We start from the raw sequence: 53,188 nt of genomic DNA on the forward strand, positions 1-53,188 counted from the left end.
GCCGTCGGCGATATCGAAACTGGCGCCCGCCACGCCGACGTGGCCGTTGGGGTAGACCTTGCGCAACTGATCCAGGCGTACGGTGGCCATCGGCATCTCCGCGGGGGGTGGCCACGATGGCCGCATCGTCATCGGTGTGAATCTTCATCGGTTCGGCCACGGCATGCCCAGGCGTGCACAGCGGCGAAACATTCGGCTATTCTGCCCATGTAATCGTTTACATCAAGCACTTTGATTGCAGGAATCCCGATGACACGCCCCAGTTTCCGCTTTCCCGACGGCTTCCACTGGGGTGCCGCCACATCGGCCTACCAGATCGAGGGTTCGCCGCTGGCCGATGGCGCCGGCCCCAGCATCTGGCAGCGCTTCGCCCACACGCCGGGGATGATGGTGAACGGCGACACCGGCGACGTCGCCTGCGACCACTACCGCCGCTACAAGGGCGACGTGCAGTTGATGAAGGCGCTGGGCCTGCAGGGCTACCGCTTCAGCATCAACTGGGCGCGGGTGCTGCCCGAGGGGATCGGCCGGGTCAATCCGCAGGGGCTGGATTTCTACTCGCGGCTGGTCGACGAATTGCTGGAAAACGGCATCGTGCCGAACGCCACGCTGTTCCATTGGGACCTGCCGGCGGCGCTGGACGATCGCGGCGGCTGGCTCAACCGCGACATCGCGCACTGGTTCGCCGAGTACGCCGAGGTGATGTTCAAGGCGCTGGACGACCGCGTGCCGCGCTGGGCCACGCTCAACGAACCCTGGGTGGTCACCGACGGCGGCTACCTGCACGGCGCGCTGGCGCCGGGCCATCGCAGCAAGTACGAGGCGCCGATCGCCGCGCACAACCTGATGCGTGCCAGCGGCGCCGGCATCCAGGCCTATCGCGCCCATGGCAGGCACGAGATCGGCGTGGTGTTCAACATCGAGCCGAAATACCCGCACAGCGACAGCGCCGAGGATCTGGCCGCCACCCGCCGCGCGCATGCCTACATGAACGAGCAATTCGCCGACCCCGCCCTGCTGGGCAGCTACCCGCCCGAGTTGAAGGAGATCTTCGGCGAGGCCTGGCCGGACTTTCCCGAAGACGATTTCAAGCTGACGAACCAGAAGGTCGACTTCGTCGGCATCAACTACTACACCCGCGCCGTGGTGAAACACGATGCGAACGCCTATCCGCTGAAGGCGGTGCCGGTGCGCCAGCCGAACAAGACCTATACCGAGACCGGCTGGGAGGTGTTCGAGCAGGGCCTGACCGACACGCTGACCTGGTTCAAGGATCGCTACGGCGACATCCCGCTGTACATCACCGAGAACGGTTCGGCGTTCTACGACCCGCCGGTGGCCGAGAACGGCGAGCTGGACGACCCGCTGCGCACGAACTACCTGCGCAAGCACCTCAAGGCGCTGCACAAGGCGATCGGGGCCGGAGTGAACCTCAAGGGCTATTACGCGTGGTCGCTGCTGGACAACCTGGAGTGGTCGCTGGGCTTCTCCAAGCGTTTCGGGCTGTACCACGTCGACTTCGCCACCCAGCAGCGCACACCCAAGGCCACCGCGAAACTGTATGCCCGGGTGATCGAGAGCAACGGCGCCGTGCTGGACGACTGACCCATCGGAAGCTTTCGCTTCCCCTGCCCCGCAGGGGAAGGAACATCGCTCACCCCGTGCGGCCGAGCACCAGCAGGTGGCGTTCGGCCGGCAGGCCCGGCACCGTCAACTCGTGCGTGCTGCGCAGCGCGAAGCCCGGCGGAATGCCCGGCAGCTCGTCATCCGGCCGCTTGCCTTTCATCGCCAGCCAGATTCCGTCCGGGGCCAGCAGATGACCACCCCAGCCCAGCATGTCGGCGAGGCTGGCAAACGCCCGGGCGGTGACGCAGTCGAACTGGCCTTCGACGTCTTCCACCCGCGACTGTTCGGCACGGACCCCTTCCAGTTTCAGCGAGCGGATCGCCTCGCGCAGGAAGCGCACCTTCTTGCCGTTGGAATCCACCAGCAGGATCTGCCGACCGGGCGCGGCAATCGCCAGCACGATGCCGGGCAGGCCCGGACCGGTGCCGAGATCGGCCAGGGTCCGGCCCTGCACGTACGGCAGGATCGCCAGCGAATCGAGCAGGTGGCGAGTGATCATCTCGTCCGCATCGCGCACCGCGGTGAGGTTGTAGGCCGCGTTCCAGCGCTGCAGCAGGGCCTGGTAGTCGAGCAGGCGCGGCACCGCCTCGGGCGGCAACGACAGGCCAAGCACGGCGATGCCTTGTTCGAGTCGTGCCTGCAGGGCGTCGCGGCTGGTCATCGGTTCACTCGTCACATGGGGCCGCAAAGTATCGACGGCCGCTGCCGCGCTTGCCAGCCCCGCCAAAAGAAAAACCCGCCGTAGCGGGTTCAATACCTGCAAATCCCCTGCGGCGCGAGCGTTCTGGGACGCCCTGGCGCGATCTCCCCGTTCCGGATGACGTGGTTCAGGCGGCGTCCAACTCGACCCGCGTCACCATCATGCCGCGCTCGCGCAGCGCGCTGTTCAAGGACTGCTTCATGCGGGCGCCAAGGTCGCGCCGATCGGTGTCGGCGGCGGCAGGCTCGTTGCGCAGCGCTTCGCGGGCGCCGCGGCGGATCAGCTGGTCGACCTGCTCGAACACCGCGTCCGCCCGCTCCGGCTCCAGCACCTGCCAGTACACGGTACCGCGCACCTCGCCGGCATCCTCCTGCGACGCGTCCAGCCGCAGCGTCTGCCCGGCCAGGTTGATCTTGTGGGCGACCCGATCGAACAACGGCAACACCAGATGCGTCCCCTGCTGCAGCACCCGCACCAGCTTGCCGCGGCGATACAGGCTGTGAACCTGGCCGGCCGGCACATGGCGCACGGCGCTGGCGACCAGCACGGTGGAGACAAGCAGCAGGGTGAGGGCAGCAGTCATCATGGTCTGGAAAAACAGCAAGTTGCCTATCGTTTGTTGAGTAACCGCGATAACTTGAGGATACAGTTGACTGAGTCCACAAAGATTAACCTGCATTTAACGGCGAAACTGAAAATTTAACAAGCGGTCAGGCGGGGGCCGATAACGACGCCGGTCACAGAACCGTCAAGCCGCCGAATACCATGCCTCAATCGTGCCAATCGACGGGCGGCGACGGCATCCGGGCGCAAATCGGTGGGCCGGGCAGGCACCACGGGATCTGCCCGGAGGCACGCTTCGCTGCGCGGCAGACCTGCCGCGGCGCAGCAGAGGTTTCGTTTTACAAGCGCTTTACAATCGGCCATGAAAACGTTTACGTTGGCGCCGCAGTGCGGTTCCCTGTTCGCGGATCGGGTCGACAATGCCAGCAGCAACCATCAAAGACGTAGCGCGCGAGGCCGGTGTATCGGTGGCCTCGGTGTCGCGCGCGCTGAATGGCGGCCGTGGCGTCACCGCCGAGACCGGCCAGCGCATTCTCGAGGCGGCCCAGCGCCTGCGCTACGTGCCGCATGCCGCCGCCCGCATGCTGATTACCCGGCGCACCAACACGGTGGGCGCCCTGCTGCCGGATCTGTACGGCGAATTCTTTTCCGAACTGATTCGCGGCATCGACCTGGCGGCGCGATCGCGCGGCCTGCACCTGCTGGTCTCCAGCTCGCACGATGACGCGGAAGCGGCCGCCGCCGCCCTGCGCGCGATGCAGGGGCGGGTCGACGGCCTGCTGCTGATGTCGCCCCACGCCGATGCTGACTTCCTGCGGCAGAACCTGCCGCAGAATCTTCCCACCGTGCTGATCAACACCCGGCTGTCCGGCGCCGACTACTGCGCCCTGTCGGTCGACAACGACGGCGGCGCGCGGCTGATGGTCGAACACCTGCTGTCGCTGGGTCGCCGGCGCATCGTGTTCATCCAGGGGCCTCCGGGCAACCGCGACGCCACCCAGCGCGAACTCGGCTATCGCGAATCGCTGGCCGGCCATGCACCGGACAGCCCGGTGATGATGCTGCGCGGGGACTTCAGCGAAGAATCCGGGTATCGCGCCGGCCAGCAGGTACTGGCGATGCGGCCGCGGCCGGATGCGGTGTTTGCCGCCAACGACATGATGGCGATCGGCTGCCTGGCGGCCCTGCGCGAGGCCGGCCTGCGCATTCCGCAGGACATCGCCGTGGGCGGCTTCGACGACGTGCCGATGGCGCGCTACGTGACACCGCCGCTGACCACGATCCAGGTGCACATCGCGGAACTGGGCGGGCAGGCGATGGCCCTGCTGGGCGAACAGCTCGACCACCCGGACGACGTGCGCGCGGGCAGCCGGCGACGGGTCGGCGCCGAGCTGGTGGTGCGGGCGTCCAGCGCCGCGCCCTCGGGCTGACACACACCGACATACCGGCGCCGGATCGCGCCGGAAGAAACCGCACCGGGCAGGGGTCGGTGCAATCCAGGCGGGCCGCGGTAACGGTCCGCAGACAACGGCACGGCAACGACGGAAGAGCGTTCCACCACCTTGCAACGATTACGGGAGAGGGTCAGTCATGGTCAATCAACGTACGTTATCCAGGCACATCTCGCTGGCGCTCGCCGGCCTGCTGGTCACCGCATTCGCGCTGCCGGGCGCGCACGCCCAGACCAGCACGGCGATCCTGCGCGGGCACGTCAGCGCACCGCAGGACGCGATGCCCACGGAGGTGGTGGCCACCAATACCGCCAACGGTTTCGTCAGCAAGGCGAGGGTCGGTGCGGACGGCAACTACACCCTGGCCGGACTGAGCCCGGGCAGCTACACCATCGTGGCCAGCGGCAACGGCAGCAGCGCCAGCCGCACCGTCACGGTGCAGGTCGGCCAGGCGCTGAACCTCAACCTGGACGCCGGCGCCGCCGCAGCCGGACCCAGCACCAGCAATGCCACCGAGCTGCAGGGCGTTTCGGTGAACGCCACCACCCTGGTCGAGACGCGCACTTCGGAAGTGGCCACCAACATCAGCCAGAAGCAGATCCAGCAACTGCCGCAGAACGAGCGCAACTTCCTGGATTTCGCCAAGCTGGTGCCGGGCGTGACCACCTCGCGCGACCCCAACTCGAAAAGCTTTTCGTCGGGCGGTCAATCGGCCGAGAATGTAAACGTTTTCATCGACGGCGCCAGCCTGAAGAACAACGTGCTCAAGGGCGGCATCGCCGGCCAGGATTCCACCCGCGGCAACCCGTTCTCGCAGGAGGCGGTGCAGGAATTCCGGGTACTCACCAACAACTACAAGGCCGAGTACGAACAGGCCGGCACCGCGATCATCACCGCGGTGACCAAGTCGGGTACCAACGAATTCCACGGTTCGCTCTACGACTACTTCCAGAACACGTCGATGATCGCGCAGAACTCGTTCGACAAGAAAAACCACGTCAAGAAACCCGAGTACAAGCGCGAACAGCGCGGTTTCACCCTGGGCGGACCGATCATCAAGGACGTGGCGCAGTTCTTCATCAACTACGAGGAGCGCAAGGACACCGCCAACAACACGGTGCAGATCAACGACCCGCGCTTCGCCCAGTACAACGGCACGTTCTCGGCGCCGTTCAACGAGAAGACCTTCTTCGGCAAGTTGAGCTGGCAGCCGAACCACGACAACAACGTCGACCTCAGCCTGACCACGCGCCGCGACAGCGAACAGCTCGGCTTCGGCGGCACCACCGCCTACAGCGCGCGCAGCAACCGCAAGAACAACGTCGACGACCTGCTGCTGAAATGGCAGAAGCGCGGCGACAGCTACACCAATGACCTGCTGCTGGATGCGGGCACGGCGAAATGGCACCCCACCTCGGCCGAATCCGGCACGGTGCGGGCCATCTACGATCCCGGCATCGCGGTGATCGGCGCCGGCGGCGACCTGCAGGACAAGGGCCAGAACCAGCGTACCTTCCGCGACGACTTCACCTGGTTCGGCCTGCCCGACCACACGATCAAGGCGGGCATCAAGTACGCCGCCTACGGCATCACGCTGGAACAGAACAGCGCCACCGTGCCAACCTACTATTTCAGCGAGGACGCGGCCTATCCCGGCGGTTTCAACTCGCCGTACAAGGCGGTGTACGCGCCCAACGGGGCCAGCGCCAACCTGCACACCAACCAGCTCGGCCTGTACGTGCAGGATGACTGGGACATCACCGAACGCCTGCAGTTGAACCTGGGCATCCGCTGGGATTACGAGACCAATGCCCTCAACAAGGACTACGTGACGCCGGCCGAGCAGATTCCCACGCTGGAATACCTGGGCCTGCAGAACTACATCAGCAACGGCCACAACCGCGACGGCTACAAGGGCGCGATCCAGCCCCGCCTGGGCTTCTCGCTGGACGTCAGCAAGGACGGCGACCAGAGCACCACGATCTTCGGCGGTGCCGGCCGTTACTACGACCGCACGCCGTTCGACTGGATCAGCCAGGAGGAGCTGCACTCGCTGGTGCCGAACTACACCTTCCTGTTCAGCCCCGGCGGCGTCACTCCCGGCACCATCGCATGGGACCCGAGCTACCTGACACCGGAAGGCTTGAACGGCCTGCTGGCATCCGGCTCGGCCGGTTTCAGTTCCGAAATCGACGTGATCAACAACAACACCAAGCCGCCGCACACCGACCAGTTCAGTCTGGGCGTGCGCCAGGTGATGGGTGACTGGACCGCCTCGCTGACACTGGCCCGCGTGCTGGGCTACGACCAGTTCACCTGGATCTGGAACCGCCTGCCGGAGCCGGGTTTCGTGCTCGACCAGATGCCCGGCAGCCCGTACGGCGTGGTGCTGCACAACACCGACAAGAAGACCCAGTCCAGCAGCGTGCTGGTCAGCATCGACAAGCCGTACACCGAGGCGTCCGGCTGGGGCGTGGGCCTGGCCTACACCTACCAGCGCGCGCGCCAGCAGGGTGGCGACAACTACTCGCTGGACTACGTCGATCCGGCGGGCTACTTCGCCGACAACGTGGGCGAGAAGCAGCACCTGGTGCTCAACGGCATCGTGCGCGGCCCGTGGGACACCCGCCTGACCGGCATCTTCACCTATGGCTCGGGCCTGCCCTGGGACTACTTCGCCAACGTGCCGGGCTGCGACTACAACTGCATCTTCTACAAGAACGGCAAGTACGGCCAGAAGTACCTCAACCTCGACCTGTCGATCGCCAAGGAATTCCGCTGGGGCGAAAGCCAGGCGCTGGAGCTGCGCTTCGACGTGATGAACGTGTTCAACCGCGACGTCGACAACGGCTACATCAACAACCAGTACAACTGGGGCACGCTGAACCCGAACCCGGACTTCGGCCGCGCCACCAGTGCCGACCCGAACCAGACCCGCCGCTTCCAGATCGGCGCCCGCTACACGTTCTGATCCGCTCGCGGCAAGGCACTACCGATTCAACCGTCCGCCTCGTGAGAACGGACGTCTGGACGCCCACCTGAACCCGCGCCCCCCGCGGGTCCAGGTGGCGTCGCTCACAAGTACGGCAGACCGATCATGACGTTTCCCCACCGGCCCGCATGGCTTGCCTCCCTCCTGCTCGGCCTGGCCCTGGTGCTGGCAGCTCCCGCCAGCCCGGCCTGGCAGGCCCGACCGGACCCCACTCCCGCCACCACCAGCCCGCCCGAAGTGCCGGCGCTGGTCAACGACCTCGAACAGCGCACCTTCCAGTTCTTCTGGGACAGCGCGGACCCGGCCAATGGCCTGGTGCCCGACCACTATCCGGGCGAATCCTTCTCCAGCATCGCCGCGGTCGGCTTCGGCCTGACCGCCTACGGCGTGGGCGTGGAGCGCGGCTACATCACCCGTGAACAGGCGGTGGAGCGCACGTTGGCCACGCTGCGCTTCTTCGACACTGCGCCGCAGGGCGACAGCGAGGACGACGACAGCGGCTACCACGGTTTCTTCTACCACTTCCTCGACATGAAGAGCGGCCGGCGCTTCGCCCGCTGGACCGAGGTGTCCACGGTCGACACCTCGCTGTTGCTGGGCGGCGTGCTGTTCGCGCAGTCGTACTACGACCGCGGCACGCCGGCCGAGCAGGAAATCCGCACGCTGGCCGACCGCATCTACCGGCGGGTCGACTGGCCCTGGGCACAGGTGCGCGCACCGCTGATCAGCATGGGCTGGACGCCGGGCGGCAAGTTCATCCCGCACGACTGGGAAGGCTACAACGAGGCGATGCTGGTCTACGTGCTGGCGCTGGGCTCGCCCACGCATCCGGTGGACGCCGACGCCTGGACGGCATGGACCCGCACCTACGACCGCAGCTGGGGCAGCTTCCACGGCGAGCAACTGCTGAACTTCGGCCCGTTGTTCGGCCATCAGTACAGCCATGTGTGGATCGACTTCCGCGGCATCCGCGATGCCTGGAACCGCCAGCATGACCTCGACTATTTCGAGAACAGCCGCCGCGCGGTGATCGCCCAGAGGAACTACGCGATCGCCAACCCGGGCGGCTGGACCGGCTACGGCCCGAACATGTGGGGGCTCACCGCCAGCAACGGTCCCGGCGGCATCGTCATGGACGGCAAGAGCAAGCGCCAGTTCTACGGCTACACGGCGCGGGGCGCCGGACTGGGCTACCTGGTCGACGATGGCACCCTCGTGCCCACCGCGGTCGCCGGCTCGATCGCGTTCGCGCCCGAGCTGGTGATTCCCGCGCTGGAGGAGATGAAGCACCGCTACGGCAGCGCGATCTACAACCGGCACGGCTTCGTCGACGCCTTCAATCCCAGCTTCCACGTGCAAACGGAGTTGCGCACGGGCAAAGTGCTGCCGATGGGCTGGGTCGACAGCGAGCAGCTGGGCATCGACCAGGGGCCGATCGTGCTGATGATCGAGAACTGGCGCAGCGACTTCGTCTGGAACGTGATGAAGAAGAACCCATACATCCGCAAGGGACTCCAGCGCGCCGGCTTCCAAGGCGGCTGGCTGGCCGCGGAGGCGTCGAAAAAATGAGCTGCCGTGCGCGCCCGTGGCGGCACGCATGGCTGGTGGCGATCGCCTGCTGCAGCGCCCTGCTGGGCAGTTGCACGCAAGCGCCGGACAACCACGAACTGACGTTCTGGACGATCGGCCGCGAAGGCGAAGCCATCGTCAAGTTGCTGCCCGCGTTCGAACGCGCCCACCCGGACGTCCACGTCAGGGTTCAGCAGCTGCCGCTGACCGCCGCGCACCAGAAGCTGCTTACCGCCTTCGCCGGCGATTCCACCCCGGACCTCAGCCAGCTCGGCAACACCTGGTTGCCCGAGCTGGCCGCATTGCACGCGCTGGAGTCCTTGCAGGCGCGGGTCGACCGCTCGCGGGTGATCCAGCCGCGCGACTACTTCGCCAGCATCTGGGCCACCAACGTGATCGACGGCACGCTGTACGGCGTGCCGTGGTACGTCGACACGCGGCTGCTGTTCTATCGCCGCGACCTGTTGCAGGCCGCCGGTTTCGCCGCACCGCCACGCAACTGGGCCGAGTGGCGGCAACAGCTTGCTGCGTTGAGCGATCCCGCCCGTCACCGCTACGGCATCCTGCTGCCGACCAACGAGTACGAGCAGCTGATGTCGCTGGCGCTGCAGCAGGACTACGGCCCGCATCCCGGCGACGGGCTGCTGCGCGACGGCGGCCGCTACGGCAACTTCGAAAGCGCGGGCTTCAGGCGAGCGCTGGCGTTCTACGTCGACACCTTCCGGCTGCGCCAGGCGCCGGCGATCACCAATGTCGAAGCGGGCAACCCGTGGACCGAGTTCGGCCGCGGGGTGTATGCGTTCTACCTGTCCGGCCCGTGGAACATCGGCGAATTCCGCGCGCGCCTGCCGGCAGCGCAGCAGGACGACTGGGCCACCGCGCCCCTGCCCGGCCCGACCGGTTCCGGCATCGGCGTGGCCGGCGGTTCCAGCCTGGTGATCTTCCGTCGCTCCCGGCACAAGGACGCGGCGTGGCAGCTGATCGAGTACCTGTCGCAGCCCGCGGTGCAACGTCAGTTCTACGACCTGCTCGGCGACATGCCGCCCCGGCGCAGTTCGTGGGAGGGCGGCGCCCTGCATGACGACCCCATGGCGCGCGCGTTCCGCCAGCAGCTGGAGCAGGTGCGGCCGGCGCCGGCCGTGCCGGAGTGGGAGCGCATCGCCAACGAGATGCAGCTGGTCGCCGCCGAGGCGATCGCCGGCCGGCTGACGATTGACCAGGCCGCCGCCGAGATGGATCGCCGCGCCGACGCGATCCTGACCAAACGGCGCTGGGTGCTCGACCACGCCCATCCTGACCAGCTCCGTGGGCACACGCCATGAATCCGCAACGCACGGCCTGGCTGTTCCTCGCCCCGGCGCTGCTGGTGCTGGGCGTGTTCTTCCTGCTGCCGGTGCTGGCCGCGCTGCTGCTCAGCCTCACCGACTACGACCTCTACGCGCTGGCCGACATCCGCAACCTGCGCTTCGTGGCGCTGGGCAATTACTGGGCACTGCTGCAGCGGCCGCTGTTCTGGTCGGCGCTGGGACACACGGTGTACTTCGTGGCGGTGGGCGTGCCGTTGTCGCTGGGCGCCTCGCTGGGCGCCGCGATGCTGCTGAACTCGCCGCTGGCACGCTGCAAGCCGTTCTTCCGCACCGCGCTGTTCGCGCCGGTGGTGACCACGGTGGTGGCCACCGCGGTGATCTGGCGCTACCTGTTCAACACCAAATACGGCATGGCGAATCATGTGCTGGGGCTGGTCGGCATCCATCCGGTGGACTGGCTGGGCGATCCGCACTGGGCGATGCCCACGATCATCGCGTTCGCGGTGTGGAAGAACTTCGGCTACAACATGATCATCTTCCTGGCCGGCCTGCAGGCGATCCCGCCGGACCTGTACGAAGCCGCCCGCATCGACGGCGCCTCGCCCTGGCGGCAGTTCCGCCACATCACCCTGCCGATGCTCAAACCCACCATGCTGATGGTGGGCATCCTCACCGTGTCGGGCTACTTCCAGCTGTTCGCCGAACCCTACGTGATGACCGAGGGTGGCCCGCTGCAAAGCACGGTCAGCGTGCTGTACCTGATGTACGACGAAGGCTTCAAGTGGTGGAACCTCGGCTCCGCCTCGGCGGTGGCGTTCCTGCTGTTCCTGATCATGTTCGCGGTGACCGTGCTGATGCTGAAGCTGTCCCGACGCGGAGAACATCCCGATGGAGGGCCGGCATGAATCCGCGGCTGGCCAGGGCGCTGGTCAACGGCCTGCTGATCGGCGTGGCGGCGGTGGCGCTGTTCCCGCTGCTGTGGATGCTGTCGGTGTCGTTCATGGCGCCGGGCGCGGCCAGCGCGCTGCCGCCGCCGCTGCTGCCGCGCCATGCCAGCTGGGACAACTACCGCGAATTGTTCGTGCACGCCGGCATGGGCCGCTACCTGCTCAACAGCCTGCTGGTGGCCGGCACCATCACCGTGCTGTCGCTGGCCTGCAACCTGCTGGCCGGCTACGCCTTCGCCAAGCTGCGCTTCGCCGGGCGCGAGCGGCTGTTCCAGGCCTTGCTGGGTGCGCTGGTGATCCCCGCCCAGGTGGCCATGCTGCCGCTGTTCCTGCTGCTGAAATACATCGGGCTGGTGAACAGCTACGCCGGCGTGGTGGTGCCCGCGCTGGCCACCGTGTTCGGCATCTTTCTGGTGCGCCAGTACGCCCGCGGCATTCCCGACGAACTGCTGGAAGCGGCGCGGATCGACGGCGCCGGCGAGTGGCGGATCTTCGCGCAGATCGTGCTGCCGCTGCTGAAGCCGATCATCGTTACGCTGGCCATCTTCACCTTCCTTGCCGCGTGGAACGACTTCATGTGGCCGCTGATCGTGCTGACCGGGCAGGACCATTACACCTTGCCGATCGGCCTGGCCTCGTTGGCGCGCGAACACTCGCAGGACAGCGAGCTGATGATGGCCGGCTCGGTGGTCACCGTGCTGCCGGTGCTGCTGCTGTTCCTGACGCTGCAGCGCTACTACCTCGAAGGCCTGCTGCTGGGCAGCGTGAAAGGCTGACGATGCGCCGCTGCCTTCCCGCCCTGCTTGCCCTGGTCGCGATCAACCACTTTGCACATGCCGAAGGGGCGTCACGAACCCTCGACGACTTCACCCAGCCGAACGCCTGGCAAGCCATCGCCACCGACGACATCAGCGCATCCCTGCGCCCCACCAGCGGTCCTCACGGCAAGGCGATCTGCCTGGACTTCGACTTCAACGGCGTGTCCGGCGGGCCGAGCCTGCGTCGCACGCTGCCGATCACTTTTCCCGACAACTACGCGCTGTCGTTCGACGTGCGGGGCAACATGCCGCCGAACGACCTGCAACTGAAACTGATCGACGCCAGCGGCGACAACGTGTGGTGGTATCGACAAGAGAACTTCCGGCCGACCGATGCGTGGCAGACGATCACCGCCAGCCGGCGCGACATCGTTTCCGCCTGGGGTCCGGCGCCGGACCGCACGCTGCGCCACACGCAGACGCTGGAATTCACCCTGTATGCGGGGCAGGGCGGTCGCGGCGAATTCTGCGTCGGCAATCTCCGCCTGACACCGCTGCCGTCCGCGCCGGTCGACGAGCCCGCGCCGGCCAGCGTCACCCCGAATGTCCGGCTGATGCAGCAGGCACGCAGCGCACCCCGGGGCATCTATCCCCGCGGCTTCACCGGCGAGCAGAGCTACTGGACCCTGGTCGGCGTGGACGGTGGCGCCAAGCAGTCGGCGCTGCTCTCCGAGGACGGCGCGGCGGAGGTGCGCAAGGGCGGCTGGTCGATCGAGCCGATGCTGCTGGACGGCGATACGCTGATCGACTGGGCCACGGTGAAAGCCACGCAAAGCCTGCAGGAGGGCTACTTGCCGATTCCCACCGTGCACTGGCAGGCCAGCGACCTGCGGCTGGACACCACGGCCTTCGCCAACGGCACGCCGGCTCGCTCGAACCTGCTGCTGCAATACCGCCTGCACAACGACGGCGCGCAACCGCGCACGCTGACGCTGGCCTTGCTGTTGCGACCGTTCCAGGTCAATCCGCCCACCCAGTTCCTCAACACGCCCGGCGGCATCAGCCCGATCCACGACCTCGAGCGGGACGGTCGCGGCGTGCAGGTCAATCGGGCGCTGCGCGTCGTGCCGCTGCAGGCGCCCACCGCGTTTGTCGGCAGTCGCCATGGCGAGCTCACCTTGCCGCAACGGCTGGCCCGCGGCGAGCGGCCGCGCATCACCGCGCTGCACGACGACAGCGGTTACGCCCAAGGCGCGCTGCTGTATCGGCTGACCGTGCCGGCTCACTCGGCCGTGACGCTGGGCCTGGTGGTGCCTTCGGACTCGTCTTCGTTCGCCCCTCCCGCCGACGCCACGCGCTGGCTGCAGCAACAGCGCGACGAGGTGGCGGCCGCATGGCGCGCAAGGCTCGATCGCGTGACCCTGCAATTGCCGGCCGCCCAACAGGCGCTGGTCGACACCGCGCGCAGCGCGCAGGCGCAGATGCTGATCTCGCGCGATGGTCCGGCGCTGCAGCCGGGCACGCGTTCGTACGCGCGCACGTGGATTCGCGACGGCGCGATGATGAGCGAGGCGCTGCTGCGCAGTGGTCACGCCGACGTCGCGGGCGCGTTCGTGCAGTGGTACGCGCCGCACCAGTTCACCACCGGCAAGGTGCCGTGCTGCGTCGATGCGCGCGGTGCCGACCCGGTGGTGGAGAACGACAGTCCCGGCGAACTGCTGTTCGCGATCGCCGAATGGTGGCGCTACAGCCATGACCGTGACGGCCTGCAGCGGCTGTGGCCGCACGTGGACCGCACGGTGGCCTACATGGATCGGCTGCGCGCCAGCGAGCGCACCCCGGCGCAGCAGGGCAGCGCGCGGTACGGCCTGATGCCGGCCTCGATCAGCCACGAAGGCTACTCGGCCAAGCCGATGCATTCGTACTGGGACGACTTCTGGGCGCTGCGCGGCTACGACGATGCGGTCGAGCTGGCACGCGCCCTGGGCAGGCACGACGAGGCGATCCGCTACGCCGCCTCGCGCGATGCCTTCCGCGCCGACCTGCAGGCCTCGATCCTGGCGGCGGTGCACGAACACCGCATCGACTTCATTCCCGGCGCGGCCGAGCTGGGCGACTTCGACGCCACCTCCACCACCATCGCGCTGTCGCCCGGCGGCGCGCAGGACTGGCTGCCGCCAGCGCTGCTGCAACAGACTTTCGAACGCTACTGGCACGGCTTCGTCGCGCGGCGCGACGGCGACAAGCCATGGGATGACTACACTCCGTACGAGTGGCGCAACGTGGCGGCCTTCGTCCGGCTGGGCTGGCGCCAGCGGGTGCCGGCGCTGCTCGATTTCTTCGTGGCGGACCGCCGTCCCGCGGGGTGGAACCAGTGGGCCGAGGTGGTGGGTCGCGACGCGCGCGAGCCGCGCTTCGTGGGCGACATGCCGCATGCGTGGATCGCCTCGGACTTCCTGCGCTCGCTGTACGACCTGTTTGCATGGGAGCGCCGCAGCGACCAGGCGCTGGTGCTGGCCGACGGCATGCCGGTGGACTGGCTGCGCGGCGAAGGCATCGGCATCGCGCACTTGCGCACGCCCTACGGCGAGCTGGGCTATCGCCTGCGCCAACACGACGGACGGCTGGAGCTGTCGCTGCCGGCCGGCAACGCGATGCCGCCCGGCGGCCTGGTGCTGCGCTGGCCGTATGCCGGCCAGCCGCGCGGCACGGCGCGGCTGAATGGCGCGCCGGTGGCGTGGCGGCGCGGCGAGATCGTCATCCGCTCGCTGCCTGCCACGGTGCAGATCGACCCCGCCCGCTGATCCCGACGGCGAAAACCGCTTGACCGCGAGGTTGCCACTACTGTACTAATGCACACAGTACACAAGGTACAGCCAAGCGGAGATCCCTGATGGCCCGAACCCAAGCCCTGCTGATCCAGATCGCCACCGGTGATCCAAGGCCGATCAGCAAGCAGATCGTCGACGGCGTGCGCATGAAGATCGCCACCGGCGAGCTCGCCGTCGGCGCGCAGCTGCCCAGCGTGCGCGGACTGGCACAGCAGCTGACGATCAATCCGAACACCGTGGCCAAGGCCTACGCCGAGCTCACCGGCGACGGCTGGCTGGAGTCGCGCCAGGGCCTGGGCCTGTACGTGGCCACGCCGCGCCGGCGGCTGAGCAATGCCGAACGCGACCGCCGCATGGATGACGCCGTGCAGAACTTCGTGCACGAGGTGGCCGCGCTGGACTATCCGCCCGAGCGCGCGCTGGGCCGGCTGGAACGCGCGCTGCGCGTGCTGGCCCCGAAGAAATCCGCCTGATCCGGAGGCGAGAGACGAGCATGACCGAGCCGACACCTTCCGAGTACGTGATCGAAACCGAAGCGCTGTGCAAGCGCTACGGCAACAAGCTGGCGCTGGACCAGCTGGACCTGCGCATCGCCAGCGGCCGCATCCACGCCATCGTCGGCGCGAATGGCGCGGGCAAGTCCACGCTGTTCCGCATTCTGCTCGGCTTCCTGCCGCCGAGTTCGGGCCAGGCCCGCATCCTCGGCCGCGACAGCCAGCGACTGACACCGAGCGATCGCGGCCGGATCGGCTTCGTCAACGAGGAGCACACGCTGCCGAACTGGATGCGCGTATCCGCGGTGACCGCGATGCAGCGCCACCATTACCCGCGCTGGGACGAGCGTGCGTTCGACGAGGTGATCGGGCACTACCACGTGCTGCCGGAGCAGAAGGTCGGCCAGCTGTCGCGCGGCGAGCGCGCCGGGTTCAACCTCGCGCTGACCCTGGCGCAACGGCCGGAGCTGCTGGTGCTGGACGAGCCGACCCTGGGGCTGGACGTGGTGGCCAAGCGCGCCTTCCTCGAATCGCTGCTGTATTCGAACGCGGCCGGCCAGTGCACGGTGATCTACTGCTCGCACCAGATGGAAGAGGTGGAGCGGGTCGCCGACAACCTGATCATCCTCGAACGCGGCCGGCTGATGAACATGTCGGCACCCGACGATTTCTGCGCACGGGTAACCCACTGGGTGGCGGACATCCCGTTCGCCGGCCCACCCCCGGCCAGCGTACCCGGACTGTTGCAGGTACAGCGCATCGACGGCCTGCACCACTACCTGGTGCTGGACCAGGACGAGGACTTCGCCAGCTTCCTGCAGGCCAGCGGTGCGCGTTCGGTGCAGAGCATGCCGGTGAGCCTGGACCGGGCGGTCAACGGCTTCCTGGCCAAGAACCACGCCGTGCCGGCCGCGGCCTGAGCGCTACCTTTCTTCGAGGAAACAACATGCGCGATCTCTTCAGGGCCGAACTGCTGCGCTTCCGCAGCTGGACCATCGCCGGCGCGGTGCTGCATCTGCTGGTGCTGGGTTTCCTGACCCGCGTGGTCGACCTGGCGCAGCAGCCGCTGCTGGTCTACCGCGTGTTCGGCGGCGTCTATGCGCTGGCCGGGCTGTTGCTGGGGCTGTTCCAGATGGGCAGCTACCGGCGCCCCAACACCTGGCTGAACCTGTTGCACCGGCCGTTGCCGAACTGGCGCATCGCCGCGGCGCTGCTGGGTGCGGGCGTCGTGTTGCTGGCGCTGGCCGCGGCCCTGCCGATCCTGCTGATCGTCGCCTACCAGCACGGCATGACCGCGCGCGTGGTCGATCTGCGCCACTGGCTGTTCCCGCTGGCCGCGCTGCTGATCGCCACCTGCGGCTACCTGGCCGGCGCGTACTGCATGCTCGGCGGCCGTCGTCACTCGACTTGCGCGCTGGTGTTCCTGGTGTTGCTGGCGGTAAGCCAGGCCATCGGTCCACGGGTGCTGATCGTGCAGGCGCTGGCCCTGCTGTGGCTGGCGGCGATGGTGCTGGTCGCGTTCAAGCCCGACCTCAGCGCGCCGCCGCGTTCGCTCGCCGCCACCGTGATCACCGCCTTGCCATTGCAGATGGGTGTCTATCTGCTGGCCTTGTTGCTGGGCTTCGGCATGGAGATGCTGTGGATCATGCAGGGCACGCATCCGAACAACATGAGCGTGCCGCCGCCCGGTGGCCACAACGAAACCGAGCGGATGACGGCGCAGCAGCGCATGCTGGCTGGCCTGGCCGTCAGCCGCGCCCCGCAGGCGCCGCTGTGGCGCGAGCAGGTGGCGCTGTCCGAGGTGCAGCCGATCGGCTCGCAGCTGGCAGCGACGCCGGTGCGCAACGAGCTCACCCACGCCGCGGCGGCGCAGATGGAATTCGATGACGACGAGCTGCGCGTGCGCTGGGTGTTCAGCCACGATCGCATGCGCTTCGAAGGCTATCGCCTCACCGACGGTCGGCGTTTCGGCGAGCTTGGCGTGGGCACCGACGATGCCGCGTTCCCGGCACCGGCGCAGGCGGCCGGCAGCCTGCCGGCGCTACCCAGGGGCGATGGCGCCCTGATCGCCGGCAACACGCTTTATCACTACGTCAGCGCCAGCCATCAGGCATTGCCGCGCATCCGCCTGCCCGCCAGTGAAATCCTGGCCGGGGTGACGCCGGTGGGCGAAAGCCTGGTGGTATTGAGCGATCGCGCGCTGTATTTCTTCGACGGCCGCGACGCGGCCGCCGGCGACGCCTTGCTGAGCCCGCGCCAGCGGCTGCCGATTCCCGGCCGCAGCGGCGACCTGCGCGACATCGATCTGATCGAGCTGGTGGACGGCTACCTGGTGTCGTTCTCCTTCACCACCTACGCGCACGAACTCACCGGCGTGGCGCCGTACCAGAGCGTGCTGTGGCTGGACGACTCCGGCCACGTCACCGAGGTCGCCCATCGCGCGATCGGCTACGACTACCCCGCGCTGTACCGCTACAAGGCATGGTGGCCATCGCCGGCACTGTACGCGCTGCGCGTGGCGGCGCTGGAGCTGTTCGCGGTGGTCGACCCGCTGGACGTCACCGCGCCACCGCCGATTCCCCGCCGCGTCCAGCTGTTCGCCGGCGCCCTGATGCTGCTGTCGCTGCTGGCGGCGATCTGGCTGTGCCGTCGACGCGCCCTGTCCACCCCGGCGCGGCTGGCCTGGCTGCTGGCTTGCGCCGTGGTCGGACTGCCGGCGCTGGCCAGTCTGTGGCTGCTGTATCCGGCCGGCGAATACGCGACGTCCCGACGCAGGCTGCGGCCCGCCACCGCCTGACCACGCGCGGCGCAGGCCGCCTCGCCCCTTGATGATGCGGCCCGTCGGCATGACGGGCCTACAGCCGGAGACATCCATGTCCACGTTCCCGAAGTGGTGGGCGGTGCCGTGCGCCCTCGTGTTGGCGCTGGCGAGCGGAGCGCTACGTGCCGATGACGCGGCAGACGCTGCCGCCCTGCATCGCGCGGTCGCCATCGAGCAGGCGCGCCCGCCGGCGCCGCGCTTCCCGCGCAGCGCCTTCCTGGTCGACCGGATGATCGACAGCGTGAGCCTGTCGCCCGACGGGCGATCCGTCGCCTGGCTGCGCGTGCAGGGCAACCAGCGCAGCGTGTGGTTGCAGTCGACCGCGGGGGGCACCGCGCGGCAGCTGCTGTCACGCACCGAGGCGCGCCAGCTTTACTGGTCGCGTGACAGCCGGTGGCTGCTGCTGGAATCGCCGCGCCAGCTGTTTGCGCTGGCGGCAGTCGGCCAGGGCGGCTCCGGCATCGTCACCGCGCTGGGTGGCGGCGAACGGCGCGAGCTGCGTGCCGTCGATCCGCTGCGCGACGCCGCAGTCGTCATCAGCGAGCAGGTGCCCGCCGCGTCGCCGGCATCGGCCAGGGCGTGGCGCCTGTTGCGCGTGGACATCCACGGCAAGCGCAGCCTGCTGCACGAGGACGCCGATGAGCTGGCCGGCTTCGCGTTCGATCCGCGGGGTCGGCTGGCCTTCCTGGAACGGGTCGAGCACGAGGACCTGGTGATCCATCGCGTCGACGCGAACGGCAGTCTGCACGAGGTGCTGCGCTGCCAGCGGTTGCAACGCTGCAACCTGTTGCCGGTGACCGCACCGGACGGCGAGCTGCTGTTGCGCACGGATCACGGCGGCAACCTGCTCGACCTGGCGCGGCTGGATGCGCTAGGCACGCTGCACACGCTGCTCACCGATCCGGCGGGCGAAGCGGACCTCGATGCGCTGCTGCTCGATCCCGTCGACGGCCAGCCGCTGATCGCCAGCTGGCGCAGCAGCACGTCGGCGCAGCGGGGGCTGGATACCCAGACGCAGCAGGCGGTCGAAGCGATCGCCCGCCACTTCCCGCAGCGCGATCTGGACATCCAGGTCGGTCGCGGCGCGCAGGCCGCCTGGCTGGTCGGCGAGCGCGGGCCTACGTTGCAGGCCGGGCGCTGGCATCTCTACGAGCCGTCATCGGGTCGGTTCACGCCGTTTCTCGACGACGCGCTGGTGCAGCAGCGCAGCGGCAAGCCGCTGCAACCGCTGCCCGGGGCGGCGCTGGCGCGCAAGATTCCGCTCAGCTGGACGGCTTCCGACGGCATGCGCCTGCACGGCTTCCTGCTGCTGCCGCCGGGTGCCGACCCGGCCACGTTGCCGCTGGTGGTGACGCCGCATGGCGGTCCGTGGAATCACGACCGTCCGGATTACGGCAGCTTCGGACAGTTCCTGGTCAATCGCGGCTACGCGGTGTTCCAGCCGCAGTTCCGCGGCTCCACCGGCTACGGCCGCGACTACGTGTTCGCCGCGCGGGGCGACTTCGGCGACGGCCGGGTGCAGCAGGACATCGTGGAAGGCACGCGCCATCTGCTGGCGCAGGGCATCGGCGACGCGCAGCGGGTGGGCATCGCCGGCGCTTCGTTCGGCGGCTATTCGACCCTGCTCGGGGTGACCTTCCAGCCGGCGCTGTTCAAGGTGGGCGTGGCGATCGTGCCACCGGCGGATTTCGGCTGGGACCTGCGCTGGGTGTCGCGCAGCAATGAAGCGCTGAACCTTTCCCGCTACATCCCGTTCGAAGCCTGGCTGCGCACGCTGTCGCTGGATCTGGGCGACCCGCTCACGATGGCACGGCTGCATGCGCAGTCGCCGCTGGCCAACGCGGCACGGATGCGGCGTCCGCTGCTGTTGATCGCCGGCGGCGAGGATCACCGGGTGGCGATCCGCGGCGTGCTCGCGTACGCCGCGCAACTGAAGCTGCTGGAGCGGGACGTCAGCCTGCTGGTGGATGACGAGGCTGGCCACACCAACGAGAACCCGCTGGCCAAGGAGGCGATGTTCTACCTCACCGAACGACTGTTGCACCGTCACCTGGGCGGCGTCGCAGCCGCGCCGCCGGACGCGGCGATGCGCGAGTACCTGAAGAAAAATTTGCGACTCAGTGGAAAGGATCTGCGCGGTGAGTGAATCGCGCCGACGGCCCGGTGCTTCCCTGCACGGAAGCCACGCAGGGCGGACACTGTCCGCCGGTTCTGCTTTTGTTGCGGCTCGGCGGAAAGAGGCGGGCAATGCCCGCCTCTTTCGACAGAAGCGCGCTTCGCCCAGGCAACGCTGGACGCGTGGACCCTCACCCCAACCCCTCTCCCGCAAGGGGACTTCCTGCGGTCGCCGGGGGAGAGGGAGCAACGCGCAAGAAGCGCGTTATCTGATTAAAAGCGGCCGGCGCGGAAGTCGGCGATCGCTTCGTGGATCTGCTCGGGCGTGTTCATCACGAACGGCCCGTAGCGCGCCACGCTCTCCTTGAGCGGCCTGCCGGCGACCACCAGCAGGCGTGAGGGCTGGTCACCGCCGGCCAGCTGCAGTCGTTCGCCTTCGGACAGCACGCCCAGTTCGCTGCGCCGCAGTGATTCGCCGCCGACCAGGGCTGATTCGCCCTCGAACACGTAGGCGAAGCCGTGATGGCCGGCGGGCAGATCCAGCGTGAACTGCGCGCCGGGCTGCAGGCTGATGTCCAGGTACACCGGCGCGGTGACGATGCCTTCGACCGGTCCGCTGGCACCGGCCAGTTCACCGGCGATCACCTTCACCTCGACGCCGGCTGCCGGATGCACCACGGGAATCCGTTCCGGGCCGATGTCCTGATAGCGCGGTGCGGTCATCTTGTCCTTCGCCGGCAGGTTCACCCACAGCTGGAAGCCCCACATCAGGCCGTCTTCCTGCTGCGGCATTTCCGAATGCAGGATGCCGCGGCCGGCGGTCATCCACTGCACGCTGCCCGGGGTGAGGTCGCCCCGGTTGCCGTGGTTGTCGCCGTGCTGCATGTGGCCGGCCAGCATGTAGGTGACGGTCTCGAAGCCGCGATGCGGATGCTCGGGAAAGCCCGCGATGTAGTCGCCGGCCTGGTCGGAACGGAACTCGTCCAGCAGCAGGAACGGATCGAGCATGTCCAGCCCGGGCTGGCCGATCACGCGCTTCAGCTTCACGCCGGCGCCGTCGGAGGTGTCCATGCCGCGGATGCGGCGGGTGATGTGGCGATCGCTCATGGCTTGCTCCGGTGGAGGGAAGGACTGGCCGCCAAGATGGCCCCGTTCGAGCGTCTGTCCAAGCGCCGGCGCGGGAACGGATCGTTCCGGCAGGGGCAACGCCGGGGTCAGTCGAGCCAGCGGAATGCCCGGGCCAGCTCGGCCGGCGCGTCGTCCGGATAACAGCGACCGTGGGCGAGAATCACCCGCTGCGGCTGCCACGCCAGCATGCGCGCCAGGCAAGTGCGCGCCTCGTCCTTGCGCCCGACGTAGGTCAGGCGCAGGTCCAGCGGCGCCTTGCCGTCGGGATCGATCACGCCGCCCAGTCGCGCCATCCAGCGCATCGCTGGCGGGAGTTTTTCTGCTTCGAAGTTCTCGATCAGGTCGGCCAGGATCAGGGTTGCGCTGGCGCGATGCAGGAAGACGATTTCCTGCATCACCCGGCTGCCGCGAAAACGCAGCTGGTCAATCGTGGCGGCCCAGGCCGGAGGCGGCGCATCGTCGAGATCCGCGTCGAACGCGACCTCGATGTGCTGGCTGGCGGCGCGTTCGCGCACGCCCGGCGAGGCCCACGCCGTCGCCTGCGGATAGCGCCGTTTCCAGGCCGCGATGTGCGCGTAGTGCAGCAGGTTCGGCGACACCAGGTGACGCACCGGGCCGAGTGCGTCGATCGCGGCGAACAAGGCTTCGTCGGGCGCGATCGGCGAGTGGCACCACAGGCCGCCGTCGGCCAGCTGCACCAGGCTCATGCGGGTGGGAAACGGTGCCCGCAGCCCCAGTGCGGCCATGTGCACCAGCGGGCCGTCGACGATCCAGAGGCCGCTGGCGACCGGCTTCAGCGTGTTGAGCGGGTGGTACAAACCGACTTCGGACACGGCGACTCCGGGATGAACGGAAACGCGCCTGCAGCCAGGCAAAACCCTGTTCAGTGCACCCAGTGGCCGCTGCGCTGGCGCGGCGGGGTGGCCTCTTCCTGCTTGCCGGGACGTTGCTGCAACACCATCGTCTCCACTTCGGCTTCAGTGGCGGGTTTGGCCTGCCAGTACTGGTTGACCGCACCAAGCACGGTGGGCACCTGGGCCAGGCATTCGTCGTACTCTTCTTCGCTGAGTTTCTCGAATTCGGTGTCGGCACTGAGGATGCCCTCGTCGACGGCCAGAGCCATCACCGGACCCAGCAGTTCCATCAGTTGCGGGTCTTCGGCCAGGCGGTTTTCCCACAGCGCCGCGCGCAAGTCGATGCCGCGGCTGAAGCCCTCGCACCAGCCCGCGGCCGACAGCATCGGGCCGCCTTCCATCTCCACTTCGCCCAGGATCGGCTCATAGGCGTCGACATCGAGCTCGGCGCTGATCGAATCGTTGAGCTTGGCCAGCAAGGCCAGCACGCGATTGCCTTCGTCCTCGTCGGTGAACGGCTCGTGCAGCACTTCATGCAGCCATTCGTCGGGCAGCACCAGCAGCGGGCCCACCGCCAGAGCGCTGAGCAGGCCGTGGACGCCGTCGAGCAGCAGGTCGCCTTCGCTGGTATGCGCGCGCAGGTAGCGATCCAGTTCTTCCAGTTCGCTGTCGTCCAGCGAGCTGGGCCATTCGGCTTTCGTCATGTCGTTCATATATCCAGTTCCAGCGTCACCGGCGTGTGATCGGAAGGGCGTTCCCAGCGTCGCGGTTCGCGGTCGATCGCTGCCGCCGTGGCAGCGGATTTCAACGCCTCGCCGATCAGGATCAGATCGATGCGCAGGCCCATGTTGCGGCGGAATGCCGCCTGCCGATAGTCCCACCAGCTGAAGTGCCCGGCGTCGGGCTGGAACAGGCGGAAACTGTCGTGCAGGCCGAGGTCGGTGATGGCCTTGAGCGCGGCGCGTTCCGGCGGCGAGCAGAGGATGTCCTCGCCCCAGGCCGCCGGATCATAGACGTCGCGGTCGTCCGGGCAGATGTTGAAATCGCCCAGCACCACCAGGTTCGGGTGACGCTCGTGCTCGCGCGCCAGGAACTCGCGCACTTTCGCCATCCAGTCCAGCTTGTAGGCATATTTTTCGTCGCCGACCGCCTTGCCGTTGACCACGTACAGGTCGACCACCCGCAGACCGCCGACAGTCGCCGCCAGGATGCGGCGCTGCGGATCATCGAGGCCGGGGATGTCGGTGATGATGTCGGCCGGCTCCTCGCGGGCCAGGATCGCCACCCCGTTGTAGGTCTTCTGGCCGGAATACACCGCCCGGTAGCCGGCGGCAGCCAGCTCGTCGACCGGGAACTTCGCGTCTTCCAGCTTGGTTTCCTGCAGCGCCACCACGTCCGGCTGCGCGTCAGCCAGCCACTGGGTCAGGTGCGGCAGGCGCACTTTCAGCGAATTGACGTTCCATGAGGCGACTTTCATCGGGTCATTGTACGGGGAAGCGCCGGAACGAGGCAGCGCAGGCGGGCCGTGGCGACGCGACTTTCGGGGGCAAGGCGGCGGTTTCGATGAACGGAAACGCGGGTTCGGGGACGTTTGCCTGAAAAACCCAGCAAACCGCCGAAATACGGTGTATGCTGGTCGAGCAAGAGTACCGCGTAAAGGCGACCGCTTGCTTCTATTGCGGTTCGGCGCACGCCGCCAAGGGCCGCAAATCATCCATGCTTCAAAGGTAATGTTACATGTCGGATCGTCAGAGCGGTACAGTCAAGTGGTTCAACGACGCCAAGGGTTTTGGCTTCATCACCCCGGAAAGCGGTGACGACCTGTTCGTGCATTTCCGCGCGATCCAGGGCACGGGCTTCAAGTCCCTGCAGGAAGGCCAGCGCGTCACGTTCGTCGTCACCAAGGGCCAGAAAGGCCTGCAGGCTGAGGAAGTCCAGGTTGCCTGATTCCCCCGGGAATTGAGCGGTCTTGAAGAAACCCGCTTCGGCGGGTTTTTTCTTGCCCGGCGTCTGGACTTTCCCGGACAACGCCGCGGCGATGGCCGCGGCGTTGCGTCGGTCAGAGCAGCCCGTGGCTGCGCAGCAGCGCCTCGGGTTCCGGCTTGCGGCCACGGAAGGCGATGAAGCTTTCCAGTGCCGGCCGGCTGGCACCCACCGACAGGAACTCGGCGCGGAAGCGCTCGCCGGTGGCGCGATCGATGACGCCATGTTCCTCGAACTCGCCGAACGCATCGGCGCTGAGCAGTTCGGCCCACAGATAGCTGTAGTAACCGGCGGCGTAGCCACCGGCGAAGATGTGGCTGAAGCCGTGCGGAAAGCGCTGCCAGGCCGGCGGATGCAGCACGGCCACCTGCTTGCGAACCTGCTCCAGCACCGCCAGCGTGCGTGCGCCTTGTGTCGGCTCGTACTCCAGGTGCAGCAGGAAATCGAACAGGGCGAATTCCAGCTGGCGCACCAGGAACAGTCCCGCATGGAAGTGGCGCGCGGCCAGCATGCGCTCGAACAACGCATCCGGCAGGCGTTCGCCGGTCTCGTAATGCCGCGCGAACAGGTCCAGCGCCTCGCGGTTCCAGCCGAAGTTTTCCATGAACTGGCTGGGCAGCTCCACCGCGTCCCATTCGACGCCATCGATGCCGCCGATCGAGGGCAGCGCGATCCCGGTCAGCAGGTGGTGCAGGCCGTGGCCGAATTCGTGGAACAGGGTCAGCACGTCGTCATGAGTGAGCAGGGCCGGCTTGCCCTCGGTCGGCGGCGCGAAATTGCAGGTGAGGAAGGCCACCGGCAGCTGCTTCCGGTCGCCGTCGTCGAAACGGGCGCGGCACACATCCATCCACGCGCCGCCGCGCTTGCCATTGCGCGCGTACAGGTCGACATAGGCGCCGGCGAACACCTGGCCATCGGCATCACGCACGTCGTAATAGCGCACGTCCGGATGCCATACGTCGACGCCATCGCGCACGGCGAGGGTGATGCCGTAAAGCTTTTCGGTGAGGCCGAACAGTCCATCGATCACGGCCGGCAAGGGGAAGTACGGCTTCAGCTGCTCCTCGTCCAGCGCGTACTCGCGCTGGCGGAGCTTCTCCGACGCATGGCCGACGTCCCACGGTTCGAGGTTGTCGAGCTGCAATTCCTCGCGGGCAAAGGCGCGCAGGGCGGCCAGTTCCTGTTGCGCCACCGGCTTGGCGCGGGCGGCCAGGTCGTGCAGGAATTCCAGCACCTCGGTCGGCGAGCCGGCCATCTTGGTCGCCAGCGACTCCTCGGCGGCGTTGGCGAAGCCCAGCAGCCCGGCCGCCTCGTGGCGCAGCGCCATGATCTGCTCGATGCGTGCGCTGTTGTCGAACTTGCCCGCGTTCGGGCCCTGGTCCGAAGCGCGCGTCTGGTACGCCCAGTAGACCCGTTCGCGCAGGCCGCGGTTGTCGGCGTAGGTCAGCACCGCCTGCACGCTGGGCTGCTTCAGGGTGACCAGGTAGCCATCCAGCTGCTGGTCTTCGGCGTACTGGCGCAGCACCGCGCGACCGGAATCGGGGATGCCGGCGAGATCGCGCTCGTCGGTGACGTGTTCGTGCCACGCCTCGCTGGCATCGAGCACGGCGTTGGAAAATTCGGTCGAAAGCCTGCTGAGCTCGACGCCGATCTCGCGGAAGCGCGAGCGTGCCGGCTCTTCGAGCGCCACGCCGGACAGGCGGAAATCCCGCAAGGCGTGCTCGACCAGCGCACGCTCCGGCCGTGGCAGCGACGGAAAGTCCGCCGCATCGGCCAGCGCCTGCACCGCGGCGTACAGCTCGCGGTTCTGGCCCAGTTCGATCGCGTGGTCGGTGAGCTTCTCCTCGGCCGGCGCGTAGACCTCGCGCAGCGCCTCGCTGTCGGCGACGGAATGCAGATGTGACACCGGCGCCCATGCGCGCGCCAGCCGCTGCTCCAGCCGCTCCTGGGTCAGCATCACGGTGGCGAAGTCGCGCGGCGAGGCGGGCGCCAGCAAGGCATCGATACCGGCGCGATAGTCGGCCAGGATGGACTCGACGGCCGGCAGCACGTGTCCGGGGCGGATCTGCGAGAACGCCGGCAGCGTATCGTCAGCCAGCAGGGGGTTGTCGTGACTCATGAACGCTCCTTTGCGATGCGCCAGCGTGGCAACCGGACGGGGCGAAATCAAGCGCGGCGACGTGACGACGCGGCCCCGCCGCTAGAATGCCCGGATGAACTCCTTGCGCAGCTTCCAGGGCGTCACGCCCACCCTCGGTCAACGCGTCTACGTCGATCCGGCCGCCAGCGTGATCGGTGACGTGGTGCTCGGCGACGATGTCTCGATCTGGCCCGGCACGGTGCTGCGCGGCGACGTCCACCACATCCGCGTCGGCGCAAGGACCAGCATCCAGGACGGCAGCGTGGTGCACGTGGCCCACGCCGGTCCGTACGGTCCGGGCTTTCCCTGCCTGATCGGCGAGGGCGTCACCATCGGCCACGCCGCCGTGGTGCATGCCTGCACCATTGGCGACTACTGCATGATCGGCATGCATGCCACCGTGATGGACGGCGCGATCGTCCACAAATACGGCTTCGTCGGCGCCGGCAGCCTGGTGGCGCCGGGCAAGGTGATCGGCGAGCGCGAGCTGTGGCTGGGCAACCCGGCGCGGTTCGTGCGCCTGCTCAGCGACCGCCAGATCGAGCAGCTGCATTACTCGGCCGACCATTACGTGCGGCTGAAGGATCGCTACCTGGCCGGGGGCGAATGACCGCACCGCGCGCGCTGTTTCCGCGCAGCTGCAACCGGCTGCGCCGCAAGAAGGTGATCTGCCTCGACCTCACCGGCCACTGCGCGTTCATGCAGCCGGAGCCGGGCGTCCTGCTGTTGCGAAGGGCGGAACCGTCGCTGCGTTGACGGCCATGCCGGCTCAGCTTCCCGCAGCCCTTGCCTGGCGGATGCGCTCCGCCTCCGCCTCGTGCTGCTTCGTCATGAGGTTGCGCGCGGCGGAAAGCTTGCCGCCAAGCAGGGCCAGCGTGAAGTTGTCGCTGTCGAACTCGCGCAGCAGGTCGATCTCGCGCCGCGCCTCTTCGAGGTCTTTCCGGTTGATGGTGCGTTCGATCTCTTCCGAGGCGCGCACGAACGATTCGCGCAGGGCCTCGTGGGCGGTCAGGTTTGCCGGCTCCAGCTGCAGCACGCTGAGGTAGAACTCGAACGCGTTGCTGCCGGCCGGCGCTACCAGTCGACCGTCCCGCATCGCGTCGCGGGCCAGCCCGAGCAGGATGCCGGTGCCGCTCTGCGCATCGTCGGTCGATGCCTCGCTCACCCCGCCAGTCGACAACGCGGCGTCCTCGATCGCGGCATTCGCCGCCGCTTGGCCATGCCGGAAAATCCCGACAGCCGCGACCAGCACCAGCAAGGAGACGAGAGCAAGCGCGTATCGATGCGACACGGCGGAAGGGAAGCGGGACATGACACCTGCTGCACAAGCGATGGCCGCGCACTGGAGCCTCCGTCATCGACGCGCTCCCGGCGGGTGGCGGCATCTTGGCGGCGATTTGTTGCAGTCGTGTGGCGTGGCGCTCACGTCGTCGCCGTGGCCGCTTCCAGTCGCGCCAGCCACGCCAGCGCATGGGCGCGATCCGTACCGCACATCGCCGGCTCGGCGCGCAGGCTGCCGCACACCGCCGGGCGCTCGGGCCGGCCGAAGATCGCGCAGCGGTTGTCGTCGGTGAGTTGCACGCAGCGCACGCCGGCCGGCTTGCCGTTCGGCATGCCGGGAATCGGCGAGGAGATCGACGGCGCGATGCAGCAGGCGCCGCAACCGATCCGGCAAATCGCCGAACTCACGCGGCTTGCTGACGCAGGGACTGATAGACCGGTTCGGTCTCGGGGCGCCGGCCATGCCACAACTCGAACGCGTCGGCCGCGGTTTCCACCAGCATGCCGAGGCCGTCGACGGCATAGCGCGCACTCGCCGCCTTGGCCCAGGCCAGGAAGCTGCCGGCGGCGGGGCCGTAGGACAGGTCGTAGCACAGCGCACGCGCGCCGATCAGCGAAAACGGCAGTTGCAGCGCCACGCCCAGCACGCCGGCCGAGGTCGCGTTGACGATCAGGTCGTAGCTGCCGATATGGGCCAGGTCGTCCCAGTAGCGCGTGTGCGCACGCGCCGGGTCGCCGATCGCGTCGGCCAGCACATCGGCCGCTTCGGGCGAACGGTTGACGATGGTCAGCGTTTCCACGCCGGCGTCCAGCAGGTTCCACGCCACGCCATGCGCGGCGCCGCCCGCGCCCAGCAGCAGCGCGGTATGGCCGCGCAGGTCCAGGTCGTGGCGCTCGGTGATGTCGCGCACCATGCCTGCACCATCGGTGTTGTGTGCCGCCAGCTCGCCGTCAGGCAGCCGGGTCAGCACGTTCGCGCTGCCGGCGCGGGTGGCGGCCGCGCTGCGCTGGTCGGCCAGCGCGAAGGCGGCGGCCTTGTGCGGCAGGGTGACGTTGGCGCCGCGACCGCCGCTGGCAAAGAACCGCCGCACGGCCTCGGCGAAATCGGCCGGGGCCGCGTCGACCGCGCGGTATTCCAGTTCGATGCCGAACTGTTGCGCGAACGCCTGGTGGATGCGCGGTGACAGCGAATGGCTGATCGGATGGCCGAATACGGCGAACTGGGCGATGGGCATGCGATTCCCCGCAGGATGTCTGGCCACTATTCTACAAGCCGGATTTTTGGGGAAGCGAAGTCGCAGGTGATGAGATGGCGGTCCGGCAACTTGCGGACAACCTGTCCGAGGAGAGCTCCCATGCGCATGCCCGTCCTGCCCTCGCCGCGCCACCTGCGCCTGCTCGGCGCCGCCGTGCTCTGGTTGCTGGGCGGAACCCTGTTGCTTCTGAGCATGCTGGTGCCAGCTCATACGGAGCTGCTCGGCTGGACGCCGGCGTTCTGGCTGTGCGGCGCGCCAATGATCGTGGTGCTGGTGCTGGAGCCGACGCTGCCGCGGCAGGTGCTGGCGTTGTGCCGACCGCAGCGACGCGCGATCCGCCGCGCCATGTGACCCCGGCGGATTGTCCGGCCGGTTCCTTGCAGGGCAGCCGGCGAGTCGATATCTGCCTACGACTTTTCAGTATTCCCGCAGCAGCTCCAGCGCCACCCTCGACGTTGGCGTTCAACGTCGCAGGACGGCCCGACGTGGCCGGTATCCGGCACCGGCTCGGCGCCCGGGTGCAATGATCCAGGGCCGGATCAGTTGCTGTCGGGAGCGCCGGCGTCACGCCTGATTCTTCCGGCCTGGAAGCAGCCGCTGACCAGGAAGGCCGTGCGCACGACGCCGCTTTACAACATTCGCGCAGGCGTGGGTTATCTGCTGCTCAAACTCGCAGGGTTCGAGGTGAAGGACGTGCTCGACAAGGACAACACGATCCACCAGCTGACCGTGAAGGCTGGCGACAGCTTCGACAAGCTGGCGCATGCGCACGGAAGCACGGTTGCGGTCATGCAGGCATGGAACCCCGGGGTGCGTGGGCTGCACCCAGGCCAGGTTCTGAAATATCAAAAGGCCCCGCCAGACGGTCGCGGGATGGCGGGCTGCCACCACGGCAAACGTCGCCATGTATGACGACGCGGCCTGCGCGAAAAAGCTGGATTTCGCCCTGTCGGTCATCCAGCAGGGCAACGTGCCGCCATGCCGGCCGTGATCCGACGCAGGATGGCCGTGCTGGCGGGCCTGATCCTGCTGGTCGGTTGCGCCAACGCGGGCGATGCCATGCTGACTGGCCAGTTCGAGGGAAGCGGCCGGCAATGTCGGGGCGTCCTGTTGGTGCAGGCCAGGATCATCGCGTGGCACACCCCGTTTGCGAGCTGTGCAAGAACAGCCTACGAAGTGCTCGACCAGCCCGCCGTTGGCGGCGCGACGCGCAGGGTCTTCCTGTTGAAGCCGGGTTCCGCCTGCGCCTTCGCGGTGATTTCGCTGGAGCGGGATGCCGAACATCCGGAATACTGGAATGCCACGGGCTACCGTTCGCGCCAGGATTACGACGACGGCAGCGACGACACGCTGCGTTGCAATCTCACCAGGAAGGAAATCGCGTCAGCGTCGCCCCGCTGACGAAGGGCGTCTGCCTGAACCCGCCCGTTGCGCACGGGACATCGCGGGAACCGTCGAGGCGCCATCGGCCCCGACCCGCCCTCTGCACGAGACGATCGTCCTGCGCTCAGCGCCTGTGAAGAAAGCCACTTCCTGTGGTTTCCTTCTATCGCGAGTCCGGTACACGCCCGGACTCGCTCACATGAAACAGTCACTTGCATGACTGCTTCATGCTCGGTCATCCATGGCCGACCTGAGAGGTTGAAAACTCACAACCTCTCAGCGCGCGCTGCCGCCCTGGCGCTTGCGCTCCATCCGGCGCAGGAACTCCTGCATGATGCGCGAGTACAACTCGTCGCCGAGATGGGCGTCCTCGACGCCGGCATCGATCGACGGATTGTCGTTGACCTCGATCACCACAGGCTTGCTGCCGACCTGCTTCAGGTCGACGCCGTAGAGGCCATCGCCGATCGGCTGGGTCGCCTTCAGCGCCAGCTTGACCACCTCGGCCGGCGCGTCCTTCACCGCAATCGTCTCGAAGCCGCCGGACTTCGCGGTGCCCTTGGCGCCGTGGTTGTAGATCTGCCAGTGGCCGCGCGACATGTAGTACTTGCAGGCGTACAGCGGCTCGCGGTTGAGCACGCCGATGCGCCAGTCGAATTCGGTGTAGACGTATTCCTGCGCCAGCAGCAGCGCGCTGTGCTGGAACAGGCCGCTGGCCGCGGCGGCCAGCGCCGCCTCGTCCTCGACCTTGACCACGCCCCGCGAGAACGAACCGTCCGGGATCTTCAGCACCAGCGGGAAGCCCAGCTTGGCGACGACTTCCTTCATGCCCTTGCTGTCGTCGCGGTAGAGAATTTCCGTACGAGGGACAGCGAGCTTGCGCGAGACCATCAGGTCGTTGAGGTAGATCTTGTTGGTACAGCGCAGGATCGAGCTGGGGTCGTCGATCACCACCATGCCTTCCTTCTCCGCGCGATGGGCGAAGCGGTAGGTGTGGTTGTCCGAGGCGGTGGTCTCGCGGATGAACAGACCGTCATATTCGGCCAGCCGCTGGTAGTCGTTCTTGCCGATCGGGTCGACCTCGATGCCGAGTTCCTTGCCCGCGTCGATGAAGGCCTTCAACGCCTTCTTGTTCGACGGCGGCATCTTTTCCTTCGGATCGACCAGCATCGCGAGGTCGTAGCGGAACTGCCGGCGCGCACGCGGCTTGCGCCACAACTTGCGCGAGAAGCGATCGAGCTCCTCGGCGAAGGCGTCTTCCTGGGCGTCGTCCAGCGTGTGCAGGCCGACCGGCTTGATCGAGCTGACCTGCCACACGCGGTCGCGCTCGAACTCGATGCGCAGCAACGGGCAGGGGAACATTTCGAACACCTGCCGGGCCAGGTCCTGCAGCGCCGGGTAGGCGGTCTCGCCGAAGTAGACCAGGATGCCGAAATCGGTGGTGTCGCGCCCGCCGGCAGGCAGGAAGTGGGTGAGCTTCTGGTTTAGGTCGTCGATGTCCAGGCCGTACAGCGAGCGCCGGCGCAGGTCGTTCACCGTGCGCACCGACGGCATCACCTTGTGCCCGCGCGCCTCGGCCAGCAGCGACACGTAGTAGCCGGTGCCCAGATATTTGTAACTGCGGCACAGGTTGATCACGTGGGTGCGCTCGTCGTCGCCGCCGACCGGCTTGCGCAGGTAGTCCATCGCGCTCATGACATCGACGGACGGATAGTACGAGCCCCAGTCGGAGGCTTTTTCGACAACGATGACCAGACGGGTCATGACACCACTCAGGCGATGCGGCGACGGCGGACAGGCCTGCGTGGGCAGGGCGGTACGTGCAAGTCGCGCAGTTTGGCACAGCAACCACGCTGCACAAGGGCAGGCGCTGAAGCGTGACTAAACGGCACGAAGGCACTGCGATGCGCACCTTCCGGCCCGCCGGCTGCTAGAGTCCGCGCGTGCCGACTCAAACGCCCCTAGCCTCACCCGACTCCGCGCGCCGCGTCGTGGCGGAATCCGCCGATGTGCCGCCCGTTCCCGCCGGCGCGCGCGTGCGCCGAGCTGCCTCGTCCGACCTGGACGAGCTGGTCGCCCTGGAACAGCGCAGCTTCAGCAGCGACCGACTCAGCCGCGCGCAGTATCGCCGCCACCTGGACAGCGATACCGCGATGATCCTGGTCGCCACCGGCCACCCTCGGCCGTTGCTGGGCAGCGCCGTGCTGTTTTTCCGCAAGCGCAGTGGCGTGGGTCGGCTCTATTCGCTGGCGACCCGGCCCGAGGCACGTGGCCAGGGTGTCGGTGCAGCCTTGCTCGAAGCGGTGGTGAATGCCTGTCGGCATCGCGGCTGCCGCGCGCTGCGACTGGAAGTACGCACCGACAACGCCGCTGCGATCGGCTTGTACGTGCGCGCGGGGTTCCAGCGCATCGGCCGCTACGAGCGCTACTACCAGGACGGCGCGGACGCGTGGCGTTATGAAAAGTCGCTGGACTGAGCGCCGGTCCGTTCAGCCACCCAGCGGCTGCCCGATGCGCCGCTCGGTCGCCTCGTCCGGCCGCGCCACCAGCGCGCCGGTGCGCATCAGGCTCACCGTGTAGTGGCCCTGGTCGACCAGCGGCAGGAACGCGCCACTGCCGTAGACCGTGTCCACCTCGGGCAGCCAGCGCGGATACTGCTTCTTGAGGTCGAGCAGGTCGAAGCGGCCGTTCTCGCTGAAGTCGATCACCGTGCGCGGCGCGTTCATTTCCTGCGCCGCATCGTCATAGCGGCCGGACAGGCGGTCGATCCGGTACAGCGGCGGCACACCGGCCAGCAGCGCCGGCAGTTTCCATTTCAGCACCACGGCCTCGATGCGCCACTGGTCTCCCGCCAGTTGCACCTGGCGCGTACTTCCATCCGGCCAGTTGAGGGTGACGTCCCAGCGCTGCGGCGACAGTATCCGCGCGTCGATCTCCACCACCGGCGCCTCTTCGCCCAACAGGCGGTAGCCGCGCAAGGCATAGCCGGCGCCGGCCAGCAGCAGGGTCAGGGCGAGGCAGGTCAGGCAGAGCAGCGCACGCCAGCTGGCCGCCAGTCGACGACCGCCTTGCAGGCGCTGACGCACGGCCACCAGTTGCACCAGGGTGGCCAGTGCAAGCACGGCAGCCAGCACCAGCAGCAGGGTCGTCGGCAAGCGCAGCAGGGTGGCCCAGTCCATCGTCTTAATCCTCGTCGCCGCGGCCGGCGACCTGCGTCGGCATGATAACCGGCGCCCGCTGAGCGGGGTGCCCGGCCTCGCTATACTGCGCGAATCCACAGGAAATCCCGCCATGTCCCGTACCCTTTCGCTGCTGGCCTGCTGCCTCGCCCTCGTCCTGCTTGCCGGCTGTGGCAACAAGGGCCCGCTGGTGCTGCCCAGCCATCCCGCCACCGCTTCCACCGCGACGGCGCCGGCGACGGTTGCACCGGCCAGCCAGCCACGCTGAGCGGCACGACCCGATGCAGCTGCGCTTCTCCAAGATGCACGGCATCGGCAACGACTTCGTCGTGCTGGATTGCCGGCAGCATCCTTTTCCGCTGAACCCGGAACAGATCCGTGCGCTGGGCGATCGCCATGTCGGCGTCGGTTTCGACCAGTTGCTGAGCGTCGAGCCCGCGCGCGATCCGTCCTGCGCGTTCTACTACGGCATCTGGAATGCCGATGGTTCGCCGTCGGGCCAGTGCGGCAACGGCGTGCGTTGCGTGGCGGCGTGGCTGCATCGCGCCGGCGCGCTGGCGCTGGGCGAGCAGGTGATGATCGAAAGTCCTTCGGGGCCCGTGACGGTACGCCTGCTGGACGCCCACGAGGTGACCGTGGACATGGGCGAACCCATGTTCGAACCCGCGCGCATTCCGCTGTCGGCCGAGGCGAGGGTGGATCGCTACGAGATCCTCGCGGGTGATCGAAGCGTCGAGTTCGGCGCCGTCTCGATGGGCAATCCCCACGCGGTGGTGAGCGTGGCCGATCTGGCCGACCCGGCGCTGGAGCAGCTCGGTCCGCTGCTGACCAGCCATCCGCGGTTTGCCGAAGGCGCCAACGCCGGCTTCGTCCTGCAGCTGGACCGCACGCAGTTGCGTCTGCGCGTGCACGAACGCGGCGCCGGCTGGACGCGCGCCTGCGGCACCGGCGCCTGTGCCGCGATGGCGGTGCTGCACCAGCGCGGCGAGGTGGGCGACTCGGTGAGCGTCGAACTGCCCGGCGGCAAGTTGCGGATCGATTGGGCCGGCCCCGGCCATCCGCTGTGGATGACCGGTCCGGCCGCCTTCGTGTTCGAGGGCGAATGGCCGGTTCCCGCGGTCGACGGCGACCGGGGCGGTTGAAGCGCGCCCCGGTCCATCGCACACTCGCGCCAGGCGGCACGCATCCTGCGCGTGCCCCGGAACGGTTCGAGGAACTCCGCGCATGACCGCAACCCTGCTCGACGATGCCACCCAGGCCCGGGTGGTCGCCGCTTACCTGAAGCGCCATCCGGAGTTTCTCAGCGAGTATCCCGAGCTGGCGGCCAAGCTGACCATGCCGCGCCCCGAGGGCGCGGTGGCCTCGCTGGCGGTCTATCAGCTGCAGAGCCTGCGCGACAAGAACGCGGAACTGGAACGCCAGCTGGCCGAGCTGGTCGCCATCGCCGCCGAGAACGAAAAGCTGATGGAGCGTGTCCATGCGCTGACCGTGGCCCTGCTGCGGGCGAACACCATGGAGGTCACCGTGCGCACGGTCATCGCCAGGCTGTCCGCGGATTTCCACACCGAGCAGGTACGCCTGCTGCTGTTCGGCGACGAGCCGCAGCTGCCGCGCACCGACTGGATGCAGCAGATTCCCGAAGGCGCCAGCGCACTGCCGGAATTCAGCGAGTTCCTGCACAAGAACGAACCCGTGTCCGGACGGCTGGCGAGCGAAAAACTCGTGCGCCTGTTCGGCGTCGATGCCCCGCAGATCCATTCGGTGGCGATGATGCGGCTCGGCGACTGCGGCATCCTGGCCATCGGCAGCGCCGACCCGGACCGCTTCCAGCCGGGCATGGGCACGCTGTTCCTGAAGATGATCTCGGCCACCATCACCGCGGCGCTGGCGCGCTCACGGGACATCTCCTGAGCCGGCGATGACGCCCGAACAACAGGTCGAACGCTGGCTCGGCCGCCTCGCCGAAGAACGCCACGCGTCGCCGCACACGATCGCCGGCTACCGGCGCGACCTGGCCAAGCTGCTGCGCTTCATGCAAGAGCAACGGATGGCGTCGTTCGATGCGCTGGACGCGAACCGGATGCGCACCTTCATCGCCGGCGAGCATCGCGACGGGCTGGCACCGAAGAGCCTGCAACGCCTGCTGTCGTCCTGCCGCAGCCTGTTTCGCCAGCTCACCCGCGAAGGCCAGCTGGCGAACGATCCGCTGCTCGGCGTGCGCGGCCCCAAGGTGCGCCGCAAGCTGCCCCAGGTGCTCGACGTCGACGAGGCCACCGCCCTGGTCGAAACCGACAGCGGCGGCCAGCTCGCCGTGCGCGACCGCGCGATGCTGGAACTGTTCTATTCCAGCGGCCTGCGCCTGTCCGAACTGGTCGGCCTGCGCTGGCTCGACCTCAACCTCGACGATGGCGAGGTGCGCGTGCTGGGCAAGGGCGGCAAGACCCGCATCGTGCCGGTCGGCCGTCACGCCGTGGCGGCGCTGCGCGCGCTCGGTGCGGAGCAGGGCATGCCGGCCGACGGCCCGGTGTTCCGCGGCCGCGGCGGCGCGCCGATCAACCCCCGCACGATCCAGCTGCGCATGAACAAGCTGGCGCTGCAGCAAGGCATCCCGAAACACATCCATCCGCACCTGCTGCGTCACACCTTCGCCAGCCACATGCTGGAATCCTCCGGCGACCTGCGCGCCGTGCAGGAACTGCTCGGCCACGCCGACATCGCCACCACCCAGATCTACACCCATCTGGATTTCCAGCATCTGGCCAGGGTCTACGACGCCGCGCATCCGCGAGCCAAACGCAAACCGTAAGCTGTGCTCCCTCCCCTGCATGCAGGGGAGGGGTGCTTTTGATCTGAAAGTCAAAAGCCACCCCCTCACCTGAAGGACTCCCTCCGGTCGCCAACCTCCCCCTGCTGTGCAGGGGGAGGAGCTTGACCACCGACATTGAAGCATCCCGGCCATGGCCCCATCTCATCCGCTCAGACATCCTCTTGCGGAGCACCCATGGAATCGTTTCACGCCACCACCATCGTCTGCGTGCGCCGCGACGGCCGCGTCGTGATCGGCAGCGATGGCCAGGTCACCCTTGGCAACACGGTGATGAAGGGCAACGCGCGCAAGGTGCGCCGGCTCGGCAAAGCCGGCGAGGTGGTGGCCGGTTTCGCCGGCGCGACGGCCGATGCGTTCACCCTGTTCGAGCTGTTCGAACAGAAACTGGAAAAGCACAACAACAACCTCACCCGCGCCGCGGTGGAGATGGCCAAGGAATGGCGCACCGACCGCCGCTTCGGCAAGCTCGAGGCGATGCTCGCGGTGGCCGACAGGGAAACCTCGCTGCTGATCTCCGGCAACGGCGACGTGGTCGAACCCGAACACGGCCTGATCGCGATCGGCTCGGGTGGCCCATTCGCCCAGTCCGCGGCGATGGCCCTGCTGGAAAACACCGAACTGGATGCCCGCACCATCGTCGAGAAGGCGCTGAAGATCGCCGGCGACATCTGCATCTATACCAACCACAACGTCAGTATCGAAGAGCTTTGAGGCGGGAACGGGGAACAGGGAACGAGGAACGGCAAACCGCCGACCGCTGTCCCCTGTTCCCCGTTCCCTGTTCCCCGTTCCTTTGAGTAAAGCCCATGTCCGAACTCACTCCCCGCGAAATCGTCAATGAACTCGACCGCTACATCATTGGCCAGCATGACGCCAAGCGCGCCGTGGCGGTGGCGCTGCGCAGCCGCTGGCGGCGCATGCAGTTGCCGGCCGAGATGCGCAACGAGATCACCCCCAAGAACATCCTGATGATCGGCCCCACCGGCGTGGGCAAGACCGAGATCGCGCGACGCCTGGCCACGCTGGCCAACGCTCCGTTTGTGAAAGTGGAGGCAACCAAGTTCACCGAAGTGGGTTACGTGGGCAAGGATGTCGAGTCGATCATCCGTGACCTGGCCGACGGCGCCTACAAGCTGACCCGCGAGCAGGCGGTCAAGCGCGTGCGCTCGCAAGCCGAAGACCGCGCCGAGGATCGCATCCTCGACGCGTTGCTGCCGCGCCGGCAGTCCCAGCCGAGCGACTGGAGCCACGACGCCACGCCCGAGCCCGCCATCGAAAGCGACACCCGCCAGAAGCTGCGCAAGCAGTTGCGCGAAGGCACGCTGGACGAGCGCGAAATCGAGCTGGATTTCGCCATGAACGTGGGCGTGGAAATCATGTCGCCGCCGGGCATGGAGGAGATGGGCGCGCAGCTGCGCCAGATGTTCCAGAACATCGGCGGCGCCAAGACGCAGAGCCGCAAGCTGGCGATCAAGCTGGCCCGGCCGCTGCTGATCGACGAGGAAGCCGGCAAGCTGCTCAACGACGAGGAGATCCGCGCCCAGGCGATGGAAAACGCCGAGCAGAACGGCATCGTCTTCATCGACGAGATCGACAAGGTGGCGCAGCGCAGCGACCACGGCCACGCCGGGGTCAGCCGCGAGGGCGTGCAGCGCGACCTGCTGCCGCTGGTGGAAGGCTCCACCGTGTCGACCAAGTACGGCCCGATCAAGACCGACCACATGCTGTTCATCGCCTCCGGCGCGTTCTCGCTGGCCAAGCCGTCCGACCTGATCCCCGAGTTGCAGGGCCGGTTGCCGATCCGGGTCGAGCTGTCCGCGCTTTCCGTGGACGACTTCAAGCGCATCCTGCGCGAACCGCACAACGCGCTGACCAAGCAGTACGTGGCCCTGCTGGGCACCGAGGGGGTGGGCATCGAGTTCTCCGATGCCGGCATCGACCGGCTGGCCGAGGTGGCCTTCCAGGTGAACGAGCGCACCGAGAACATCGGTGCGCGCCGGCTGCACACCGTGATGGAACGCCTGCTGGAGAAGATTTCCTTCGAGGCAGCGGACAAATCCGGCGAAAAGTACCTGATTGACGCCGAACATGTAGACAAAAACCTCGGCAGCCTGGTCCAGGACGAAGACCTCAGCCGCTACATCCTCTAGCTTTTGGGGTACTAACAAGCCGCTCAGGCGGCTCTGCTAAAATGGACGCCGTGAATAACGTTATCGAATTGAAAGGCACCGGCCAGCGCGCCCTGTTGCGCGAGGCGCAGCAGAACCAGACCCTGATCCGGTTGTGGCGCGAAGGGCTGGAGCACGGCAGCTTCTGCGGTTACGTGGGTGGCGTCGGGCGCGAGTTCTTCCTGCTGTGGGTGGTCGGCGACGGCATCACCTACGACGGCATGTACGTGATGCGCCACCGCGACATCTCCGAACTGGAGGCGCCGGACAAGCACCACGTGTTCTTCGCCAAGGCACTGGCCCTGAAACACATCCAGCCGCGCCCGCCGCGCGGCTTCCCGCTGGACAACATCCGCGAAGTGATCCAGGCCGCCGGCGCCCAGGCACCGGTGATCGGCGTGCATGTCGACAGCGAGGATGAATCCGAAGTCTGCTACATCGGCCGCCTGGTCGACGTCGAGGAAGACGGCTTCAACATGCAGGAACTGAGCCCCGACGCGGAGTGGATGCGCGAGCCCTCGTTCTTCAGCTGGGACGAAGTCTCCACCGTCAGCATCGAGGACGCCTATGCGCAATCCCTGCTGGCCGTGGCCGGCCCCGCCCCCGACCTGCTGCCCGGCGGCGACACCGGCATCGGTCGCGTCCCGTCCCCCTGAGCCTTGAGCTCCCTCCCCTGCAACGCAGGGGAGGACTGGGGAGGGGTCGCTCTTCGCCCCCGCCCAAGCCCGCCTCCACCGCCCGCAGCAGCTAAGCTCTCCCCCTTCAATCGTGGAACCTGCGCAAGGGGTTTGAGCCATGACACGCATCGTCGTCGTCGGCAGCATCAACATGGATCTGGTCACCCAGGCGCCGCGCTTCGTCGGCCCGGGCGAAACCATCCTGGGCGAACGTTTCCTCACCGTGCCCGGCGGCAAGGGAGCCAACCAGGCCGTCGCCGCCGCGCGACTCGGCGCGGAAGTGGCCCTGGTCGGCGCGCTCGGTCGCGACGCCTTCGGCGACCAGCTGCACGCGGGCCTCACCGCCGAACACCTCGACCTCACCCATGTCGCCCGTTTCGACGACAGCGCCAGCGGCACCGCCTCGATCACCGTCGCCGAGGGCGAAAACCAGATCATCGTGGTGCCCGCCGCCAACAGCCGCGTCATGCCCGCCCAGGTCGACGCCGCCCGTTCGCTGATCGAACGCGCCGACGCCGTGCTGGTGCAGATGGAGATCCCGCTGGAAACCGTCGAGACCACCGTGCGCCTGGGCCAGCGTCTCGGCGTGCCGGTGATCCTCAACCCCGCGCCCGCGCAACAGCTGCCCGTCGACTGGCTGAAGCTGGTTCGCTACGTCACGCCGAACCAGCACGAGCTGGCGATCCTGCTCGGCGCCGATCCCGGTGAAGACTTCAAGGCAATGATGCAACGCGCCCCAGGCCCGGTCGTGCTCACCCGCGGCGGCGAAGGCGCGTGGTATCGCGAGCAGGGCGAACCGCTGCACCAGGCCGGCTTCACGGTCGACGTGGTCGACAGCACCGGCGCGGGCGACACCTTCAACGCGGCGCTGGCGGTATTCCTGCATGAAGGCCTGCCCACCGCCGTGCGCAAGGCCTGCGCCGCCGCCGCGCTGTCGGTGACGAAGCTGGGCGCGCAGGGCGGCATGCCGCGGCTGCGGGAGCTCGAGACGTTTCTCGCGGACCCTGCCCGCACGTGAACCTGCTGGAAATCGCCGCCAACCTGATCACCGGCGCCTCGATCCTGCTGGCCGGACGCAACAGCGTGCACACCTGGTGGACCGGCATCATCGGCTGCAGCCTGTTCGCCTTCGTGTTCCTGGAAAGCCGTCTATACGCCGATACGGTGCTGCAGGCGTTCTTCGTGGTGACCAGTGTGGTGGGCTGGTGGCAGTGGCTGCATGGCAGCCATGGCGAGGCACTGCCGGTCACGGATTTGCCGACGCGCCAACTGTTGTGGCAGCTCCTCTGCGGCACGCTGGGTGCGCTCGGCTACGGCGTGCTGCTGCATCGCTTCACCGACGCCTATGCGCCGTTCCTCGACTCCACCGTGCTGGCCTTCAGCATCGTGGCGCAGTTGCTGATGATGCGCCGCCACGTGCAGAGCTGGCCGTTCTGGCTGCTGGTCAACTCCATCGCGGTGCCGCTGTACGCCAGCCGCGGCCTGTACCTCACCTCGGTGCTGTACGCGGTGTACTGGATCAACGCGGTGGTGTCGTGGCGGCACTGGCTGCACCTGCGCGGGGCCGAACCGGCGGCTGCGGCGTGAGCGAGCGATATAGTCGCGGCCTGGTGGTCGGCAAGTTCTGCCCGCTGCATCGCGGCCACGAACTGGTGATCGACGCCGCGCTGGCGCAATGCGACGAGGTGCTGCTGATCAGCTATACCCGACCCGCGTTCGAGCGCTGCGACGCCGAAGCGCGCGAGCGCTGGCTGGCCGAACGGTTCCCGCAAGCGCGGCGGCTGGTACTCGACGACGAACGCTTCACCGCACTCGCCGCCAGCCACGCCTGGCCCGGCCCCGCCACGCTGCCGCACAACGACGACGCGGACGCCACGCACCGCGACTTCGTCGGCTGGCTGTGCGATAGCGTGTTCGACTGCAGCGTCGATGCCGTATTCACCAGCGAGGACTACGGCGACGGCTTCGCCGCCGCGCTGACCGCGTATTTCCGCCAGCGACGCGATCCGCGACACGCCGAGGTCCGACACGTCTGCGTGGATCGCGAACGCCACGCCATCCCGATCTCCGGCAGCGTGCTCCGCCGCGATCCGCACGCGCACCGCGAACACCTGTCGACCACCGTCTACGCCGACTTCGTGCAACGGGCCTGCCTGCTCGGCGGCGAGTCCAGCGGCAAGACCGCGCTGGCGCAAGCCCTGGCCGAACGCCTCGACACCGCCTGGGTTCCCGAATACGGCCGCCAGCGCTGGGTGGAGCAGGGTGGCGCCCTGGTCTACGACGACCTGCTGCACATCGCTCAAACCCAGCTCGCGCACGAACGCCAACACGCCGCCAGCGCCCGCCGCTGGTTGTTCTGCGACACCAGCCCGCTCACCACCCTGCTGTACAGCCGCGACCTGTTCGGCCGCGCCGACCCCGAACTCGAACGCCTCGCCACCCGCCACTACGACCACGTCTTCCTGTGCGCTCCCGACTTCGCCTTCGTGCAGGACGGAACGCGGCGGGGCGAAGCGTTCCGGCGGCAACAGCACGACGAATACCTGAGGGAACTGGCTACGCGCGGCATGCCGTTCACCCTGCTGGAGGGCAGTCCGCAACGGCGTGTCGCCACGGCACTGCGCGTGCTCGCGACGAGCTGAGCGGAACGTTCGGGCTCATTCCTGCCCGCGCGTGGACACCAGTCCCTGGATCGCTGCCCACTGGCCGATGTCGTCGCGGCGGATCGCGGCGGCCATCAGGCCGGGGAAGGCGTCGGGAGTGCAGGCGAAGGAGGGCACGCCGAGGGCGGCGAGTTTGGCGGCGAGGGCCTTGTCGTAGGACGGGCGGCCTTCGTCGCTCAGCGCGAGCAAGGTGATGAACTGCACGCCGGCGTCGACCAGTTCGCGGGCGCGGGCCAGCAGGCGTTCTTCCACGCCGCCTTCGTAGAGATCGGAGATCAACACCAGGATCGCGTTGTGCGGTTCGCGGATCAGCGACTGGCTGTAGCTCACCGCGCGGTGGATGTCGGTGCCGCCGCCGAGCTGCACGCCGAACAGCAGGTCGACCGGATCGTCGAGCTGCTCGCTCATGTCGACCACGCTGGTGTCGAACACCACCAGCCGCGTCGACACCGCCGGCAGCGAGGCGAGCACGGCGCCGAAGATGCTGGAGTACACCACCGAGGCGGCCATCGAGCCGCTCTGGTCGATGCACAGGATCACCTCGCGCTGCGGCTTGCGCGCCTTGCGGCCGAAACCGACCAGGGTCTGCGGGATGATCGTGCGATGGCTGGGCTGCCAGTGCCGCAGGTTGGCGCGGATGGTGCGGTGCCAGTCGATCTCGGCATGCCGCGGGCGGCGGTTGCGGCGGGCGCGGTCGAGCGCGCCGCTGACCGCCGAGCGCATCGGCTCCTCCAGCTTGCGCAGCAGCGCGTCGACCACCTGGCGCACCACCAGTCGTGCGGTTTCTTTCGTGCCGGCGGGGATCACCTGCGACAGCGAGATCAGGTTGGCCACCATGTGCACGTCGGGCTGGATGCTTTCGAGCATCTCCTTTTCCAGCAGCATCTGGCACATGTCCAGCCGCTCCAGCGCGTCGCGTTGCATCACCTGCACCACCGAGGCGGGAAAGTATTTGCGGATGTCGCCGAGCCAGCGCGCCACGTTCGGCGCGGAGCCGCCGCGACCGCCGCGTCGCTGCAGGCCGTGCTTGCCGTCGGGTTCGTACAGCGCGGCCAGCGCCGCATCCATCTGGCCCAGCGCGCCGTCGAGCGTGCCGCAGCTGTCGGCGGCGTCGCTGCCCAACACCAGCCGCCAGCGTTCGGCGCGGCTGGTGGAAGGCAAGGTGTCGTCGTGCTCAGCCATCGGCCACTCCCAGCAGTTCGCGCAGCATCGGCAAGGCGCGCCGCGCGCGGTTTTCGTCCCACGCCAGTTCGGTGACGGCGGCACGCGAGGCGCCGGCCGGCCGCTGCACGCGCAGGCCCAGGTCGCGCCGGTCGGCGGCCGCGAACGCGGCGAAGCTGCGCCGCACCAGCGGCAGCACGCGCACGAAATGCTCCTCGCCGAGGCCGGCGATCCATTCGTCGATCAGGGCCCACAACGCGTCGCTGTGCAGCAGCACGGTGGCGTTGCGGTTGAGGAAACCGTCCAGCCATTGCGCGGCGGGCAAGGGTTCGGCACCGGGCGACAGCTGTTGCGACAACTGCCGGCGCACCTCGTCCAGCGGCAGCACCGCGGCATCCAGCAGCAGGCGGGAGCACAGGCCGCGCAGCAGCGGCGTGCCGCTGTCCGCGTGGGCCACGATGTGCAGGGCGCGTTGCCAGGCTTGCTGCTGCGATTCGCCCTGGCGCAGCTCGACGGCGCGATCGGCGGCCAGGATCTGCTCGCGCGCCTGTGCGGCCGGCTCGTCGTCCAGATCCGCCAGCGCCAGCGGCAGGCCGAGGCTGGCGCGCAACAGCATGCTGTCGAACAGTTGCGCGACCTGGGCCACGTCGGTCTGGCGCACATTGCCGTAGCGATACACGTTGGCCAGTGCGGGCAGGGCGCCGAGCAGAGCCAGTGGATCGGCATCGGTGGCGGCGCGCGCCTGCAGTTCGGCGGCGACCTGCTCGACCGCGCCGGGCAGGTTCGCCAGCAGCACGCGATCGATCAGCGACGCCAGCTCGGACAGCCGGTTCGCCGCGCGCGCCTGCTCCAGCGCGCGCGCCGTGGCGGCCAGCGCGAGCGTGTGGCCGTAGCGACTGGCCACGATCAGCTCGACCGCGAACGACGGCTCCCACGCCAGCTGCCACACCTCGTGGAAGGTGCCGCGACTGGAACGGCCGACCGCGCCAAGTCGCCCCCACTCGATGCCGAGCAGGGCCAGCCGGTGCAGCAGCTGGCTGCGCTGGCGGTCGTTGTCGTTGCGCAGGTCCAGGTCGAGCGCGCGGCTCAGCGCCTCGGGCTTCAGGCGCAGGCGTTTCTGCTGGGCTTCCAGGTCGCGCTGCAAGGGCACGGTGGGCACCGCGGACGGCACGCTGCCGAGCGCGTCGCCGAGCATCAGCCGTTCGGCGATCAGCCGCATCGGCGCGTCGTCACCCATGCAGATCACGCTGCGGGTGGCTTCGTTGAGTTCGTCCAGTCCGGGCGCCGGGCGCTCGCGCAGCGCGGCCAGGGTATCGGCCAGCCGGCTGGCCTCGATCAGGTGGGCGCTGGAGCAATCCAGCTCATGCTCGCGCAGCAGCCGCGCCACCCGCGCGAACCAGCCGATCGCGCGGCTGCCGTTCGCGGGCTGGCGCCACAGGTGGTCGTACCAGCCCGGCGCGGCGATGCCGGCGGCGTAGCCGCTGCGGCGGGCCAGGTGGCGATACGTCCACGGCACCCAGGTGGTCTGCGCCTTGAGCTTGTCGACGCCCTTGAGCACGGCCTTGTCGGCGGCCGCGGTGACGCTGGCGGCGAGCGCCGGCACATGCCACGCGCCGCAGACCACCGCGATGCGCGCGTGGCCGGCCTTGCGCGCATCGCGCAGCAGGCTGCGCATGTGCGCCTCGCGAATCGCTTCCTGCGCCTCGTCGCCGCGTAGACGCTGCGGCGCGTGCGTGCGCAGTTCGGTCATCGCCGCGGCGATCGCCTCGAACAGCCCTTCGCCGTCGCCGCGTTCCTCGACCATGTGGTTCCACCAGCTCTCGCCGTCGTCGTAGCCGGCGGCATGGGCCAGCCAGTCGAGCGGATCATGCGGCAGGTTGGCCGTGGTTTCGTCGACGACCGCTTCTTCATCGGACGCCGCTTCGTCGATGTCGGCGGCCGTTTCCTCCGCACGGCGCGCCTGCTGCTGCCAGGCCAGGCTGATCCCGGCCGGCACGTCGATGAACTGCACCGGCACCGCGGCCTGCGTCGCCCACTGCAGCGCCTGCCACTCGGGCGAGAATTCGGCGTAGGGATGGAACACCGCCAGCTGCGGATCGTCGACGGCGTGCGAGAGCAGCGCCACCGGCGGCTGCATGTCGGCATCGGCCAGGTGCGCCAGCAACGGCTCGCTGCCGGCCGGGCCTTCGATCAACACGCAGTCCGGCTGCAGCGTTTCCAGCGCACGGCGCAGGCTGCGGGCGCAGCCCGGGCCGTGGTGGCGGATGCCGAACAGGGTGACCGCGTCGGTCATCGCGAGCTCACGCCTGCTCGCGGAAGGCGCGGTACAGGTCCTTCCATTCGCTGCGTTCCTTCACCACGGTTTCCAGGTATTCGGTCCACACCACCTGGTCCTGCACCGGGTCCTTCACCACCGCGCCGATCATGCCGGCGGCCATGTCGGCCGGACGCAGCACGCCGTCGCCGAAGTGGCCGGCCAGCGCCATGCCGTTGTTGATCACCGAGATCGCCTCGGCGGTGGACAGCGTGGCGCTGGGCGATTTCAGCTTGGCCTTGCCGTCCTCGGTCTGGCCGTTGCGCAGCTCGCGGAAGATCCGCACGATCCGCGTCACTTCCTTCAACGCCGGTGGCTCGGCCGGCAGCTGCAGCGCCTGGCCGAGTTCGGCCACGCGCTTGACCACGATCGACACCTCTTCCTCCTCGCTGGCCGGCACCGGCAGGATCACCGTGTTGAAGCGGCGCTTCAGCGCGCTGGACAGTTCGTTGACACCCTTGTCGCGGTTGTTCGCCGTGGCGATCACGCTGAAACCGCGGGTGGCCTGCACTTCCGACGCCAGCTCGGGAATCGGCAAGGTCTTCTCGGACAGCACGGTGATCAATGCATCCTGCACGTCGGCCGGGATACGGGTGAGCTCCTCGATGCGCGCGATCTTGCCCAGCTTCATCGCCTGCATCAGCGGGCTGGGCACCAGCGCGGCTTCGCTGGGGCCGTTCGCCAGCAGTTGCGCGTAGTTCCAGCCGTAGCGGATCTGCTCCTCGCTGGTGCCGGCGGTGCCCTGCACCAGCAGGGTGGAATCGCCGCTGATCGCGGCGGCGAGGTGCTCGGACACCCACGACTTGGCCGTGCCCGGCACGCCGAACAACAGCAGCGCGCGATCGGTGGCCAGGGTGGCCACGGCGATCTCCATCAGCCGCCGGCTGCCGATGTACTTCGCGCTGACCTCGAAGCCGTTGTCGAGCCGGCCGCCGACCAGGTAGGTGACCACCGCCCACGGCGACATCAGCCAGTTGCCGGGACGCTGCCGCGTGTCGACCTTCCTCAGCTGGTCGAGTTCTTCGGCGAATTGGACCTCGGCATGTTGACGCAGGACGGCAGTGCTCATCGAAGCTCCGTGGAACGCGTGGATCGGGCAAGGGAATCGTGCAACGCGCGGCGCACCGCGACGATGCGCTGGAAGTCGGTCAGGCATTCGGCCAGCGCCGGGGTCTCGTCGCCGCGACGCGGCGGCAGGCGCAGCGCCGGCAGGCTGTCGGGATGCAGCAGGGTAGCCAGCTCGAGCAGCACGGCGCGCAAGGCGTAGTCCTGGCGCAGTGCATCGCCTTCCAGCAAGGCGTGCAGGCTGGGCAGCAGCGCGGCGGAATAGCCGGCGGACAGCGTTTCACCCGGGGCGCACGCGCCGATGATCGGTCCGAGCAGGCCGACCTTTTGCAGCTCGGCGAGGCTCCGCGGCCAGTGGCGCTCGCGTTGCGCCATCGGCAGCAGCGCCAGCAGGTCGGACATGCCGTGGCGGAAGATCGGCGCGTTCGAGGCCAGCATCGCCTCGATCCATTCGGGGTCCGCCGCGCCGACGCGCTCGCGCCAGCCGCGCTGCAGCGCCTCGGCCCAATCCGACCTGGCGCCCCAGGCCAGCAGTTCCGCCGCGCGCATCCCGGTGTGTTCGCACCACCACGCCAGCGGCACCTGCCGCACCAGCTGGTACAGCCACCAGGCACGTTCGCCCAAGGTCTCGTGCTGCGGCCGAGTGGACTCGATCGCGGCGCCGGCCCAGTCCGGGTCGACCGCCGCGGGCGCTTCGCACTGCCAGCTGCGGCCGAGCATGCCGCGTCTGGATGTGACCAGTGCAGCCGTCCATAGGCGCAGGCGTCGCGCGTGGGTCGCATCGGGCAGCAGGGCCAGCAGACGGGCCGCGATGTAGCGCACCTCGCGGCTGCGATCCTTCAGCAGGCTTTCGAGCAGGGCAGCATCGTCCGCCTGCAGGCCGATCGCCAGCAGCTCGACCAGCGCCGCGCGCTCCTTCACTGCCAGTTCGCCCAGTTGCGCCTGCAGCAAGACGTTCGCCGCCGCGGGATCACGGCGGCGCAGGGCGCGGAAATACTGCGCGCGCTGCTCGATGCTGCCTTGCTGCCACTGCTGCTCCTCGTCGTTCGCGTCTGGCGCGCTTTCGCCAGACGAAGCGGCATAGCGCCAATCCGGATTGCACGCGGCCAGCCACTGTCCGCGCGCGCCGAGCTGTGGCAACAGCGCCGCACGCAGGATCTGCTGCCGCTGGCCAGCCTGCAGCGCGGCCGGCAGCAGCGCGGCGGGCAAGTGCACATTGGCCGCCGCCAGCCGGAGGCAGGCCTCGTACTGCAGGCGCAACGGGCCTTCGGCGAAGGCTGAAGCCAGCGCGGCGCAGGCGGGATGATCGTCCGCCAGCGCCTGTGCATCGGCGGCGGCCGCGGTCGGCGGGACCACCGGCGGCGGCAGGCTCAGCGCCGCGAGGCGGCAGGCCGCCAGGATGCCGGCGACGCGGCAGAAACCCTGCGCCGAATCATCGCCCTGGGCGGCGACCGTCGCCATCAACGCGCCGATCTCCCCGTCGGCAGGCATCGGCACACTGCCTTCGATGCCGACCAGGGCAGCCTTCAACCAGCCGTTCATGCGCGCGTCTCCAGCGCCCACGTCGCGCCCGTCGACGCGCGGGCAGCGAGCACGCGCAGACGCCGGCCATCCCACTCGCCCATCAGCTGCATCGGATGTCCGCCGCTGAACGCGAGCAGCGACCAGCCATTGGCCAGGTCGGTGCGCAGCGGAAACGTGCCGGCACGGGTATGCAGGCACCACTGCTCGTCCTGCCGCAACGGCGTGGCCTCGGCCAGCAGCATCGGCACGGCAGGCAGCCACGGATTGCCGGCCAGCGCATGCGAGGCCTGATCGATCGCTTCGTCCGCGTCGATCGTCGGCCAGGCTTGCGCCACGCCGCTGCCCTGCTCTACCGCGATCGCCCGCAACGGCACGCTGCCTGGGTAGAAATGCAGGGTGGCCGGATAGCTGCAGCCGTTGCTCCACGCGCCTTCCCAGTCACGGCCCTGATAGGCGTAGTCCAGCAACAAGGCATGACGACCGCTGTCGTGGCCATGCAACCAGATGCGTCGCTCGCTGAGCCGCTCATCGTCGCTTTGCACCCGCTGGCCCAGCACCAGCCAGTGATCGGTGATCGCCTCGCCGCCGGCCAGTACCTCGTCCCTGTCGTGCGGCCAGCCCAGCGCGCTGCGCAGATCGGCCAGTCGGGGCGGGGCCAGCGTGTCGCGGCGGGCGACACCGTCGATCAGCAACTGCAGCAGGCCGAAGCGCTCGATTGCTTCCTCGTGGCGGCCGCCGGCGAGGGCATCCAGTGCCTCACCCAGCCGCTGGGCCAGGCCGCTGGCCTGGGCGTCGACCATCCGCGCCGCCATCGCGGCGCCGTCCTTGCGCTGCGCCTCGCCGAAGCGGGCCAGGCCGTGGCGAAACTGGTCGGCCATCCAGCGCTGCAATTCGGCGCTGCCGTCCTCGATGCGTTTCCAGCGCGCGGCCTCGCGTTTTGCCGCGGTGGCGGCGGCCTTCTGCGGATCGGCGGGCGGCTGCTCGGCGGCCTGTTCCTTCTTCGCCGCCTTGTCGCGACGCGAGGCCAGCCATTCGCCGACCCAGGCCGGCTGCTCGCTCGGCGTGGCCAGTCGCGGCTGGCCCTGCGCATGCATCAGCAGCAAGGCCAGCGCGTGCTTGCAGGGAAACTTGCGGCTGGGACAGGAGCAACGCGTGACCAGCGCGGAGAGATCGACCTGGGTCTGGTACGGCCTGGCGCCGCTGCCCTTGCACTCGCCCCACAACGCCTCGCCGTCGACACCCAGGCTCGGCCACTGGCCGTCGCCGAGCAAACCGCCGGCCGCTTTTGCCGAGGCGCTGTCCGGTGCCAGGGCCAGTACCTGGTCTCGAGTCAACGCGGTGGTCATGTGTCTGCCGGTTCCCTTCGGTCGTCATCCATGTCCGCCGAAGCATAGCCGAGGTCAGGCGTTTCTGAAGAGCGGCGTGGCCGGCTTACTTGCCGATGCAGAAGCTCGAGAAAATCGCGCCGAGCAGGTCGTCGCTGCTGTAGTCGCCGGTGATTTCGCCCAGCGCGTGCTGGGCGTGGCGCAGTTCCTCGGCGGCGAGTTCACCGGCGCGGGTGGAGCTCAGCGCGTGGTCGGTCTGGTCGAGGTGGACGGCGACTTGCTGCAGGGCGAGCACGTGGCGGCGCCTGGCGCTGAAGGCGCCTTCGCCGCTGCCGGCGCCGGCGAGCAACTTGAGATGCTCGCGCAGGGGGTCGAGGCCTTCGCCGGTCTTGGCGGAGGCCCACAGCCAGTGGGCGTGGTCGCGTTGTTCGCGATGCGACGCGAGCCCGTCACGGTCGATCTTGTTGATCAGCACGATGCGTTCGACGCCGGCCGGCAGTGGCGCAAAGAAGGCGAGGTCGGGGGTGGCGTGTTCGGCATCGGTGACCAGCAGGGCCACGTCAGCACGCTGCAGTTCGCCGTGGGCACGGCGCACGCCTTCGCGTTCGACTTCGTCGTCGGTGTCGCGCAGGCCGGCGGTGTCGGCCAGTTCGAGCGCGATGCCGTCGAGGCTCAGGGATTCGCGCAGCACGTCGCGGGTGGTGCCGGCGATCGGCGTGACGATGGCGCGGTCGGCACCGGCCAGCGCGTTGAGCAGGCTGGACTTGCCGGCGTTGGGGCGGCCCACGATGGCGACCCGGAGGCCGTCGTTGAGGCGCACGCCGCGTTGCGCTTCGCGCAGCAGTTCGGCCAGTTCGGTGCGCAACCTTTCCAGTTGCGCGGTGATCGCCGGGTCGGCGAGGAAGTCGATTTCCTCTTCGGGGAAGTCGATCGCCGCCTCGATGTGCACGCGCAGCGTGATCAACGCTTGCAGCAGTGCCTCGACCTTGCGCGAGAACACGCCTTCCATCGACTGCAGCGCCGCACGCGCGCCGGCTTGCGAACGGGCGGCGATCAGGTCGGCGACGGCCTCGGCCTGAGCCAGGTCGAGCTTGCCGTTCAAGAAGGCGCGCTCGGTGAATTCGCCGGCGCGGGCCAGCCGTGCGCCGAGTTCGCAGACGCGACGCAACAGCAGGTCGAGCAGCACCGCGCTGCCGTGGCCCTGCAGTTCCAGCACGTGCTCGCCGGTGTAGGAGGCGGGGGCGGGGAAGTGCAGCAGCAGGCCGCGGTCGATCAGTGCGCCGGCACCGTCGCGGAACGCGGCGAAATGGGCGTGGCGCGGTTGCGGCGGGCGGCCGAGCAGGGCTTGCGCGATGTTCGGGACGGCGGGACCGGAGACCCGGACCACGCCGACGCCGGCCGCGCCGGAGGCGCTGGCGATGGCGGCGATGGTGTCGGTGGTTTCGGCGGTCATGGGCGGGACTTTACAGGGCGTTTCCGGTTTTCCAGAAACGACACAGCCGCGACGGTTGCCCGGTCGCGGCTGTGGGTTGCCGTTCGGCGCGGGATCAGGCCGCCTTGGGCTTGGCCACTTCCTCGCGATCGATGTGATGGGTGATCCACCACTGCTGGCCGAGGCCGACGATACCGTTGACCGCGTAGTACAGGCACAGGCCGGCGGGGAAGAAGGCGAACATCACGGTGAACAGCAGCGGCATCACCTTCATCATTTTCGCCTGGGTCGGGTCCATGCCCGCGGCGACCGGGTTCAGCACCTGCGTGCCCAGCATCACGATCGCGTAGATGATCGGCAGGATGTACCACGGATCGGGCGCGCTGAGGTCGGGGATCCACAGGAACGGCGAATGATGCAGTTCCAGGCTGTACTCGAGCACGAAGTACAGGCCGTAGAACACCGGCATGGTGATCAGCACCGGCAGGCAGCCGCCCATCGGGTTGACCTTCTCCTTCTTGTACAGCTCCATCATCGCCGTCTGCATTTTCTGCTTGTCGTCGCCATAGCGCTCCTTGAGCGCCTGGACACGCGGCTGCAGCTTGCGCATGCGGGCGCTGGAGCGGTACTGGATGGCGGTGAGCTTCCAGCTCAGGCCCTTGATCAGCAGCACCAGCAAGATGATCGCCACGCCCCAGTTCTTGGTGATCGCGTGGAATTGCGACAGCACCCAGTGCATCGGCACGGCGATGATCTTGAACATGCCGTAGTCGATGGTGAGATCAAGACCCGGCGCGATCGCGTCCATCGTGCCCTGGCGATTCGGACCTACGTACAGGCGCGATTCGCTGGTGGCTGTCTGGCCCGGCGCCACGCTGATGGCCGGACCCACGGTGCGGATCAGGAAGCGCGGATGGGCACTGTCCGGATTGATCGTGTCGGTGAGGTAGTGCTCGGTCTGGCCGGCCGGCGGAATCCAGGCGGTGACGAAGTACAGACGCAGCATCGCCGCCCAGCCGCCCTTGATCTGCGCGTTGAGCTGGTCCTTGGGTTCGGCGAAGTCCTTGAACGGCAGCTTTTCGAACTTCTCGCCGGTGAACCAGGCCGCGCCCTGGAAGCTGCGCTGTTCCGGATTGGAATAGTTCGCCAGCCAGTTGCTGGCCTTCGGCGGCTCGACGCGCAGCAGCTGCTGGTAGGCGTTGCCCTGCCACGGCGTGGCGGCGCCGTTGTCGATGCGCTGGCTGACGCCGATCACGTAGCTGCCGCGCTTGAAGGTATAGGTCTTGGTGACCTTGAGGCCCGCGGCGTCCTGCCAGGTGAGGTCGACCTTCAGCTCGTCCTGGCCATCGGCCAGGACGTAGGAGGTCTTGTCGCTGTGGAACAGCGCCAGGTGGTTCGGCTGGTCCGCCGGGGCGGCATCGCTGCTGCTGACCAGGCCATTCTGGGCGACCGAGTAATGCGCCTCGTCGCTGGACAGCAGCACCGTCGGCGGCGGGTTGGGGTTCTTGTGCGTGCGTGGCGCGTTCGGATAGGCCAGCAGGTCGGCGTGCACCAGGCTGCCTCCGCGGCTGTCCACGCTGAGCTTCAACACGTCGGTCTGCACGGTGATCAGCTGTGCGGCGGCGGGCGCCGTGGCATTGGCCACGTTGCCGACGGCGGGGTTGGAGGCGGCTGCGGTCGAGCCGGGGATCGCACCCGGCACACCGCCATCGCTGTTCGGCGCCGCGGTAGCCGTCACGGTGTTCTGCGGCGGCCTGGGTGCGTAGTCCTTCTGCCAGGCCATGAACAGGAAGTAGGCCACGGCGACCAGGGCGAACAAGAGGAAGGTGCGCGTTTGATTCATCGCGTAGCAGATCCGGGTAACGCCACGACACTTGTCAACGCCGCGGAGACAGTAAGAAGGAGGTCAACGCTCGATTGTGGTGGTGTCGCCGGCGCGCTTCAATGGTTCGGACGATGCGGTCTGGCTGGCCAGCAGCTTTTTCCACAGTCCATCCAGTTCGGTGAGCAACTGCGGCCCCGGCACACCGGCGGCCTGTTCGCGCGCCATCACCATCATGTCCACCGCGGGAAGCTGGTGGCGCACGCGACGGAACGACTCGCGCAACAGCCGCTTGATCCGGTTGCGCTCGACCGCCCGCTTGGAAACGCGCTTGGAGATCGCCAGGCCCAGACGGGCATGGCCGAGCTCGTTTTCGCGAAAACGCATATGAAAACAGCGGCCGCCTGCGCGTCCGCTGCTTGTCCGCAAGGCGGCGAAGTCACCCGGCCGACGTAACCGCGCGTCGCGCGGCAGCCCGGCGCTGGACATCACGCCAGGCCTGATTACGGGATCAGGCGCTTGCGGCCCTTGGCGCGACGGGCATTGATGACTTTGCGACCGTCGGCGGTGGCCATACGGGCACGGAAACCGTGGGTGCGAGCGCGCTTGAGCTTGCTGGGCTGGAAGGTCCGCTTCATGGCTTACTCCGAAGGGAATATGGATAAAAAGGTTGGAAAGTATGGCGGGGATTTGTCACGGCTGTCAAATGCCCGCCCGGCGCAAGCTGTGGACATCCATGTGGATATCCGTGCGGTCTGCCTGTGGAGGCAGCTGTTAGACTAGCCCATCACCCCGCGCAGCAGCGCTTCAAAGCAGTGGTTGATTTCATTC

Annotated in this window: 51 protein-coding genes (1 of these 51 cut by a window edge); 29 read left to right on the forward strand and 22 right to left on the reverse strand. The window is 68.2% G+C overall.

What is annotated here, in order from left to right; translation table 11 throughout:
- On the reverse strand, nucleotides 1-90 hold the beginning of the coding sequence (ugpC, locus tag ABNK63_RS16755) for a sn-glycerol-3-phosphate ABC transporter ATP-binding protein UgpC (protein ID WP_350016272.1). Its footprint begins 1,002 nt before the window's first position; 90 of the gene's 1,092 nt are visible here — the first part of the coding sequence; its start codon is at nucleotides 88-90; the stop codon falls past the left edge of the window.
- Nucleotides 91-249: 159 nt separating this feature from the next.
- On the opposite strand from ugpC, the gene ABNK63_RS16760 reads away from it, so the two are divergent.
- The gene (locus tag ABNK63_RS16760) at nucleotides 250-1,605 is read left to right on the forward strand and encodes a GH1 family beta-glucosidase (RefSeq protein WP_007809915.1); all 1,356 of its coding nucleotides are present in this window, start codon (nucleotides 250-252) and stop codon (nucleotides 1,603-1,605) included.
- A gap of 49 nt (nucleotides 1,606-1,654) precedes the next feature.
- Here the strand turns inward: ABNK63_RS16760 and rsmG are convergent, their stop codons facing one another.
- Both rsmG and ABNK63_RS16770 read right to left on the reverse strand, forming a co-directional pair.
- Nucleotides 1,655-2,287, reverse strand: coding sequence for a 16S rRNA (guanine(527)-N(7))-methyltransferase RsmG (gene rsmG / locus ABNK63_RS16765; protein WP_350016273.1), 633 nt, complete (start codon nucleotides 2,285-2,287; stop codon nucleotides 1,655-1,657).
- A gap of 166 nt (nucleotides 2,288-2,453) precedes the next feature.
- The gene (locus tag ABNK63_RS16770) at nucleotides 2,454-2,909 is read right to left on the reverse strand and encodes an SPFH domain-containing protein (protein ID WP_040673581.1); all 456 of its coding nucleotides are present in this window, start codon (nucleotides 2,907-2,909) and stop codon (nucleotides 2,454-2,456) included.
- A 400-nt stretch (nucleotides 2,910-3,309) separates the two neighbouring features.
- On the opposite strand from ABNK63_RS16770, the gene ABNK63_RS16775 reads away from it, so the two are divergent.
- From ABNK63_RS16775 to ABNK63_RS16825, 11 genes are all read left to right on the forward strand, one after another.
- Entirely contained in the window at nucleotides 3,310-4,320 is a 1,011-nt protein-coding gene (locus ABNK63_RS16775) for a LacI family DNA-binding transcriptional regulator (RefSeq protein ID WP_350016274.1), read from the forward strand.
- Between the two features lie 160 nt (nucleotides 4,321-4,480).
- Complete coding sequence (locus ABNK63_RS16780) at nucleotides 4,481-7,312, forward strand: TonB-dependent receptor (RefSeq protein ID WP_350016275.1); 2,832 nt, start codon at nucleotides 4,481-4,483, stop codon at nucleotides 7,310-7,312.
- A 126-nt stretch (nucleotides 7,313-7,438) separates the two neighbouring features.
- Nucleotides 7,439-8,902 (forward strand): glucoamylase family protein, encoded by a 1,464-nt coding sequence (locus tag ABNK63_RS16785; protein WP_350016276.1) that lies wholly within the window; start codon nucleotides 7,439-7,441, stop codon nucleotides 8,900-8,902.
- Nucleotides 8,899-10,224, forward strand: coding sequence for a sugar ABC transporter substrate-binding protein (locus ABNK63_RS16790; RefSeq protein ID WP_350016277.1), 1,326 nt, complete (start codon nucleotides 8,899-8,901; stop codon nucleotides 10,222-10,224). Before ABNK63_RS16785 ends, ABNK63_RS16790 begins: the two co-directional genes overlap by 4 nt.
- The gene (locus ABNK63_RS16795) at nucleotides 10,221-11,114 is read left to right on the forward strand and encodes a sugar ABC transporter permease (protein ID WP_350016278.1); all 894 of its coding nucleotides are present in this window, start codon (nucleotides 10,221-10,223) and stop codon (nucleotides 11,112-11,114) included. The genes ABNK63_RS16790 and ABNK63_RS16795 overlap by 4 nt, the downstream gene beginning before the upstream one ends.
- Nucleotides 11,111-11,932: a carbohydrate ABC transporter permease gene (locus ABNK63_RS16800; RefSeq protein ID WP_350016279.1), complete on the forward strand. Its 822-nt coding sequence runs from the start codon at nucleotides 11,111-11,113 to the stop codon at nucleotides 11,930-11,932. The genes ABNK63_RS16795 and ABNK63_RS16800 overlap by 4 nt, the downstream gene beginning before the upstream one ends.
- Nucleotides 11,933-11,934: 2 nt before the next feature.
- Nucleotides 11,935-14,718 carry a discoidin domain-containing protein gene (locus ABNK63_RS16805; RefSeq protein ID WP_350016280.1) on the forward strand — a complete coding sequence of 928 codons (2,784 nt, stop codon included), beginning with the start codon at nucleotides 11,935-11,937 and terminating at the stop codon, nucleotides 14,716-14,718.
- Between the two features lie 89 nt (nucleotides 14,719-14,807).
- Nucleotides 14,808-15,218, forward strand: coding sequence for a GntR family transcriptional regulator (locus ABNK63_RS16810; protein WP_350016281.1), 411 nt, complete (start codon nucleotides 14,808-14,810; stop codon nucleotides 15,216-15,218).
- Nucleotides 15,219-15,238: 20 nt separating this feature from the next.
- A complete protein-coding gene (locus ABNK63_RS16815) occupies nucleotides 15,239-16,159 on the forward strand; it encodes an ABC transporter ATP-binding protein (protein WP_350016282.1) in 921 nt (306 codons plus the stop codon).
- 26 nt (nucleotides 16,160-16,185) lie between these two features.
- Nucleotides 16,186-18,036, forward strand: a complete 1,851-nt coding sequence (locus tag ABNK63_RS16820; protein WP_350016283.1) for a hypothetical protein — start codon at nucleotides 16,186-16,188, stop codon at nucleotides 18,034-18,036.
- A 76-nt stretch (nucleotides 18,037-18,112) separates the two neighbouring features.
- Nucleotides 18,113-20,206, forward strand: coding sequence for a prolyl oligopeptidase family serine peptidase (locus ABNK63_RS16825; RefSeq protein WP_350016284.1), 2,094 nt, complete (start codon nucleotides 18,113-18,115; stop codon nucleotides 20,204-20,206).
- A 242-nt stretch (nucleotides 20,207-20,448) separates the two neighbouring features.
- Here the strand turns inward: ABNK63_RS16825 and ABNK63_RS16830 are convergent, their stop codons facing one another.
- The 4 genes from ABNK63_RS16830 to xth form a co-directional block, all read right to left on the reverse strand.
- The gene (locus ABNK63_RS16830) at nucleotides 20,449-21,282 is read right to left on the reverse strand and encodes a pirin family protein (RefSeq protein WP_007809896.1); all 834 of its coding nucleotides are present in this window, start codon (nucleotides 21,280-21,282) and stop codon (nucleotides 20,449-20,451) included.
- A 107-nt stretch (nucleotides 21,283-21,389) separates the two neighbouring features.
- Nucleotides 21,390-22,136: a DUF4336 domain-containing protein gene (locus ABNK63_RS16835; protein ID WP_350016285.1), complete on the reverse strand. Its 747-nt coding sequence runs from the start codon at nucleotides 22,134-22,136 to the stop codon at nucleotides 21,390-21,392.
- 50 nt (nucleotides 22,137-22,186) lie between these two features.
- Nucleotides 22,187-22,861, reverse strand: a complete 675-nt coding sequence (locus ABNK63_RS16840) for a YecA family protein (protein ID WP_083846014.1) — start codon at nucleotides 22,859-22,861, stop codon at nucleotides 22,187-22,189.
- A gap of 5 nt (nucleotides 22,862-22,866) precedes the next feature.
- Nucleotides 22,867-23,634 (reverse strand): exodeoxyribonuclease III, encoded by a 768-nt coding sequence (gene xth / locus ABNK63_RS16845; protein WP_350016286.1) that lies wholly within the window; start codon nucleotides 23,632-23,634, stop codon nucleotides 22,867-22,869.
- 260 nt (nucleotides 23,635-23,894) lie between these two features.
- Between xth and ABNK63_RS16850 the strand changes: the two genes are divergently transcribed.
- On the forward strand, nucleotides 23,895-24,104 hold the full coding sequence (locus ABNK63_RS16850; RefSeq protein WP_007809889.1) for a cold-shock protein: 210 nt from the start codon (nucleotides 23,895-23,897) through the stop codon (nucleotides 24,102-24,104).
- A 112-nt stretch (nucleotides 24,105-24,216) separates the two neighbouring features.
- Here ABNK63_RS16850 and ABNK63_RS16855 read toward each other — a convergent pair whose 3' ends face one another.
- Nucleotides 24,217-26,259 carry a M3 family metallopeptidase gene (locus ABNK63_RS16855; RefSeq protein WP_350016287.1) on the reverse strand — a complete coding sequence of 681 codons (2,043 nt, stop codon included), beginning with the start codon at nucleotides 26,257-26,259 and terminating at the stop codon, nucleotides 24,217-24,219.
- A 94-nt stretch (nucleotides 26,260-26,353) separates the two neighbouring features.
- On the opposite strand from ABNK63_RS16855, the gene ABNK63_RS16860 reads away from it, so the two are divergent.
- Both ABNK63_RS16860 and ABNK63_RS16865 read left to right on the forward strand, forming a co-directional pair.
- The gene (locus tag ABNK63_RS16860) at nucleotides 26,354-26,890 is read left to right on the forward strand and encodes a gamma carbonic anhydrase family protein (protein WP_350016288.1); all 537 of its coding nucleotides are present in this window, start codon (nucleotides 26,354-26,356) and stop codon (nucleotides 26,888-26,890) included.
- On the forward strand, nucleotides 26,887-27,036 hold the full coding sequence (locus tag ABNK63_RS16865; RefSeq protein ID WP_350016289.1) for a hypothetical protein: 150 nt from the start codon (nucleotides 26,887-26,889) through the stop codon (nucleotides 27,034-27,036). Before ABNK63_RS16860 ends, ABNK63_RS16865 begins: the two co-directional genes overlap by 4 nt.
- A gap of 13 nt (nucleotides 27,037-27,049) precedes the next feature.
- Here ABNK63_RS16865 and ABNK63_RS16870 read toward each other — a convergent pair whose 3' ends face one another.
- The 3 genes from ABNK63_RS16870 to aroE form a co-directional block, all read right to left on the reverse strand.
- Nucleotides 27,050-27,592 carry an energy transducer TonB gene (locus ABNK63_RS16870; protein WP_350016290.1) on the reverse strand — a complete coding sequence of 181 codons (543 nt, stop codon included), beginning with the start codon at nucleotides 27,590-27,592 and terminating at the stop codon, nucleotides 27,050-27,052.
- Nucleotides 27,593-27,702: 110 nt separating this feature from the next.
- A complete protein-coding gene (locus ABNK63_RS16875) occupies nucleotides 27,703-27,969 on the reverse strand; it encodes a YkgJ family cysteine cluster protein (RefSeq protein WP_350016291.1) in 267 nt (88 codons plus the stop codon).
- Nucleotides 27,966-28,796, reverse strand: a complete 831-nt coding sequence (aroE, locus tag ABNK63_RS16880; RefSeq protein WP_350016292.1) for a shikimate dehydrogenase — start codon at nucleotides 28,794-28,796, stop codon at nucleotides 27,966-27,968. The genes ABNK63_RS16875 and aroE overlap by 4 nt, the downstream gene beginning before the upstream one ends.
- Before the next feature lie 120 nt (nucleotides 28,797-28,916).
- On the opposite strand from aroE, the gene ABNK63_RS16885 reads away from it, so the two are divergent.
- The 3 genes from ABNK63_RS16885 to ABNK63_RS16895 all read left to right on the forward strand — a co-directional run bounded on the left by ABNK63_RS16885 (nucleotide 28,917) and on the right by ABNK63_RS16895 (nucleotide 30,218).
- Complete coding sequence (locus tag ABNK63_RS16885; RefSeq protein ID WP_007809875.1) at nucleotides 28,917-29,168, forward strand: hypothetical protein; 252 nt, start codon at nucleotides 28,917-28,919, stop codon at nucleotides 29,166-29,168.
- A 261-nt stretch (nucleotides 29,169-29,429) separates the two neighbouring features.
- Nucleotides 29,430-29,729: a LysM domain-containing protein gene (locus ABNK63_RS16890; RefSeq protein WP_162098654.1), complete on the forward strand. Its 300-nt coding sequence runs from the start codon at nucleotides 29,430-29,432 to the stop codon at nucleotides 29,727-29,729.
- Between the two features lie 90 nt (nucleotides 29,730-29,819).
- A complete protein-coding gene (locus tag ABNK63_RS16895) occupies nucleotides 29,820-30,218 on the forward strand; it encodes a hypothetical protein (RefSeq protein ID WP_350016293.1) in 399 nt (132 codons plus the stop codon).
- A 258-nt stretch (nucleotides 30,219-30,476) separates the two neighbouring features.
- Here the strand turns inward: ABNK63_RS16895 and ABNK63_RS16900 are convergent, their stop codons facing one another.
- The gene (locus ABNK63_RS16900) at nucleotides 30,477-31,964 is read right to left on the reverse strand and encodes a RimK family alpha-L-glutamate ligase (RefSeq protein ID WP_007809870.1); all 1,488 of its coding nucleotides are present in this window, start codon (nucleotides 31,962-31,964) and stop codon (nucleotides 30,477-30,479) included.
- Between the two features lie 245 nt (nucleotides 31,965-32,209).
- On the opposite strand from ABNK63_RS16900, the gene ABNK63_RS16905 reads away from it, so the two are divergent.
- The gene (locus ABNK63_RS16905) at nucleotides 32,210-32,677 is read left to right on the forward strand and encodes an N-acetyltransferase (RefSeq protein WP_350016294.1); all 468 of its coding nucleotides are present in this window, start codon (nucleotides 32,210-32,212) and stop codon (nucleotides 32,675-32,677) included.
- 12 nt (nucleotides 32,678-32,689) lie between these two features.
- On the opposite strand, the gene ABNK63_RS16910 is transcribed toward ABNK63_RS16905, so the two are convergent.
- On the reverse strand, nucleotides 32,690-33,379 hold the full coding sequence (locus tag ABNK63_RS16910) for a hypothetical protein (protein WP_007809866.1): 690 nt from the start codon (nucleotides 33,377-33,379) through the stop codon (nucleotides 32,690-32,692).
- A gap of 112 nt (nucleotides 33,380-33,491) precedes the next feature.
- Here ABNK63_RS16910 and ABNK63_RS16915 point away from each other — a divergent pair, with 112 nt between their 5' ends.
- The 10 genes from ABNK63_RS16915 (at nucleotide 33,492) to ABNK63_RS16960 (ending at nucleotide 41,693) form a co-directional block, all read left to right on the forward strand.
- On the forward strand, nucleotides 33,492-33,647 hold the full coding sequence (locus ABNK63_RS16915; RefSeq protein ID WP_157582344.1) for a lipoprotein: 156 nt from the start codon (nucleotides 33,492-33,494) through the stop codon (nucleotides 33,645-33,647).
- Nucleotides 33,648-33,660: 13 nt separating this feature from the next.
- Entirely contained in the window at nucleotides 33,661-34,521 is an 861-nt protein-coding gene (gene dapF / locus ABNK63_RS16920) for a diaminopimelate epimerase (RefSeq protein ID WP_007809863.1), read from the forward strand.
- An 82-nt stretch (nucleotides 34,522-34,603) separates the two neighbouring features.
- The gene (locus ABNK63_RS16925) at nucleotides 34,604-35,290 is read left to right on the forward strand and encodes a DUF484 family protein (RefSeq protein WP_007809862.1); all 687 of its coding nucleotides are present in this window, start codon (nucleotides 34,604-34,606) and stop codon (nucleotides 35,288-35,290) included.
- 7 nt (nucleotides 35,291-35,297) lie between these two features.
- Nucleotides 35,298-36,185, forward strand: a complete 888-nt coding sequence (gene xerC / locus ABNK63_RS16930) for a tyrosine recombinase XerC (RefSeq protein ID WP_350016295.1) — start codon at nucleotides 35,298-35,300, stop codon at nucleotides 36,183-36,185.
- Between the two features lie 195 nt (nucleotides 36,186-36,380).
- On the forward strand, nucleotides 36,381-36,917 hold the full coding sequence (gene hslV / locus ABNK63_RS16935; RefSeq protein ID WP_007809848.1) for an ATP-dependent protease subunit HslV: 537 nt from the start codon (nucleotides 36,381-36,383) through the stop codon (nucleotides 36,915-36,917).
- Between the two features lie 95 nt (nucleotides 36,918-37,012).
- Entirely contained in the window at nucleotides 37,013-38,356 is a 1,344-nt protein-coding gene (hslU, locus tag ABNK63_RS16940; protein ID WP_350016296.1) for an ATP-dependent protease ATPase subunit HslU, read from the forward strand.
- Nucleotides 38,357-38,397: 41 nt separating this feature from the next.
- A complete protein-coding gene (locus ABNK63_RS16945; RefSeq protein WP_350016297.1) occupies nucleotides 38,398-39,030 on the forward strand; it encodes a hypothetical protein in 633 nt (210 codons plus the stop codon).
- 139 nt (nucleotides 39,031-39,169) lie between these two features.
- Entirely contained in the window at nucleotides 39,170-40,069 is a 900-nt protein-coding gene (rbsK, locus tag ABNK63_RS16950; RefSeq protein ID WP_350016298.1) for a ribokinase, read from the forward strand.
- Nucleotides 40,066-40,638, forward strand: coding sequence for a nicotinamide riboside transporter PnuC (gene pnuC / locus ABNK63_RS16955; protein WP_007809844.1), 573 nt, complete (start codon nucleotides 40,066-40,068; stop codon nucleotides 40,636-40,638). Before rbsK ends, pnuC begins: the two co-directional genes overlap by 4 nt.
- On the forward strand, nucleotides 40,635-41,693 hold the full coding sequence (locus ABNK63_RS16960) for an AAA family ATPase (protein WP_350016299.1): 1,059 nt from the start codon (nucleotides 40,635-40,637) through the stop codon (nucleotides 41,691-41,693). Before pnuC ends, ABNK63_RS16960 begins: the two co-directional genes overlap by 4 nt.
- A gap of 15 nt (nucleotides 41,694-41,708) precedes the next feature.
- Here ABNK63_RS16960 and ABNK63_RS16965 read toward each other — a convergent pair whose 3' ends face one another.
- The 9 genes from ABNK63_RS16965 to rpmH all read right to left on the reverse strand — a co-directional run bounded on the left by ABNK63_RS16965 (nucleotide 41,709) and on the right by rpmH (nucleotide 52,995).
- Nucleotides 41,709-42,896 carry a VWA domain-containing protein gene (locus tag ABNK63_RS16965; RefSeq protein ID WP_350016300.1) on the reverse strand — a complete coding sequence of 396 codons (1,188 nt, stop codon included), beginning with the start codon at nucleotides 42,894-42,896 and terminating at the stop codon, nucleotides 41,709-41,711.
- Nucleotides 42,889-45,168, reverse strand: coding sequence for a DUF5682 family protein (locus tag ABNK63_RS16970; RefSeq protein WP_350016301.1), 2,280 nt, complete (start codon nucleotides 45,166-45,168; stop codon nucleotides 42,889-42,891). Before ABNK63_RS16970 ends, ABNK63_RS16965 begins: the two co-directional genes overlap by 8 nt.
- A 7-nt stretch (nucleotides 45,169-45,175) precedes the next feature.
- Entirely contained in the window at nucleotides 45,176-46,258 is a 1,083-nt protein-coding gene (locus ABNK63_RS16975; protein WP_007809840.1) for an AAA family ATPase, read from the reverse strand.
- Nucleotides 46,255-47,796: a DUF5691 domain-containing protein gene (locus tag ABNK63_RS16980; protein ID WP_350016302.1), complete on the reverse strand. Its 1,542-nt coding sequence runs from the start codon at nucleotides 47,794-47,796 to the stop codon at nucleotides 46,255-46,257. The genes ABNK63_RS16975 and ABNK63_RS16980 overlap by 4 nt, the downstream gene beginning before the upstream one ends.
- Nucleotides 47,793-49,124 (reverse strand): SWIM zinc finger family protein, encoded by a 1,332-nt coding sequence (locus tag ABNK63_RS16985; protein ID WP_007809837.1) that lies wholly within the window; start codon nucleotides 49,122-49,124, stop codon nucleotides 47,793-47,795. Before ABNK63_RS16985 ends, ABNK63_RS16980 begins: the two co-directional genes overlap by 4 nt.
- Before the next feature lie 85 nt (nucleotides 49,125-49,209).
- Complete coding sequence (mnmE, locus tag ABNK63_RS16990; RefSeq protein ID WP_350016303.1) at nucleotides 49,210-50,556, reverse strand: tRNA uridine-5-carboxymethylaminomethyl(34) synthesis GTPase MnmE; 1,347 nt, start codon at nucleotides 50,554-50,556, stop codon at nucleotides 49,210-49,212.
- Between the two features lie 94 nt (nucleotides 50,557-50,650).
- A complete protein-coding gene (gene yidC / locus ABNK63_RS16995; RefSeq protein WP_007809832.1) occupies nucleotides 50,651-52,378 on the reverse strand; it encodes a membrane protein insertase YidC in 1,728 nt (575 codons plus the stop codon).
- 63 nt (nucleotides 52,379-52,441) lie between these two features.
- A complete protein-coding gene (rnpA, locus tag ABNK63_RS17000; protein ID WP_083846010.1) occupies nucleotides 52,442-52,846 on the reverse strand; it encodes a ribonuclease P protein component in 405 nt (134 codons plus the stop codon).
- A 14-nt stretch (nucleotides 52,847-52,860) separates the two neighbouring features.
- Nucleotides 52,861-52,995: a 50S ribosomal protein L34 gene (gene rpmH / locus ABNK63_RS17005; protein WP_007809828.1), complete on the reverse strand. Its 135-nt coding sequence runs from the start codon at nucleotides 52,993-52,995 to the stop codon at nucleotides 52,861-52,863.
- Nucleotides 52,996-53,188: the final 193 nt, after the last annotated feature.

It is taken from the genome of Rhodanobacter sp. IGA1.0, assembly GCF_040208325.1.
In the GTDB taxonomy this organism is placed as follows: domain Bacteria; phylum Pseudomonadota; class Gammaproteobacteria; order Xanthomonadales; family Rhodanobacteraceae; genus Rhodanobacter; species Rhodanobacter spathiphylli.

Bases quoted from the DNA above. Each gene is read 5' to 3' on its own strand.
- ABNK63_RS16770 (WP_040673581.1), bottom strand. From the start codon at position 2,909: ATGACTGCTGCCCTCACCCTGCTGCTTGTCTCCACCGTGCTGGTCGCC.
- ABNK63_RS16805 (WP_350016280.1), top strand. From the start codon at position 11,935: ATGCGCCGCTGCCTTCCCGCCCTGCTTGCCCTGGTCGCGATCAACCAC.
- ABNK63_RS16910 (WP_007809866.1), bottom strand. From the start codon at position 33,379: ATGGACTGGGCCACCCTGCTGCGCTTGCCGACGACCCTGCTGCTGGTG.
- ABNK63_RS16775 (WP_350016274.1), top strand. From the start codon at position 3,310: ATGCCAGCAGCAACCATCAAAGACGTAGCGCGCGAGGCCGGTGTATCG.
- ABNK63_RS16925 (WP_007809862.1), top strand. From the start codon at position 34,604: ATGACCGCAACCCTGCTCGACGATGCCACCCAGGCCCGGGTGGTCGCC.
- hslU (WP_350016296.1), top strand. From the start codon at position 37,013: ATGTCCGAACTCACTCCCCGCGAAATCGTCAATGAACTCGACCGCTAC.
- ABNK63_RS16830 (WP_007809896.1), bottom strand. From the start codon at position 21,282: ATGAGCGATCGCCACATCACCCGCCGCATCCGCGGCATGGACACCTCC.
- ABNK63_RS16870 (WP_350016290.1), bottom strand. From the start codon at position 27,592: ATGTCCCGCTTCCCTTCCGCCGTGTCGCATCGATACGCGCTTGCTCTC.
- ABNK63_RS16815 (WP_350016282.1), top strand. From the start codon at position 15,239: ATGACCGAGCCGACACCTTCCGAGTACGTGATCGAAACCGAAGCGCTG.
- xerC (WP_350016295.1), top strand. From the start codon at position 35,298: ATGACGCCCGAACAACAGGTCGAACGCTGGCTCGGCCGCCTCGCCGAA.
- ABNK63_RS16980 (WP_350016302.1), bottom strand. From the start codon at position 47,796: ATGAACGGCTGGTTGAAGGCTGCCCTGGTCGGCATCGAAGGCAGTGTG.
- ABNK63_RS16795 (WP_350016278.1), top strand. From the start codon at position 10,221: ATGAATCCGCAACGCACGGCCTGGCTGTTCCTCGCCCCGGCGCTGCTG.
- ABNK63_RS16825 (WP_350016284.1), top strand. From the start codon at position 18,113: ATGTCCACGTTCCCGAAGTGGTGGGCGGTGCCGTGCGCCCTCGTGTTG.
- ABNK63_RS16975 (WP_007809840.1), bottom strand. From the start codon at position 46,258: ATGAGCACTGCCGTCCTGCGTCAACATGCCGAGGTCCAATTCGCCGAA.
- ABNK63_RS16895 (WP_350016293.1), top strand. From the start codon at position 29,820: ATGGCCGTGCTGGCGGGCCTGATCCTGCTGGTCGGTTGCGCCAACGCG.
- ABNK63_RS16840 (WP_083846014.1), bottom strand. From the start codon at position 22,861: ATGACGAAAGCCGAATGGCCCAGCTCGCTGGACGACAGCGAACTGGAA.
- aroE (WP_350016292.1), bottom strand. From the start codon at position 28,796: ATGCCCATCGCCCAGTTCGCCGTATTCGGCCATCCGATCAGCCATTCG.
- rpmH (WP_007809828.1), bottom strand. From the start codon at position 52,995: ATGAAGCGGACCTTCCAGCCCAGCAAGCTCAAGCGCGCTCGCACCCAC.
- ABNK63_RS16970 (WP_350016301.1), bottom strand. From the start codon at position 45,168: ATGACCGACGCGGTCACCCTGTTCGGCATCCGCCACCACGGCCCGGGC.
- ABNK63_RS16820 (WP_350016283.1), top strand. From the start codon at position 16,186: ATGCGCGATCTCTTCAGGGCCGAACTGCTGCGCTTCCGCAGCTGGACC.
- ABNK63_RS16800 (WP_350016279.1), top strand. From the start codon at position 11,111: ATGAATCCGCGGCTGGCCAGGGCGCTGGTCAACGGCCTGCTGATCGGC.
- ABNK63_RS16865 (WP_350016289.1), top strand. From the start codon at position 26,887: ATGACCGCACCGCGCGCGCTGTTTCCGCGCAGCTGCAACCGGCTGCGC.
- ABNK63_RS16885 (WP_007809875.1), top strand. From the start codon at position 28,917: ATGCGCATGCCCGTCCTGCCCTCGCCGCGCCACCTGCGCCTGCTCGGC.
- ABNK63_RS16760 (WP_007809915.1), top strand. From the start codon at position 250: ATGACACGCCCCAGTTTCCGCTTTCCCGACGGCTTCCACTGGGGTGCC.
- ABNK63_RS16850 (WP_007809889.1), top strand. From the start codon at position 23,895: ATGTCGGATCGTCAGAGCGGTACAGTCAAGTGGTTCAACGACGCCAAG.
- yidC (WP_007809832.1), bottom strand. From the start codon at position 52,378: ATGAATCAAACGCGCACCTTCCTCTTGTTCGCCCTGGTCGCCGTGGCC.
- ABNK63_RS16945 (WP_350016297.1), top strand. From the start codon at position 38,398: ATGGACGCCGTGAATAACGTTATCGAATTGAAAGGCACCGGCCAGCGC.
- ABNK63_RS16855 (WP_350016287.1), bottom strand. From the start codon at position 26,259: ATGAGTCACGACAACCCCCTGCTGGCTGACGATACGCTGCCGGCGTTC.
- ABNK63_RS16900 (WP_007809870.1), bottom strand. From the start codon at position 31,964: ATGACCCGTCTGGTCATCGTTGTCGAAAAAGCCTCCGACTGGGGCTCG.
- ABNK63_RS16985 (WP_007809837.1), bottom strand. From the start codon at position 49,124: ATGACCACCGCGTTGACTCGAGACCAGGTACTGGCCCTGGCACCGGAC.
- dapF (WP_007809863.1), top strand. From the start codon at position 33,661: ATGCAGCTGCGCTTCTCCAAGATGCACGGCATCGGCAACGACTTCGTC.
- ABNK63_RS16915 (WP_157582344.1), top strand. From the start codon at position 33,492: ATGTCCCGTACCCTTTCGCTGCTGGCCTGCTGCCTCGCCCTCGTCCTG.
- mnmE (WP_350016303.1), bottom strand. From the start codon at position 50,556: ATGACCGCCGAAACCACCGACACCATCGCCGCCATCGCCAGCGCCTCC.
- ABNK63_RS16780 (WP_350016275.1), top strand. From the start codon at position 4,481: ATGGTCAATCAACGTACGTTATCCAGGCACATCTCGCTGGCGCTCGCC.
- ABNK63_RS16965 (WP_350016300.1), bottom strand. From the start codon at position 42,896: ATGGCTGAGCACGACGACACCTTGCCTTCCACCAGCCGCGCCGAACGC.
- rnpA (WP_083846010.1), bottom strand. From the start codon at position 52,846: ATGTCCAGCGCCGGGCTGCCGCGCGACGCGCGGTTACGTCGGCCGGGT.
- ABNK63_RS16785 (WP_350016276.1), top strand. From the start codon at position 7,439: ATGACGTTTCCCCACCGGCCCGCATGGCTTGCCTCCCTCCTGCTCGGC.
- xth (WP_350016286.1), bottom strand. From the start codon at position 23,634: ATGAAAGTCGCCTCATGGAACGTCAATTCGCTGAAAGTGCGCCTGCCG.
- hslV (WP_007809848.1), top strand. From the start codon at position 36,381: ATGGAATCGTTTCACGCCACCACCATCGTCTGCGTGCGCCGCGACGGC.
- ABNK63_RS16790 (WP_350016277.1), top strand. From the start codon at position 8,899: ATGAGCTGCCGTGCGCGCCCGTGGCGGCACGCATGGCTGGTGGCGATC.
- rbsK (WP_350016298.1), top strand. From the start codon at position 39,170: ATGACACGCATCGTCGTCGTCGGCAGCATCAACATGGATCTGGTCACC.
- rsmG (WP_350016273.1), bottom strand. From the start codon at position 2,287: ATGACCAGCCGCGACGCCCTGCAGGCACGACTCGAACAAGGCATCGCC.
- ABNK63_RS16860 (WP_350016288.1), top strand. From the start codon at position 26,354: ATGAACTCCTTGCGCAGCTTCCAGGGCGTCACGCCCACCCTCGGTCAA.
- ABNK63_RS16810 (WP_350016281.1), top strand. From the start codon at position 14,808: ATGGCCCGAACCCAAGCCCTGCTGATCCAGATCGCCACCGGTGATCCA.